The 55,209-nt window shown below is 69.3% G+C and carries 58 protein-coding genes (1 of these 58 only partly in view); 32 read left to right on the top strand and 26 right to left on the bottom strand.

Annotated features, from left to right (window positions below):
- A protein-coding gene (locus V8688_RS08665; protein ID WP_218718534.1) for a 1-acyl-sn-glycerol-3-phosphate acyltransferase crosses the window boundary here: on the bottom strand, positions 1-524 show its 5' portion. 238 nt of this gene lie to the left of the window's left edge; the window shows 524 of its 762 coding nt (coding positions 1-524); its start codon is at positions 522-524; the stop codon falls past the left edge of the window.
- Between the two features lie 106 nt (positions 525-630).
- Here V8688_RS08665 and V8688_RS08660 point away from each other — a divergent pair, with 106 nt between their 5' ends.
- The 3 genes from V8688_RS08660 to V8688_RS08650 all read left to right on the top strand — a co-directional run bounded on the left by V8688_RS08660 (position 631) and on the right by V8688_RS08650 (position 2,542).
- Positions 631-1,269 (top strand): YqgE/AlgH family protein, encoded by a 639-nt coding sequence (locus tag V8688_RS08660; RefSeq protein WP_218718535.1) that lies wholly within the window; start codon positions 631-633, stop codon positions 1,267-1,269.
- Positions 1,270-1,337: 68 nt separating this feature from the next.
- Positions 1,338-1,847 carry a sigma-70 family RNA polymerase sigma factor gene (locus V8688_RS08655; RefSeq protein ID WP_218718536.1) on the top strand — a complete coding sequence of 170 codons (510 nt, stop codon included), beginning with the start codon at positions 1,338-1,340 and terminating at the stop codon, positions 1,845-1,847.
- A complete protein-coding gene (locus V8688_RS08650; RefSeq protein ID WP_218718537.1) occupies positions 1,844-2,542 on the top strand; it encodes a zf-HC2 domain-containing protein in 699 nt (232 codons plus the stop codon). Before V8688_RS08655 ends, V8688_RS08650 begins: the two co-directional genes overlap by 4 nt.
- A 57-nt stretch (positions 2,543-2,599) precedes the next feature.
- Here V8688_RS08650 and V8688_RS08645 read toward each other — a convergent pair whose 3' ends face one another.
- The 3 genes from V8688_RS08645 to V8688_RS08635 form a co-directional block, all read right to left on the bottom strand.
- On the bottom strand, positions 2,600-3,379 hold the full coding sequence (locus V8688_RS08645; RefSeq protein ID WP_342800567.1) for an ABC transporter permease: 780 nt from the start codon (positions 3,377-3,379) through the stop codon (positions 2,600-2,602).
- The gene (locus tag V8688_RS08640) at positions 3,376-4,410 is read right to left on the bottom strand and encodes an ATP-binding cassette domain-containing protein (protein WP_342800566.1); all 1,035 of its coding nucleotides are present in this window, start codon (positions 4,408-4,410) and stop codon (positions 3,376-3,378) included. The genes V8688_RS08645 and V8688_RS08640 overlap by 4 nt, the downstream gene beginning before the upstream one ends.
- A gap of 91 nt (positions 4,411-4,501) precedes the next feature.
- The gene (locus V8688_RS08635) at positions 4,502-5,029 is read right to left on the bottom strand and encodes an EXLDI protein (protein ID WP_218718539.1); all 528 of its coding nucleotides are present in this window, start codon (positions 5,027-5,029) and stop codon (positions 4,502-4,504) included.
- 177 nt (positions 5,030-5,206) lie between these two features.
- Here V8688_RS08635 and V8688_RS08630 point away from each other — a divergent pair, with 177 nt between their 5' ends.
- From V8688_RS08630 to V8688_RS08615, 4 genes are read left to right on the top strand one after another with little or no spacing between them, the layout of a single operon-like run.
- Entirely contained in the window at positions 5,207-6,880 is a 1,674-nt protein-coding gene (locus V8688_RS08630; protein ID WP_342800565.1) for a thiamine pyrophosphate-binding protein, read from the top strand.
- Positions 6,877-7,536, top strand: coding sequence for an SRPBCC family protein (locus V8688_RS08625; RefSeq protein WP_218718541.1), 660 nt, complete (start codon positions 6,877-6,879; stop codon positions 7,534-7,536). Before V8688_RS08630 ends, V8688_RS08625 begins: the two co-directional genes overlap by 4 nt.
- A gap of 2 nt (positions 7,537-7,538) precedes the next feature.
- Positions 7,539-8,552 (top strand): 3-oxoacyl-[acyl-carrier-protein] synthase III C-terminal domain-containing protein, encoded by a 1,014-nt coding sequence (locus V8688_RS08620; RefSeq protein WP_218718542.1) that lies wholly within the window; start codon positions 7,539-7,541, stop codon positions 8,550-8,552.
- The gene (locus V8688_RS08615; protein WP_316573016.1) at positions 8,549-9,577 is read left to right on the top strand and encodes an aminotransferase class I/II-fold pyridoxal phosphate-dependent enzyme; all 1,029 of its coding nucleotides are present in this window, start codon (positions 8,549-8,551) and stop codon (positions 9,575-9,577) included. The genes V8688_RS08620 and V8688_RS08615 overlap by 4 nt, the downstream gene beginning before the upstream one ends.
- A 68-nt stretch (positions 9,578-9,645) precedes the next feature.
- Here V8688_RS08615 and V8688_RS08610 read toward each other — a convergent pair whose 3' ends face one another.
- The 4 genes from V8688_RS08610 to V8688_RS08595 all read right to left on the bottom strand — a co-directional run bounded on the left by V8688_RS08610 (position 9,646) and on the right by V8688_RS08595 (position 11,161).
- Complete coding sequence (locus V8688_RS08610) at positions 9,646-9,963, bottom strand: hypothetical protein (protein WP_342800564.1); 318 nt, start codon at positions 9,961-9,963, stop codon at positions 9,646-9,648.
- A gap of 102 nt (positions 9,964-10,065) precedes the next feature.
- Positions 10,066-10,350: a hypothetical protein gene (locus V8688_RS08605; protein WP_342800563.1), complete on the bottom strand. Its 285-nt coding sequence runs from the start codon at positions 10,348-10,350 to the stop codon at positions 10,066-10,068.
- 24 nt (positions 10,351-10,374) lie between these two features.
- Positions 10,375-10,665: a hypothetical protein gene (locus V8688_RS08600; protein WP_316573019.1), complete on the bottom strand. Its 291-nt coding sequence runs from the start codon at positions 10,663-10,665 to the stop codon at positions 10,375-10,377.
- A gap of 88 nt (positions 10,666-10,753) precedes the next feature.
- Positions 10,754-11,161 carry an SdpI family protein gene (locus V8688_RS08595; protein ID WP_316573020.1) on the bottom strand — a complete coding sequence of 136 codons (408 nt, stop codon included), beginning with the start codon at positions 11,159-11,161 and terminating at the stop codon, positions 10,754-10,756.
- A gap of 159 nt (positions 11,162-11,320) precedes the next feature.
- On the opposite strand from V8688_RS08595, the gene leuS reads away from it, so the two are divergent.
- Positions 11,321-14,170 (top strand): leucine--tRNA ligase, encoded by a 2,850-nt coding sequence (gene leuS / locus V8688_RS08590; protein ID WP_342800562.1) that lies wholly within the window; start codon positions 11,321-11,323, stop codon positions 14,168-14,170.
- 115 nt (positions 14,171-14,285) lie between these two features.
- Here the strand turns inward: leuS and V8688_RS08585 are convergent, their stop codons facing one another.
- Together V8688_RS08585 and V8688_RS08580 are read right to left on the bottom strand one after the other, a co-directional pair.
- Complete coding sequence (locus V8688_RS08585; RefSeq protein ID WP_218718553.1) at positions 14,286-15,077, bottom strand: polysaccharide deacetylase family protein; 792 nt, start codon at positions 15,075-15,077, stop codon at positions 14,286-14,288.
- 266 nt (positions 15,078-15,343) lie between these two features.
- On the bottom strand, positions 15,344-16,033 hold the full coding sequence (locus V8688_RS08580; protein WP_342800561.1) for an SDR family oxidoreductase: 690 nt from the start codon (positions 16,031-16,033) through the stop codon (positions 15,344-15,346).
- A 216-nt stretch (positions 16,034-16,249) separates the two neighbouring features.
- Here V8688_RS08580 and V8688_RS08575 point away from each other — a divergent pair, with 216 nt between their 5' ends.
- Complete coding sequence (locus V8688_RS08575) at positions 16,250-16,753, top strand: DUF6069 family protein (RefSeq protein ID WP_218718555.1); 504 nt, start codon at positions 16,250-16,252, stop codon at positions 16,751-16,753.
- A 54-nt stretch (positions 16,754-16,807) separates the two neighbouring features.
- Positions 16,808-18,148 (top strand): glycogen debranching protein, encoded by a 1,341-nt coding sequence (locus tag V8688_RS08570; RefSeq protein ID WP_218718556.1) that lies wholly within the window; start codon positions 16,808-16,810, stop codon positions 18,146-18,148.
- Between the two features lies 1 nt (position 18,149).
- Here V8688_RS08570 and V8688_RS08565 read toward each other — a convergent pair whose 3' ends face one another.
- The gene (locus V8688_RS08565; RefSeq protein WP_342800560.1) at positions 18,150-18,833 is read right to left on the bottom strand and encodes a pentapeptide repeat-containing protein; all 684 of its coding nucleotides are present in this window, start codon (positions 18,831-18,833) and stop codon (positions 18,150-18,152) included.
- A gap of 159 nt (positions 18,834-18,992) precedes the next feature.
- Between V8688_RS08565 and V8688_RS08560 the strand changes: the two genes are divergently transcribed.
- From V8688_RS08560 to V8688_RS08550, 3 genes are all read left to right on the top strand, one after another.
- Positions 18,993-19,733 (top strand): glycoside hydrolase family 25 protein, encoded by a 741-nt coding sequence (locus V8688_RS08560; protein WP_218718558.1) that lies wholly within the window; start codon positions 18,993-18,995, stop codon positions 19,731-19,733.
- 88 nt (positions 19,734-19,821) lie between these two features.
- A complete protein-coding gene (locus tag V8688_RS08555; protein ID WP_218718559.1) occupies positions 19,822-20,763 on the top strand; it encodes a DUF1254 domain-containing protein in 942 nt (313 codons plus the stop codon).
- A 37-nt stretch (positions 20,764-20,800) separates the two neighbouring features.
- Complete coding sequence (locus V8688_RS08550; protein ID WP_255587772.1) at positions 20,801-20,965, top strand: type II toxin-antitoxin system prevent-host-death family antitoxin; 165 nt, start codon at positions 20,801-20,803, stop codon at positions 20,963-20,965.
- Here the strand turns inward: V8688_RS08550 and V8688_RS08545 are convergent.
- The 3 genes from V8688_RS08545 to V8688_RS08535 all read right to left on the bottom strand — a co-directional run bounded on the left by V8688_RS08545 (position 20,962) and on the right by V8688_RS08535 (position 24,512).
- Positions 20,962-23,025 (bottom strand): PhoX family phosphatase, encoded by a 2,064-nt coding sequence (locus V8688_RS08545; RefSeq protein WP_218718561.1) that lies wholly within the window; start codon positions 23,023-23,025, stop codon positions 20,962-20,964. The genes V8688_RS08550 and V8688_RS08545 overlap by 4 nt on opposite strands.
- Positions 23,026-23,157: 132 nt before the next feature.
- Entirely contained in the window at positions 23,158-23,958 is an 801-nt protein-coding gene (locus tag V8688_RS08540) for a hypothetical protein (RefSeq protein WP_218718562.1), read from the bottom strand.
- Between the two features lie 41 nt (positions 23,959-23,999).
- The gene (locus V8688_RS08535) at positions 24,000-24,512 is read right to left on the bottom strand and encodes a lipoprotein LpqH (protein ID WP_342800559.1); all 513 of its coding nucleotides are present in this window, start codon (positions 24,510-24,512) and stop codon (positions 24,000-24,002) included.
- 132 nt (positions 24,513-24,644) lie between these two features.
- On the opposite strand from V8688_RS08535, the gene V8688_RS08530 reads away from it, so the two are divergent.
- The 4 genes from V8688_RS08530 to V8688_RS08515 all read left to right on the top strand — a co-directional run bounded on the left by V8688_RS08530 (position 24,645) and on the right by V8688_RS08515 (position 29,965).
- A complete protein-coding gene (locus tag V8688_RS08530; protein ID WP_255587759.1) occupies positions 24,645-25,970 on the top strand; it encodes a hypothetical protein in 1,326 nt (441 codons plus the stop codon).
- Complete coding sequence (locus V8688_RS08525; RefSeq protein WP_218718564.1) at positions 25,970-27,115, top strand: hypothetical protein; 1,146 nt, start codon at positions 25,970-25,972, stop codon at positions 27,113-27,115. Before V8688_RS08530 ends, V8688_RS08525 begins: the two co-directional genes overlap by 1 nt.
- A gap of 94 nt (positions 27,116-27,209) precedes the next feature.
- Positions 27,210-28,724, top strand: coding sequence for a tetratricopeptide repeat protein (locus V8688_RS08520; RefSeq protein WP_342800558.1), 1,515 nt, complete (start codon positions 27,210-27,212; stop codon positions 28,722-28,724).
- Complete coding sequence (locus V8688_RS08515) at positions 28,721-29,965, top strand: CHAT domain-containing protein (protein ID WP_218718566.1); 1,245 nt, start codon at positions 28,721-28,723, stop codon at positions 29,963-29,965. Before V8688_RS08520 ends, V8688_RS08515 begins: the two co-directional genes overlap by 4 nt.
- A gap of 4 nt (positions 29,966-29,969) precedes the next feature.
- Here the strand turns inward: V8688_RS08515 and V8688_RS08510 are convergent, their stop codons facing one another.
- The 5 genes from V8688_RS08510 to V8688_RS08490 form a co-directional block, all read right to left on the bottom strand.
- The gene (locus V8688_RS08510) at positions 29,970-31,037 is read right to left on the bottom strand and encodes an alpha/beta hydrolase family protein (RefSeq protein ID WP_342800557.1); all 1,068 of its coding nucleotides are present in this window, start codon (positions 31,035-31,037) and stop codon (positions 29,970-29,972) included.
- Positions 31,038-31,165: 128 nt separating this feature from the next.
- Complete coding sequence (locus tag V8688_RS08505) at positions 31,166-31,462, bottom strand: hypothetical protein (RefSeq protein WP_218718568.1); 297 nt, start codon at positions 31,460-31,462, stop codon at positions 31,166-31,168.
- A gap of 95 nt (positions 31,463-31,557) precedes the next feature.
- On the bottom strand, positions 31,558-32,283 hold the full coding sequence (locus V8688_RS08500; RefSeq protein WP_218718569.1) for an amino acid ABC transporter ATP-binding protein: 726 nt from the start codon (positions 32,281-32,283) through the stop codon (positions 31,558-31,560).
- Positions 32,280-34,070 (bottom strand): ABC transporter substrate-binding protein/permease, encoded by a 1,791-nt coding sequence (locus V8688_RS08495; RefSeq protein ID WP_218718570.1) that lies wholly within the window; start codon positions 34,068-34,070, stop codon positions 32,280-32,282. Before V8688_RS08495 ends, V8688_RS08500 begins: the two co-directional genes overlap by 4 nt.
- A 71-nt stretch (positions 34,071-34,141) precedes the next feature.
- Positions 34,142-34,936, bottom strand: coding sequence for an LLM class F420-dependent oxidoreductase (locus V8688_RS08490; protein WP_218718571.1), 795 nt, complete (start codon positions 34,934-34,936; stop codon positions 34,142-34,144).
- Between the two features lie 145 nt (positions 34,937-35,081).
- On the opposite strand from V8688_RS08490, the gene ugpC reads away from it, so the two are divergent.
- Together ugpC and V8688_RS08480 are read left to right on the top strand one after the other, a co-directional pair.
- The gene (gene ugpC / locus V8688_RS08485; protein ID WP_218718572.1) at positions 35,082-36,164 is read left to right on the top strand and encodes a sn-glycerol-3-phosphate ABC transporter ATP-binding protein UgpC; all 1,083 of its coding nucleotides are present in this window, start codon (positions 35,082-35,084) and stop codon (positions 36,162-36,164) included.
- 158 nt (positions 36,165-36,322) lie between these two features.
- On the top strand, positions 36,323-36,970 hold the full coding sequence (locus tag V8688_RS08480) for an NAD(P)-binding domain-containing protein (protein ID WP_342800556.1): 648 nt from the start codon (positions 36,323-36,325) through the stop codon (positions 36,968-36,970).
- Positions 36,971-37,019: 49 nt separating this feature from the next.
- Here the strand turns inward: V8688_RS08480 and V8688_RS08475 are convergent, their stop codons facing one another.
- Complete coding sequence (locus V8688_RS08475) at positions 37,020-37,550, bottom strand: helix-turn-helix domain-containing protein (RefSeq protein WP_342800555.1); 531 nt, start codon at positions 37,548-37,550, stop codon at positions 37,020-37,022.
- A gap of 93 nt (positions 37,551-37,643) precedes the next feature.
- On the opposite strand from V8688_RS08475, the gene V8688_RS08470 reads away from it, so the two are divergent.
- The 6 genes from V8688_RS08470 (at position 37,644) to V8688_RS08445 (ending at position 41,855) form a co-directional block, all read left to right on the top strand.
- Positions 37,644-38,813: a thiolase family protein gene (locus tag V8688_RS08470; RefSeq protein WP_342800554.1), complete on the top strand. Its 1,170-nt coding sequence runs from the start codon at positions 37,644-37,646 to the stop codon at positions 38,811-38,813.
- 63 nt (positions 38,814-38,876) lie between these two features.
- Entirely contained in the window at positions 38,877-39,257 is a 381-nt protein-coding gene (locus V8688_RS08465; protein ID WP_316573033.1) for a Uma2 family endonuclease, read from the top strand.
- Positions 39,258-39,286: 29 nt separating this feature from the next.
- Positions 39,287-40,273 (top strand): o-succinylbenzoate synthase, encoded by a 987-nt coding sequence (locus V8688_RS08460; protein ID WP_342800553.1) that lies wholly within the window; start codon positions 39,287-39,289, stop codon positions 40,271-40,273.
- 152 nt (positions 40,274-40,425) lie between these two features.
- Positions 40,426-40,953: a hypothetical protein gene (locus tag V8688_RS08455; protein ID WP_342800552.1), complete on the top strand. Its 528-nt coding sequence runs from the start codon at positions 40,426-40,428 to the stop codon at positions 40,951-40,953.
- A gap of 39 nt (positions 40,954-40,992) precedes the next feature.
- Positions 40,993-41,424, top strand: a complete 432-nt coding sequence (locus V8688_RS08450) for a MarR family transcriptional regulator (protein ID WP_218718579.1) — start codon at positions 40,993-40,995, stop codon at positions 41,422-41,424.
- An 8-nt stretch (positions 41,425-41,432) separates the two neighbouring features.
- On the top strand, positions 41,433-41,855 hold the full coding sequence (locus tag V8688_RS08445; RefSeq protein ID WP_218718580.1) for an organic hydroperoxide resistance protein: 423 nt from the start codon (positions 41,433-41,435) through the stop codon (positions 41,853-41,855).
- A gap of 92 nt (positions 41,856-41,947) precedes the next feature.
- On the opposite strand, the gene V8688_RS08440 is transcribed toward V8688_RS08445, so the two are convergent.
- The gene (locus tag V8688_RS08440) at positions 41,948-42,475 is read right to left on the bottom strand and encodes a TIGR04338 family metallohydrolase (protein ID WP_342800551.1); all 528 of its coding nucleotides are present in this window, start codon (positions 42,473-42,475) and stop codon (positions 41,948-41,950) included.
- A 231-nt stretch (positions 42,476-42,706) separates the two neighbouring features.
- Entirely contained in the window at positions 42,707-43,504 is a 798-nt protein-coding gene (locus V8688_RS08435) for a DUF2786 domain-containing protein (protein WP_218718596.1), read from the bottom strand.
- Between the two features lie 198 nt (positions 43,505-43,702).
- On the opposite strand from V8688_RS08435, the gene V8688_RS08430 reads away from it, so the two are divergent.
- The 6 genes from V8688_RS08430 (at position 43,703) to V8688_RS08405 (ending at position 50,456) form a co-directional block, all read left to right on the top strand.
- Positions 43,703-44,980, top strand: a complete 1,278-nt coding sequence (locus V8688_RS08430) for an ABC transporter substrate-binding protein (protein WP_218718582.1) — start codon at positions 43,703-43,705, stop codon at positions 44,978-44,980.
- Between the two features lie 84 nt (positions 44,981-45,064).
- The gene (locus V8688_RS08425; RefSeq protein ID WP_255587777.1) at positions 45,065-46,003 is read left to right on the top strand and encodes a sugar ABC transporter permease; all 939 of its coding nucleotides are present in this window, start codon (positions 45,065-45,067) and stop codon (positions 46,001-46,003) included.
- A 92-nt stretch (positions 46,004-46,095) separates the two neighbouring features.
- Entirely contained in the window at positions 46,096-46,902 is an 807-nt protein-coding gene (locus tag V8688_RS08420; RefSeq protein WP_255587778.1) for a carbohydrate ABC transporter permease, read from the top strand.
- A 127-nt stretch (positions 46,903-47,029) separates the two neighbouring features.
- Positions 47,030-49,357, top strand: coding sequence for a transglycosylase domain-containing protein (locus V8688_RS08415; protein ID WP_342800550.1), 2,328 nt, complete (start codon positions 47,030-47,032; stop codon positions 49,355-49,357).
- A 203-nt stretch (positions 49,358-49,560) separates the two neighbouring features.
- Positions 49,561-50,022, top strand: a complete 462-nt coding sequence (locus V8688_RS08410) for a GyrI-like domain-containing protein (RefSeq protein WP_218718586.1) — start codon at positions 49,561-49,563, stop codon at positions 50,020-50,022.
- 2 nt (positions 50,023-50,024) lie between these two features.
- Positions 50,025-50,456, top strand: a complete 432-nt coding sequence (locus tag V8688_RS08405) for a GyrI-like domain-containing protein (protein WP_218718587.1) — start codon at positions 50,025-50,027, stop codon at positions 50,454-50,456.
- Between the two features lie 218 nt (positions 50,457-50,674).
- On the opposite strand, the gene V8688_RS08400 is transcribed toward V8688_RS08405, so the two are convergent.
- The 4 genes from V8688_RS08400 to V8688_RS08385 form a co-directional block, all read right to left on the bottom strand.
- Positions 50,675-51,784, bottom strand: coding sequence for an inositol-3-phosphate synthase (locus V8688_RS08400; protein ID WP_218718588.1), 1,110 nt, complete (start codon positions 51,782-51,784; stop codon positions 50,675-50,677).
- Positions 51,777-52,334 (bottom strand): PadR family transcriptional regulator, encoded by a 558-nt coding sequence (locus tag V8688_RS08395; protein WP_189031469.1) that lies wholly within the window; start codon positions 52,332-52,334, stop codon positions 51,777-51,779. Before V8688_RS08395 ends, V8688_RS08400 begins: the two co-directional genes overlap by 8 nt.
- Before the next feature lie 152 nt (positions 52,335-52,486).
- Entirely contained in the window at positions 52,487-53,278 is a 792-nt protein-coding gene (locus V8688_RS08390) for a DUF1707 domain-containing protein (RefSeq protein ID WP_218718589.1), read from the bottom strand.
- Between the two features lie 7 nt (positions 53,279-53,285).
- A complete protein-coding gene (locus tag V8688_RS08385) occupies positions 53,286-54,359 on the bottom strand; it encodes a DUF1707 domain-containing protein (protein ID WP_342800549.1) in 1,074 nt (357 codons plus the stop codon).
- Positions 54,360-54,482: 123 nt separating this feature from the next.
- Here V8688_RS08385 and V8688_RS08380 point away from each other — a divergent pair, with 123 nt between their 5' ends.
- Positions 54,483-54,902 (top strand): DUF5318 domain-containing protein, encoded by a 420-nt coding sequence (locus V8688_RS08380; protein ID WP_218718591.1) that lies wholly within the window; start codon positions 54,483-54,485, stop codon positions 54,900-54,902.
- Positions 54,903-55,209 lie beyond the last annotated feature (307 nt).

Here is a 55,209-nt window from a genome sequence, read left to right as displayed (position 1 = left end):
ATCCCACTGCCGACGGACTGCACCGTCACCGGGTCGACGTCGTTGCAGGTGCCCTCGGGGAAGATCGCCAGGTGATCACCGGCGGCCAGACGCTGCGCGCAGACATCCATCATGCGCTGACCTGCGGCGTTGACGGCCCTGATGCCGTGGTCCTTGCCGCGGAACACCGGGATGCCGCCCATCATGTCGACCTTGCGGCGCTGCTCGGGATCGACGAACAGTTCGTCCTTGGCCAGCACCCGCACCCGGCCGATCTTGCCGCGCAGCGGTGAGCGCCACGCCGTCGCGGCGACGGTGTACGGATCGCTGGTGGAGAGGTGATTGATCGCGAAGATCACCGGGCGCCCGCTGCGGACCAGGGCCTTCAGCTGCTGCTTCGCGCCGTCGGCGAAGGCCACCCGCGGGCGGAAGCGCCGGGCCAGCACGGCATAGGACGCCAGCGCCTTCCAGCGATTCTGCTGATGTCGCTGGTAGTAGTCGTACACGGCGTCACTGTTTTCGAGAAGGACCTCGGGCGAGTGCATGCCGAGACCCTACCGGGCGGGCCCGCGGGCGGTCGGACGAGAAAATTTCCGGTCCGCGGCGGTCCGCGGGGAGCGCGCGACACCGGTCCAATGCGATGATGGCTCGGTGGCACGCGGAGACGACCCGGACGAGCGCCGGACTCGCGACGGGCACGGCGATGACCGGCGGCGCGGGCACCCCGCGGTGGGCGTCCGCGCGGGCAATCTGCTGGTGTCGGCGATCGACCTGGTGGAACCGACCTTCCGGCGGACCGTGGTGTACGTCATCGAGCACAACGACGCCGGCAGCCTCGGCGTGGTGCTGAACCGGCCGAGCGAGACCCCGGTGCGCGACGTCCTGCCCGCCTGGGCCGACCTGGCCGCCCAGCCGACCGACCTCTACATCGGTGGTCCGGTCAAACGCGACGCCGCCCTGTGCCTGGGCACCCTGCGCACCGGCGCCGACATCTCCGAGGTGCGCGGCCTGCGCCGGGTCGACGGCCGGGTGGTGCTGGTCGACCTGGACGCCGATCCGGCCGAGATCGGCCCGCTGGTCGAGGGCATCCGGATCTTCGCCGGGTACGCGGGCTGGTCGATGGGCCAGCTCGACGGCGAACTCGACAACGACGACTGGATCGTGGTCTCGGCGCTGCCGTCGGATCCGCTCGCCACCGACCGGCACGACCTGTGGGCGAGCGTGCTGCGCCGCCAGCCGCTGCCGCTGGCCCTGCTCGCCACGCACCCGATTGAACTCGAACGCAACTGATCCCGTTACTCCTTCGACAGATCAGGAGTGACACCATGAATATCGACGAGCAGTGACCCGGACCGCCGATGGACGACGGTCGCGACGAACTGATGCGCGCGCTCTACGCCGAGCACGCTCCCGCGCTGTGGCGCTTCACCCTGGGCCTGGTGCGCGATCCCGGCCGGGCCGAGGACATCGTGCAGGAGACCTTGCTGCGGGCCTGGCAACGGCCCGCGGTGCTCGAGCAGACCGAGACCTCACCGCGCGCGTGGCTGTTCACCGTGGCCCGTAATCTTGCCGTCGACGAACACCGCAGCGCGCGACACCGCCGGGAGTTCGGCACCGACACACCCCCGGAACAGGTCAGCCCCGATCAGTCCGATCGGGCGCTGGACGGCTGGCTCGTCGCCGACGCGCTCAGCACGCTGAGCCAGGATCATCGCGAGGTGATCGTGCGGGCCTACTACCGCGGCCTCGGCATGCAGCAGATCGCCGACGAGCTGGGCATTCCGCCGGGCACGGTGAAGTCGCGGCTGCACTACGGCATGCGAGCGATGCGATTGGCGCTACAGGAGATGGGGGTGACGAACCGATGACCGATCTCTTCGACGAGTACAGCACCTGGGACGCCGCCTACGTTCTCGGTTCCCTGGGCGCCGACGAGCGCCGCGAGTACGAGACGCACCTGCACGACTGCCCGCACTGCACCGAAGCGGTCGCCGACCTGGCCGGGATGCCGGGAATGCTCGCGCTGGTCGATCGCGACACCGCCCTGTCGATGATCGAGGCCACCGAACCCGCGATCGCCCACGCCCCCGATCTGCTGCCCTCGCTGGCCGCCGCGGCCGAGAAGAAGCGCCGGCGAAGTCGCTGGATCGGGGTCGGCAGCGCGGTCGCGGCCGCCGCGGCCGCCGTGGCGATCGCCATCCCGGTGACGGTCACCGTCGCCCGCTCCGACGCGCCGACCGAACAGGTCGTCGCGGCCCAGCAGATGCGGGCGGTGGAGCAGACACCGGTCAGCGCCGAGGTGAAACTGGTGCGCGACGGCGACCGCACCCGACTGGTGATGACCTGCCGCTACGCGCCGAGCAGCTACGGCTCCGGCTACAGCTGGACCTACGGCCTGATCGTCACCGCGGGCGACCAGCGCTTCGAACTCGACCAGTGGCCCGCGGGCCCCGGCACCGAGCTCACCGTCGACCGCACGATCGACGCGCCGCCGGAGTCGATCAGCAAGGTCGAGATCACCTCGGTCAGCGCGGGCCGCACGATCCTGGAAGCCCAGATCTGAGCACGGCCGAACGGTCCCGGAGAGCATGTCTCTCCGGGACCGTTCGGCGCGTGCGGCTCAGCTCTGCTTGCTGAAGATCGACTTCGACCAGAGGTAGCCGCCGCCGGCGATCACCGCGCACCAGCCCAGCGAGACCCAGCCGTTGACGCCGATCTCGGTGCCCATCAGCAGCCCGCGCAGGGTCTCGGTGATGGGGGTGAAGGGCTGGTACTCGGCGAACTGCCGCAGGCCGACCGGCATGGTGTCGGTGGCGACGAGGCCGCTGCCGAGGAACGGCATCATCACGATGGGAAACGGTGCGTTGCTGGCGCTTTCGGGGTTCGGCGAGAGCAGACCGAGGGCGATGGCGAGCCAGGTGAAGGCGAAGGTCACCAGGGTGAGCAGACCGAAGGCGGCCACCCATTCGAGCAGGTTCGCGTTCGGCCGGAAGCCGATCAGCAGCGCGACCCCGGTCATCACGGCCATGCCGCCCAGCGCCTGGATGAGCGCGCCGAGCACGTGCCCGGTGAGCATCGACGACTGCGAGATCGCCATCACCCGAAAGCGATTCACGATGCCTTTGCTCTTGTCGGTGGCGATCGAGACGGCCACCGACACGGTCATGTACGCGGGCAGCAACAACAGCATGCCCGGCGCCAGGTAGTCGATGTACTCGCCGCCGGAGGACTTCTCCAGCGCCCCACCGAAGACGTAGTTGAACACCAGCAGCAGCACGGTGGGCATGATCAGGATGCCGAAGACCATGCTCGGATAGCGCTTGGCGTGGATGATGTTGCGCCGCAACATGGTCATGGTGTCGGCGACGGCGTGCTTGTTCGCGACGGTGGTGGTGCTCATGCCAGGGACTCCTGCTCGGTGGTGGCGCGGTCGTTGTCATGCTCCGCGGCCGTCGCCGGCTGCTGAGCGCTTCTTCCCGTCAGGGTGAGGAAGACGTCGTCGAGGTTGGGGGTGTGCACGGAAATGCCGCCCGCTTCGATGTTCTCGGCGTCCAGCAGATCGAGCACGGCGCGCAGGGAGCGCACGCCGCCGTCGCTGGGGACTGCCAGGGTGAGGCCGTCGCCGGCGTCGAGCACCCGCGCGGACGGGCCGAGCGCGTACTGCGCGGCGGCCAGCGCGCGCTGATCGGCGAAGTCGATGCGGATGTGCCCGCCGGGGATCAGCCGCTTCAGTTCGGCTGCGGTGCCCTCGGCGACGATGCGGCCCTGGTCGAGCACCGCGATGCGGTCGGCCAGCTGATCGGCCTCCTCGAGGTACTGGGTGGTGAGGAAGACGGTGACGCCGAGGTCGTCGACCAGGCCGCGGATGATGTCCCAGATTGCCCGGCGGCTGCGCGGGTCGAGGCCGGTGGTCGGCTCGTCGAGGAAGATCACCCGCGGGTTGCCGACCAGCGTCATGGCCAGATCGAGCCTGCGGGTCATGCCGCCGGAGTAGGTGCTCGCCGGTTTGTCGGCCGCCTCGACCAGGTCGAAGCGCTCCAGCAGTTCGGTGGCCAGGCCGCGGGTGTCGCGGCGGGGCAGATGGTTGAGATCGCCCATCATGTGCAGGTTCTCGCGGCCGGTGAGCAGTTCGTCGACGGCCGCGAACTGTCCCGTCACGCCGATCAGCTCGCGCACGCCGTCACGTTCGGTCACCACGTCGTAGCCGCCGACGGCGATCTCGCCGGCGTCGGCGCCGATGAGCGTGGTGAGGATCTGCACCGTGGTGGTCTTGCCCGCGCCGTTGGGGCCGAGCAGGGAGAAGATCGTGCCCTCGGCGACGGTGAGGTCGATGCCGTCGAGGACCGTGTGCTCGCCGTAGGCCTTGCGCAGGCCCCGTGCCGTGATGGCCGAGTTGACCATGGTCGTCCCTTTCCAGAGAATTTCATTCATTACTGCGAATATGTGCATGAGTTATCGACACAGCCCCCAGGGGGCTGCGGTTGCTGGTGTGGGTGTGTGGTTGTGACCGGCAGACCGGGAACTAGATGTCGAGTTCCTCGATCTGCGGGTGGGCGTGGATGTCCTCGACCTTGCGATAGAGCTTGTCGGGGACGCGACCCTTCAGGTCGGCCACGTCGTCGAGGATCTCGTACTCGTAGTCGCCCCAGTCCCAGGGCCGGTCGCCGATGCCGAACATCCGCCGCCAGTATTTCCAGTCCTTCAGGTCGCCGGCGGCCTCGCCGGTCGGGTAGTCCTTCCACAGCGCCGTGTGCGTGTGCAGCACGAGCTTGCCCTTGCGACTGCGGTAGACCTGCTGGTGCAGCACCCGCTCGTCGCCGACATCGCGCCATTCGCCCAGCAGGGTGCCCTGGAAGCGCACCTGCCGCACGCCGTCGCGACCCACCTGCAAGACGACCTCGTCGAAGCCGGCCTGGCGACCTTCCTCCAGGTCGATGAACCGGCGCAGCGCGGCGACCACCGCGCCGGAGATGTTGCCACCGACGAGTTCCTGCGCCCGCTGGAACAGGGGCAGATCATCGTCGGCTACGTAGATCGTCTTGTTGGGCATGCACTCACTATACGTAGATGTATACGTACACACAAGGGGTGGTTCTCACCCACCCTCTGAACCGGAGTCGTCGCCACCCCGTATCCCTCGTGTACGCGACGTTCCGTCCGTCGGTTCCCGCTGGTCCGACCGGGTACGCGGGCAGGGGACGCAGCACGCGAGAAAAGAGGAGGGCCGATGCCGAACCGAGTGGTCGACTACCTCGTTGACGCGGTATCCGGACTGGGGGTCACACATCTGTTCGGCGTCGACGGCGCCAATATCGAAGACCTCTACGACGCGATCTTCGACGCGGGCGGGCGCCCGGCGGGCATCGTCGCCAAACACGAGTTCTCGGCGGCCACCATGGCCGACGGGTACGCGCGCAGCACCGGTGGACTCGGCGTGGTGGCCGCGACCTCCGGCGGCGGGGCGATGAACCTGGTCGCCGGGCTCGCCGAGTCCTTCGCGTCCCGGGTCCCCGTCCTGGCGCTGGTCGGACAACCGCCTACCACCCTGGAAGGCCATGGGGCGTTTCAGGATTCGAGCGGACTGGCCGGATCGCTGGACGCCACGGCACTGTTCGCGGCGGTGAGCCGATACTGCGCGCGCGTCACCGATCCGGCCGAGCTGCCCGCCCAGCTCGCGGCGGCGGTCGCGGCGGCCGAGGGTGGCGGTCCCGCCGTGCTCCTCATCCCCAAAGACGTGCAGCAGCAAGCGATGCCGGCAGCGGCGACGCGCCCGGCCCGGACCGGCGCGGCCGAGCTGCCGGTGCTCGACGCCGTCGTCGCCGAACTCGCCGCCGCCCGGCGCACCGGGAAGGTCGTGATCATCGCGGGCGATCAGGTCGCCCGCGACGACGCCCGCGACGAACTGGCCGAGCTGGTCACCGCGCTCGACGCCTCGATCGGCCTGGCACCCGACGCCAAGGACGTCTACCCGAACGCCGGTCCCGGCTACTGCGGCGTCGCGGGCAGCATGGGGCACGCCGAACTCGCCGAGGCGCTGGCCGCGGCGAGCGCGTGCCTGCTGATCGGCACGCGGCTGCCCGTCACCGCGAGCGCGGGCCTGGACGCGGCACTCGCCGACCTCACGCTGCTCAGCATCGGCGCGCTACCGCCCTATCCGGCCGCACTGCACACCACCGCCACCGACCTCGCCGCCACCCTCGGCGAACTGCTGACCCGGATCGACGGCACCCCCACCCACACCGATCCCCCGGCCGACCCGACTCCGATGACGGTGCCCGAGGCCGCGGGCCCCGGCCTGCGCTACCGCACCGTCGTCGAGGCTGTTCAGCGTGAATTGCCCACTGGCGCGGATATTTTCGCCGACGCCGGTAACACCGGCGCCAGCGTGGTGCATTACCTGAGGGTGCCCGAGGGCGGACGATTCGTCGTCGCCCTCGGAATGGGCGGCATGGGCTACGCGTTCGGCGCGGGCATCGGTTCCGCCTTCGCCCGCCACGATGCCGCCGACGGTCCGCATCGCACGGTCGTGATCGCCGGCGACGGTTCCTTCTACATGCACGGCATGGAACTGCACACCGCCGTGGAACACGCCCTGCCGATCACCTTCGTGGTGTTCAACAACAACGCGCACGCCATGTGCGTCACCCGTGAACAGCTCTACTACCGGGACCGCTACAGCTTCAACCGTTTTCACCCCGCACACCTGGGAGCCGGCATCGCCGCCATGTTCCCCGGGCTCCCCGCCCGAACCGTCGACGAACCCGGTGAGCTCACCGCCGCCCTGCGCGACAGCTTCACCGCCACCGGACCCTCGTTCCTCGAAATCCTCTGCGACCCCGACGAAATACCGCCCTTCCTGCCCTTCCTGTCGACTATCGACGCTTCGAGGAGTACCCCGTGACAACCAGCGCCCTGCCAGCACTCAGCGATATCCCCGACGAGGTGATCCCCGGCGTCCTGCGGATCGAGAATTCGGATCGGGAGGCGACGACCCCGATCATCATGGACATGCTGCGGTCGGTGTATCCGCACGACCAGATCTACGGCGACTTCTGCCCCGTGCAGACCTACATCGCCGCACCGCCGCGCGAGGTCTTCGAATACCTCGCCGACACCCGCTCGCTGGAGGAATGGACCTACAGCCTGCGCGGATTCACCGAGACCGACGAACCGGGCCTGTGGTTGTCCTACGACCGGCTCGGCGACGCGACCAAGTGTTTCACCAGGACCGTCGCCAACGCCGACGCCATGACCGTGGACTACCACTGCGCCTGGGACCAGTCCGCACACCTGTGGATGATCTACCTGATGCGGGTCGTCGACGCGCAGGTGGTGTTCGACAAGCCGGGGTCGGTGGTGCTGTGGGTCAACTGCAAACACCCCTTCTACGACGAGAACGGTTATCCGGAGACCGCGCCGCCCAAGCGGCCGGTGTGGGTCGGCGATTTCTGGGAGATGTTCTCCGCCGGCCACCAATTGGAGCTCGACAACCTCAAGGCCATCTGTGAATACCGCGCGGCTCACGGGCTGCCGATCAAGCCGGAGTGGATGCAGTGAACATGCCGCAAGTGAGTCTGGTCGACGTCGCGAGTTACCTGCCCGGCGAGCCGGTCCCGACCGAATACTTCACCCAGTTCTCCCGCTCGGAGCGGATGGCCAAGAACGTGATGTTCCGGTCCCCGACCGGACGCCACCACGTCGACCGCGACGAAACCGCTGTCGACATGGCCGAGAAGGCCTTCGCGCCGCTGCGGGAACGGCACGGCGATGGCCTGGCCGCCGAGATCGACATCATCCTCACCCACACCCAGCTGCCCGACAATCCCGTGCTCGGCGCCGGCCCCGAGCTGGCCCGGCGCCTCGGCGCCAAGCCCTCGCATGTCCTGGACGTGCACAACGGCGGCTGCGCGGCCTTCGTGCACATGATGGCGCTGGCCCGGATGATCATGGCCACCAGCGACGCCAAGACCGCGCTGATCGTCGCCGCCCAGAACTGCGCGGGCCCGGTGTTCACCCAGCCCGACATCCGCAAGCTCGCGCAGGCGCCGGTGCCCGGCGACGGCTGCGGCATCGGCTTGCTCCGCAAGGACGATTCGGCGCCGATCCTCGACATCGAATGCCGCACCTATCCCGAATTCGCCGGTGACATGGACTTCTCCACCAACGGCCCGCGCAAGTACTGGGAACCGGGCGAGGGTCAGGGCTGCGTGAGCTTCACCGAATCGAAGATCACCAAGGTGTTCGCGCGCGGCAACCGGCTCGTCCCCGAGGTGGCGCTGGCGGTGTGCGATCACATCGGGGTGAAGGGCCGTGACATCGACACCTTCGTCACCAATCAGCCGAATCGGCTGTTCCTGCGCAACTGGCACGACGCGCTGGAACTGCCCGCCGAACGCCATCCCGACACCTTCGACCAGTGCGGAAACCTGTTCGCCGCGGGCATTCCGGTGACCCTGGATGTGGAGAACCGGGCGGGCCGATTGCGCAACGGCTCGGTGGTGCTGCTGTCGGCGTTCGCGCACGCCGGTGATTTCGCCGGCGCGGCCGCCGTGCGCTGGGGCGCGGCGCGATGACCACGCGCCTCGCGGAACCGACGATCCCCTCCCGTCGGTTCCGCACCTCGGCCACGCCGATGCTGTTCGACCTCTCGCTCAGCGAGAACCCCTTCCCGCCGCTGCCGTCGGTCGTCACGGCGGTCAACGACACACTCGCCCAGGCGAATCGGTATCCGGAGTTCCTGCCCGAGCGGTTGCCGCGGGTCATCGCCGAACGCCTCGGCGTCCGGCCGGAACAGGTGGTGGTCGGCTCCGGCGCCACCGGCGTCGCGCAGCAGGTGCTGCGGGCCCTGTCCGGCGGCGAACTCGTCACCAGCACACCGACTTTCGACGGATACCCGATGCTGGCGGACATGACCGGCATGACATTGGTGCCGGTGCCGCTCGACCCGGCGGGCGAGCAGGATCTGACCGCGCTGCGCCGCGCGGTCAACCGGCGCACCGCGCTGGTCGTGCTGTGCAGGCCGCACAATCCGACCGGAACGGTGCTCGACGCCGGCGCGGTGCGCTCGTTCCTGTCCGCGCTCCCCCGCCGGGTTCCGGTGCTGCTCGACGAGGCCTACGTCGAATTCCTCGACCCAGCCGACCGCCTCGACGTGCACGCGCTGCTGCACCGCCACCCGAATCTGCTGGTGCTGCGCACCTTTTCGAAGGCGTACGGCTTGGCGGGCCTGCGCATCGGCTACTGCGTCGGCCGCGGTGACCTGATCGAGCGCATCAGTCGTCAACAGCTGCCCTTCGGCATCGGCACCGCCGCCGTGGCCGCGGTCCGCGCCGCCTATGCCGCCGACGACGAACTCCACGACCGCATCCAGCGGATCAACCGGGAACGCGACGCGCTTCGAACAGCTCTGCGCGCCTGCGGCATCGACGTGCACCGCAGCCACGCCAACTTCCTGTATCTGCCCGGCCCCGGCGTCGCCACCGCGCTCCGCCGGGCGGGCATCAAAGCCAAGTCCTATCCGGACGGCAGTGCCCGGATCGCGGTCGGCGACCCCCTCGCCGGCCGCGCCGTGCACGCGGCCCTGATCGACCTGCGCTGAGCGCGGTCGATCGATGACCGGATGACCTGGTGGCCTCCCCTTCGCCACCAGGTCATCCGCCTTCGAACTCAGCTACCCCCACCGCAGCTGCTCGAGCTCCCGCCGCCACAACTGCTGGAACTTCCGCTGCTGCAACTGCTCCAGCTGCTCGACCCCGAGTCGCTGCCGCTCGAGCCGTAGTCCGTCCAGGCGCTGCCACTGGACCAGCCGCTGTCACTCCCCCGCCGTCGAGACCTGTTCTGCACCTGCCTGATGCGCCGCTGCTCGGGAGATTCGCTCGCCGCGCGGACGATGGCCACGATGATCAGCACCGGCACCATCACGAACACGGCGAGTCCGAGGATGACGATGACGCTCGCGAAGATCATCACGATCAATTCGCTCATGGAACCTCCCCTTTACGGCCTGGTGTGTCGATGCCGAAAGTAGGACCGAGCCCTTGTAATCCCCTTTCGACCGACCTGCACCCCTGGTCGACAGGCCGACGATCAGCTTCCGCCGCCGCAGCCACCCGCCGAACCACCGTCGTGACTACTGTCCTCGTCGCGCATCTTGCGCAGCGTGCGTGAGGCACTGGCCAGACCATCCGCACTCGCGCCCCACACCCAGCGCGCGGGTTGGCCACGCCGGACGACCCTGCGCGGTCGGTTCCGCACTCCGACGATCACCACCAGCGACGCGGCGCACGCGAGCAACGCGACGCCGACGACCGGCGAGAAACCGAACGCGACGACGCCGAGGAGAACGAGCAGCGCCACCGCGCCGAGCATCATGGCCGACCCTCCGACCCCGCGCGATCAGCTACCGCCACCGCAGCCGCCGCCACCACCACAACCGCCGCCGCTACCTCCACCGTCACCATGGTGCGAGTCGCCACCACCGGCCACCCACCCGAAACCACCCGCGCCCGCCGCACCGGACCCGGCGCCCCACCGCCCCGCCGTGGACGCCCCCCGCGAGGCCCGCACCCAGGCGACGACGAGCAGCACCACCGCCAGCGCCATCAACGCGATTCCGATGGACGCCGAGACGATGGTGGTGACGAGTCCGATCAAGGCCAACAGCAGAGCCGAAAAAATGAGCCGCATGGATTTCCCCCCGAAATCGAGTCCTGCCTCCGTTGTACCGGAACGGCGGGACCGGGGCCACGACAACGACCCGGCGACGCGGATGGGGTCAGTTGGCGGGGGCGCAGGTGTCGCGGAGGGAGCAGCCGCCGCAGGAGGAGCCGCAGCCACCGACGGGGGCGGGCGGGAGGAGGGGTTCGACGGTGCGGGCGGCGGCGTTGGCGCCTGCGCCCAGGGTGAAGATGGCGATCACGGCGACCGCGACGGCCACGCCCAGGGCGGGGAGACCGCCCGCGACCAGGGCGACCAGGCCGCCGGCGAACAGCAGGGCGCCCGCGCCGACGGAGGTCGGGGCGGCGATGCGGTTGGCGAGGCGGAAGTTGTCGTCGCTGTGCAGGGCGGCCTCGGTGGTGACACCGAGGAAGCGATTGCGGGGCAGTTTGCCGATCAGTCCGAGCACGCCGGTCACGATGGCGACCGCGGCCAGCGCGAACAGCAGGAGAGCGACGACGACCATTCTTGCAGGCTAGCGCACCGCCGTCGGGGCCCGATCGAGCGCTCCCCGCCGAGGTGACCGCCCACACACCGCAGTGCCCGTCGGAAATCACCTGGCACCGACGTTCTACCCTGTTAGACGATGTTTACCGGGGATCGGCGAGAACAAGAAGGCAGGACCGTGCAGGACACTCGTGCAACCGAGAGTGACGTACCTCAGCACCGGTACAACGCCGAGCTGGCGGGGCGGATCGAGCGGCGCTGGCAGCAGAACTGGGCCGAGCGCGGCACCTTCCACGCGCCCAACCCGGTCGGTCCGCTGGCCGGCGAGACGCCCGCGGACAAGCTGTTCATCCAGGACATGTTCCCGTTCCCGTCGGGCGCCGGCCTGCACGTTGGCCACCCGCTGGGCTACATCGCCACCGATGTGTTCGGCCGCTACCACCGCATGCACGGGCGCAACGTGCTGCACGCGCTGGGCTACGACGCCTTCGGCCTGCCCGCCGAGCAGTACGCGGTGCAGACCGGCGCGCACCCCCGGGTGACCACCGAGTCCAACATCGCCACGATGCAGCGGCAGCTGGACCGGCTGGGCCTCGGCCACGACCCGCGGCGCTCCTTCGCCACCACCGACCCGGAGTACTACCGGTGGACGCAGTGGATCTTCCTGCGCATCTACAACGCGTGGTACGACCAGGAGGCCGGGAAGGCCCGCCCGATCGCCGAGCTGGCAGAGCAGTTCGCCACCGGCGCGCGCCCGGTCCCCGACGGCGGCGACTGGAACGCGCTGACCGCCACCGAGCGCGGCGCGCTGCTGGACTCGTATCGCCTGGTGTACCAGTCGGATTCGATCGTCAACTGGTGCCCCGGCCTGGGCACGGTGCTGTCCAACGAAGAGGTCACCGCCGACGGCCGCAGCGAGCGCGGCAACTTCCCGGTGTTCCGTAAGCGCATGTGGCAGTGGATGATGCGGATCACCGCCTACGCCGATCGCCTGGTCGACGACCTGGACACGCTGGACTGGCCGGACAACGTGAAGTCCATGCAGCGCAACTGGATCGGTCGCTCGCGCGGCGCGCAGGTGCGCTTCGACGCGCCCGACGGCGAGCAGATCGAGGTCTTCACCACCCGCCCCGACACTTTGTTCGGCGCCACCTACGTCGTGCTGGCGCCCGAGCACGAGCTGGTCGACAAGCTGACCGCCGCCGCCTGGCCGGACAGCACCGCCGCCGCGTGGACCAACGGCGGCGCGGCCACCCCGGCGGAAGCCGTTGCGGCGTACCGCACGTCGATCGCCGCCAAGACCGATCTGGAGCGCCAGGAGAACAAGGAGAAGACCGGCGTCTTCCTGGGCTCCTACGCGACCAACCCGGCCAACGGCAAGCAGGTGCCGATCTTCATCGCCGACTACGTGCTGAGCGGCTACGGCACCGGCGCGATCATGGCCGTGCCCGGCCACGACCACCGCGACTGGGACTTCGCCACCGCGCTGGAACTGCCGATCATCGAGGTGATCGACGGTGGTGACATCACCGACGGCGCACACGCCGGCGAGGGCAAGCTGATCAACTCCGACTTCCTCAACGGCCTGGAGGTCGACGAGGCCAAGGCGACCATGATCGGTCACCTGGAGGCCGAGGGTCACGGCACCGGCACGGTCCAGTACAAGCTGCGCGACTGGCTGTTCGCCCGCCAGCGCTACTGGGGCGAGCCCTTCCCGATCGTCTACGACGCCGACGGAGTCGCGCACGCGCTGCCGGAATCCATGCTGCCCGTGGAACTCCCGGAGATGGCGGACTTCGCGCCGGTCACCTTCGACCCCGACGACGCGAACTCCGAGCCGTCCCCGCCGCTGGCCAAGGCCACCGACTGGGTGAACGTGGAACTGGACCTGGGCGACGGACCCAAGCAGTACCGCCGCGACACCAACGTGATGCCCAACTGGGCCGGGTCCTCCTGGTACCAGCTGCGCTACGCCGACCCGACCAACGCCGAGACGTTCTGCGCCGAGGAGAACGAGAAGTACTGGCTGGGCCCACGCACGGCCGAGCACGGCGCGAACGATCCGGGCGGCGTCGACCTGTACGTCGGCGGCGTGGAGCACGCGGTGCTGCACCTGCTGTACGCGCGGTTCTGGCAGAAGGTGCTCTTCGACCTGGGTGACGTCTCCGGCAGCGAGCCCTACCGCCGCCTCTACAACCAGGGCTACGTGCAGGGCTACGCCTACACCGACGAGCGGGGCGCGTACGTGCCCGCCGCCGAGGTCGTCGAGCGCGACGCCAAGTTCTTCTGGACCGGCGCCGACGGCGTCGAGATCGAGGTCAACCAGGAGTACGGCAAGATCGGCAAGTCGCTGAAGAACGCCATCTCGCCCGACGAGATGTGCGATCTGTACGGCGCCGACACCTTCCGCTTCTACGAGATGTCGATGGGTCCGCTGGACACCTCGCGCCCCTGGGCCACCAAGGACGTCGTCGGCGCGCACCGCTTCCTGCAGCGGGTGTGGCGCCTGGCGATCGACGAGGAGACCGGCGCGGTGAAGGCCACCGACGCCGCGCCCTCGGACGAGACCCTGCGCCTGGTGCATCGCACGATCGCCGGTGTCGACGAGGATCTGGCCGCGCTGCGCGACAACACCGCGGGCGCCAAGCTGATCGAGCTGACCAACCACCTCACCAAGAACTACCCCGACGGCGCCCCGCGCGCCGCCGTGGAACCCCTGGTGCTGATGCTGGCCCCGCTCGCCCCGCACATCGCCGAAGAACTGTGGGAACGCCTGGGGCACACCACCTCCCTGGCCCACGGCCCCTTCCCGATCGCCGATCCGGCCCTGCTGGTCGCCGACTCGGTGGAGTACCCGATCCAGGTGAAGGGCAAGGTGCGCAGCCGGATCCAGGTGCCCGCCGACGCCGATCCGGCCACGATCGAGGCCGCCGCGCTGGCCGACGAGAAGGTCGTCGCGCTGCTCGAGGGCGCGGCACCGCGCAAGGTGATCGTCGTGCCGGGCAAGATGGTCAATATCGTGCCGTGAGCCTGGTACCCGTTCGACGCGAGGAGCAGCACCGATGACCGATCCGACCGGCGAACGGGTACCCGAGCCCCAGGGCACGCTGGCGGGGATGCCGTACGACTGGCGGCGCTGAGGTTCAGGCCCGTACCTGGAGCACGTCGTTCAAGGTGACCAGCGACAGGTTGCGCTCCTTGATGATGTCGACCAGCTGGCCGTAGCAGTGGGTGACCGGCGGGAAGTTCGCGTGGCCGATGACGATCGTCTGGGCGGCGAAATACTTTCGCGCGCACTCGATCAGGTACTCCTCGGTGATCAGACCCGAGTCCGACAGCGAGCCGTACCACATGGTCGGCACGGTGTAGCCGAGGTCCGCGGCCACCTTGTCGACAGTGGCGTCGTGATAGCCGAACGGTGGCCGGTAGAACGGCGTGCCGTCGACACCGAAGTTGTTGCGCAGGAAGGTCTTCGTGCGGCCGAGCTGGTCGGCGACCGCGCTCGCGCTGATCTTGGTGAGCGCGGCGTGGTCCCAGGTGTGGTTGCCGAGCTGGATCTGACCCGACTCCACCAGCGGACGCAGGGCGTCGCGGTGGATCGTCCAGGACTCGTAGTAGCCGGTGACGAAGAAGGTGAAGCGGGCGCCGGTGTCCTTGGCCCACTGCACGTAGGCGCCGACCACCTCGGGGCTGGCGCCGTCGTCGACCGTGAGCGCCATGCTGGAGCCCTGGCCCGGCAGCGCGGTGATGGTCTCGGCGGGGATGATCGACTTCGGCCCGCCGGGCGGCGGCGGGAGCTGCGGCTTGGCCGGGGCCGGCGGCACGGTCGGCGGGGCGGGGATCTCGCCACCCGAGCCCGCGCTCACAGCCTCGCCCTCGGCGGTGGCGCAGCCGGTCAGCGCCACCGCGCCGCCCGCCGCGAGCAACGCCAGCATTCGACGTCTATCCACTTACGACAACCCCTACTCGAAACAGGTGCACCGCACTCCGACGGCCGGGCACGACTCACAAACAGCGGGACCGTACCCACCGAATCCGGCGAGCAGCTGAACCGGCGGGCACATTCGGGCGAACTGCGACGACCCCCAGCCGCTTCGTTCACACGAGAAGCGAGGCTACCGAATCAGCCGCGTCCGTGTCGGCCTGGCCGCATGCTGATCGCAAACGCCGCCGTCCCGGCGGGATGGGGCATCTGTCCTGGTCAACGCGGTCGCAGCACGATCTCGGTGGGATGCCCGTCGCGCGGGGTGTCGACGGCGGCGCGGACCGCGCCCGCCACCGTCTCGGGGGTGAGGAACTCCTCCGGGCGGTACTCGCGGCCCTCGTCGGCGACGATAGCGCGCTGCATGTCGGTATCGATGCGGCCGGGGAAGATCGAGGTCACCCGCAGGGTGGGTTCCTCCAGCCGCAACGCGTCGGCGAAGGCGCGCAGGCCGAACTTGCTCGCCGCGTATGAACCCCAGCCGGGATTGGCACGCAGACCCGCACCCGAATTGATCAGCACCACATGTCCGTTCGCGGCGCGCAGGGCGGGCAGCAGCACCCGGGTCAGCTCGGCCACCGCGATCAGGTTGACCTCGAGCGTGCTGCGCCACTGGTCGACCGAGGACTCCGCGACGGTCCCGAGGTCGGCGATGCCCGCGTTGTGGACGAGCACATCGAGGCGCTGGATCTCACTCGCCGCCGCGGCGACGGCCGGATAGTCGGTCAGCACCACCGGCCAGCCGCTCGCACCGGGCAGCTCGGTGCGGATCGGGGTGAGCGCCTCGGCGGAGCGAGCGCCGAGCAGCAGGTCGTGGGTCGGCGCGAGCTCCCGGGCGATCGCCGCCCCGAGTCCACGGCTCGCGCCGGTGATCAAAGCGGTCGGGGCCGGAGTACTGGTCACCGTCATGGGGCCCACGCTAGCGCCCGTATCGAGGTCACCACGCGGTGGTGGCGTTCACCTCCCGGCCGATGCCTACCTCAGAGCGTGGTGAGCAAGTGTCCAGCGAGGTGGGCATGGGGGCGGTGCCGGCGAATCCGGCAAATCCGGCTGGGAGGGGCATTTCGGCTGGATGTCCGTGTGGTTCGGGCGTAGATCGGCGGGTCACGCTAGTACCGTCGAGGCATGACCGATCCCCGGTACAACTACGGACCAGCTAACCCGCAGTATCCCCACGGGCAGGAGCCGCAGCCCCAACCGAAGGTCAATGTGGGCAAACTCTGGGCCGGTGGCATCGGCACCGCGGTCGTCGCCGCGCTGCTGGTGGTGGTCGCGATCATGCTGGTGCGCGGCGTGCTCGGCATCGCGATCCTCTCGCCCGAGGGCGCCGGCGCCTACGGCACGGTGTCGACCACCTCCTACGCGCTGGCCGCGGCGGGCGCGGCGCTGCTGGCGACGGCCCTGCTGATGGTGCTGCTGCTGGCCATGCCCAGTCCGCTGACCTTCTTCACCTGGATCTGCCTGCTCGTCACGGCCGTCGCGGTGATCCTGCCGTTCACCCTGGTCGCCGATATGGACGCCAAGATCGCGACCGCGGTGATCAACCTGCTCGTCGGGCTGTGCATCACCACCATGCTCAGCTCGGTCGGCTCGGCCGCGCAGAACGACCCGCGTCAAGTGGGGTACTGACCATCACAGGCCTGCCGGGATGCCATTCGGCCTGGTCGGTCGCAGAATAGACAGATGACAGACCCAGGGTTCACCCCCACGCAGCTCGCGGCCCGCGCCGCCTATCTCCTGCGCGGCAACGACCTGGGCACGATGACCAGCGCCGCGCCCCGCCTCTACCCGCACATGTGGAGCTGGGACGCGGCGTTCGTCGCGGTCGGGCTGGCGCCGCTGAGCGTGGAGCGCGCCGTCGTCGAACTCGACACGCTGCTGTCGGCGCAGTGGAAGAACGGGATGATCCCGCACATCGTCTTCGCCAACGGCGTCGACGGCTACTTCCCCGGGCCCGCCCGCTGGGAGTGTCGCAGGCTGGCCGCCAACGCACCCGACGGGCCCGACACCTCCGGAATCACCCAGCCGCCGGTGCATGCCATCGCGGTACAGCGAATCCTCGACCATTCCCGCAGGCACGGCCGTTCGACCAGGGCCGTCGCCGAGGAATTCCTGAACCGGCGCTGGCCGGATCTGGTGCGCTGGCACCGCTGGCTCGCGCACGCCCGCGACCCGAAGGAGACCGGACGCGTCACGCTGTACCACGGCTGGGAATCCGGAATGGACAACTCGCCGCGCTGGGATCGCGCCTACGCCAACGTGATTCCGGGCGAGGACCTGCCGCCGTACCGGCGCGCCGACACCGCCATCATCTCCGATCCCACCCAGCGCCCCAGCGACCGCGAATACGATCGCTACCTGTGGCTGGTCGAGCAGATGCGGCGGGCGAACTACGACGACTACCAGCTCACCTCGGTGATGAGCTTCGCCGTCGAGGACGTGTTCGTCTCGGCGATCTTCGCGCTGGCCTGCGAGGTGCTGGCCGATATCGGCGAGGAGTACAAGCAGCCGCACGCCGATGTCCGCGAGCTGCACGGGTGGGCCGACCGGTTCCGCAAGGGCGTGGTCGCCACCACCGACGAACGGACCGGCGCCGCCCGGGATTACGACGTGCGGCTGCAACGCTGGATCGGCACCGAGACGCTGGCGATGTTCGCGCCGCTGCTCTCGGGCGGGCTGCCCCGCCCGGCCGAACGCGCCCTGCTCAACACCTTCGAGGGTCCACGCTTCTGCGGTCACCCCGACCTGCGCTACGCGCTGCCGCCGTCGACCTCGCCGGTCTCCAAGGACTTCCGCCCGCGCGAGTACTGGCGCGGGCCGGTGTGGCCGGTGATGAGCTGGCTGTTCTCCTGGGCGTTCGCCCGGCGCGGCTGGGCCGAGCGCGCCTACATGCTGCGCGCGGAAGGACTGCGCCAGGCCAGCGACGGCAGCTTCGCCGAGTACTACGAGCCCTTCACCGGCGCGCCCCTGGGCAGCATGCAGCAATCCTGGACCGCCGCTTCGGTTCTCGACTGGCTGGGCTGAGTCAGTACTCCCCGCCGACGGCCCGCGGCTCGACGGTGATGCCGAGTTCGCGGGCCAGGGTGGCGGCCAGTGATTCCAGGTCACCGCCCTCGATGGTGGCGCCGCGCAGCGCGGTCAGGCCGTACACGCCGGTCAGGTCGCACTCCTCGAAACGCAGGTTCTGCTGCGGTCGGGCATCGCTGAACCGGGCGCCGGTGAGATTGCAGCGCTCGAAGCGGACATTGCGGAACTCGGTGCGCTGGAAATCGGCCTGGCGCAGGTCGCAGTCGCGGAAAACGACGGTCCGCAGCCGGGATTCGGCGAAGGAGGCCAGATCCGCGCGGCTCGAGTCGACGAGCACGTCGCGCAGCACGCCCGCGGTCCAGGACAGTCCGGTGAGTCTGCCGTGCGCGATCTCGGTCTCGAACATCGAGGAGTCGTCGGCCTGCACGTTGGCGAGATCGCAGACGCGCAGGACGGATTCGCTGACAGTGGCCTGACGCAGGGTGCTCGGGAAGCGGACGCTGTCGAACAGGCAGCCCTCGGCGGTGAAGCCGTGGACGTGGACCTCGGCGAAGTCGGCGCCGCGATACTCGACCGCGGCCGCGGTGCGATCGTCGGCCGGGTCGTCGGCCGGGGTCGCCGGTCGCAACCCGCCCGGTGCTGCCACCGCCGGCTCGAATCGCACCGCACGCTTGCGCGCCATCGCCCACCACTCCCGTCGTCGGATGTCGGCACCAAGATACGGGCACCCACCGACCGGTCCGGGTGTCCAGGCCGCTGACCGAGGGCGCGGCCAACTATTCGACAACACCTCATCAGTAACACTGGTCACACCCGTATCGATGACCTACGGTCGAGGGCCATGGACACCAAGCGCTGGAGTTCGACGGTTCGCCGCAGTTTCACCGCGCTGTCACTGGTCGCGCTGGCCGGGCTCGTGCCCGTGCCCGCGCAGGCCGGGCCGAGCGGGCCCGATGTGTCGTCCTGGCAGCATGTGGACGGCCGGATGATCGACTGGCACGCGGTCCGCGCGGCCGGTCATCAGTTCGCGATGGTCAAGGCCACCGAGGGGCTGCACTACGTCAATCCGTACTTCGTAGCGGACAGCCTGCTCATGCGCACGGCCGGCATCGCCCGCGGCACCTACCATTTCGCCAGACCGGAGCTGCCGCCCGAACCGCAGGCGGCGCTGTACGCGACCACGGTCCTCGGCCAGAACGGACCGCTCGACCTGCCGCCGGTGCTGGATCTGGAGACCTCGGGCGGCCTGCCACCGGACGCGCTGATCGACTGGACGCAGCGCTACCTGAACACGGTTCAGGCCATCACCGGCCGCGCCCCGATCATCTACACCTACCCGAACTTCTGGAAGACGGCGATGGCCGACACCAGCCTGTTCACCCGCTACCCCCTGTGGATCGCCGACTACCGCGGCGAAGCCGAACCCGAAGTCCCCGGCAACTGGCCCGCCTGGACCTTCTGGCAGACCACCGACCGTGGCAGCATCCCCGGCATCGGCGGCGCCACCGACGTCAACGTCTACAGCGGCGCCCAGGGCGACTTCGCCCGCTTCGCCAACATACCGAGCTTCGGCAGCAGCTAGCCGCCACGATTTCATCCGCAACGGGTGAGGTTGCGAGGCTGCCCAGCCGCGATCCTGCCTACGACGGCAGACGACGGAGGAGCGCGGGATGAGCATCGTGGTAGACGTGGACAACTTCACCCGGGTCGAGTCCGACACGATGATCCAGCGCATGCTGCCGATCATCGGCGGACTCGGCGTGTTCAAGCACGACCGTGAGCTCGCCCCACTGGACCAACAGCCGGTGATCCGCCAGAACCGCGACACGCTCTACTCGACCGCCATCGTCGCGCTCGTCGACGGCAGCGCCACGCTGACCGTCCCGGAAGCGGGCGAACGCTACCTGTCGGTGATGGTGATCAACCAGGACCACTACATCAATCGCGTGTTCCACCGCGCGGGCACCTACGAACTGACGCGCGCGGACTTCGGCACCGACTATGTCGTCGTCGCCGCGCGAATCCTGTTCGACCCCAACGACCCGGCCGACCTCGCCGAGGTCCACCGGCTCCAGGACGGCCTGACCGTCGAAGCCGGACCGCAGCCCGCCTTCGACTACCCCGACTACGACGCCGCGAGCCACAAGCAGGTCCGCGACGCCCTGTTGGCACTGAGCAAGACGATGGTCGGGTTCACCCGGGCGTTCGGCAGCGCCGAGCAAGTCGACCCCATCCACCATCTGGTCGGCACGGCGGCGGGTTGGGGCGGCCTGCCCGATGCCGAGGCGTACTACCTCAACATCACCCCGGAACTGCCCGTCGGTGAGTACACGATGACTTTCCGCGATGTCCCCGCCGATGCCTTCTGGTCGCTGAGCGTCTACAACGGCGACGGCTACTTCGAGCCCGGCCCCAGCGGCATCACGAACGTGAACTCGGTCTTCGCCGCCCGCAACGAGGACGGCTCCACCACGGTCCGCCTCGGCTCGACCGGTCCCGGCGTCGAGAACGGCATTCCGCTGCCCGCGGGCTGGAATCTCCTGATCCGCCTCTACCGCCCCAGGCTCGACGATCTCGCCGACTGGCAGGTACCGAAGGTCGAGCCTGCATGACAAACGCCACCACCAGAATATGGTCATACTTGTGACCATGAAGCTGGCTGAAGCGAAGGCAACACTGTCCGAGCTGGTCGCTCGTGTCCGCAGCCAGCACGAACGGGTGACGATCACTGTGCACGGCGAGTCCCAGAAAACGACGAAGCCGCTACTCGCCCAGTCGAGTAGCGGCTTCATCAGCGGGACGGGTGTCGGCTAGACGCCGATGCGGCCGCCGTTCTTCTTCCACACCACCGCGACAGCCGGGCGGGGCTGGGCCGTGCCGCCGTCGGGCCAGTGGGACTGCGGGTTGTCGGGGGTGGCGTCGTCGGCCTCGCCCGGGTGCTGGACCGCGACGATGACGCGCTGCTCGGTGACGATCGGGCCGCAGGTCTCGGCGCCCTTGGGGACAGTGAGGAACTGTTTGGTCTCACCGCGGTTGGGGCCGTCGAGGATCACCGAGAACAGGCCGTCGTTGGTCTTGAGGGCGTTGCCGTCGGTGGAGATCCACAGGTTGCCGTACGGGTCGAAGGCCAGGTTGTCCGGGCAGGAGATCGGGCTGACCTTGGTCTTGTCGAAGCCGGCGAAATAGGTGTCGGCGGCGGCGGGGTCACCGCAGACCAGCAGCAGCGACCAGGTGAAGTCGGTGCCGGTGTGGTTGTCGGTGAGCTCGAGGACCTGGCCGTTCTTGTTCAGCTTGCGCGGGTTGGCCTCGTCGACGCCCGGCTTGTCGTCCTTGGCGCGGTTGTCGTTGTTGGTCAGCGCCACGTAGACCTTGCCGGTGAACGGGTTGGCCTCGAAGTCCTCGGGGCGGTCCATCTTGGTGGCGCCGACCTTGTCGGCGGCCAGGCGGGTGAACACCGCGACCTCGGCGGCGCTCATGCCGTCCACCAGGGACTTGCCCTTGCCGTCGTCGCCGGTCTCGAGCAGCGGAATCCACTGGCCCTTACCGGTGAAGCCCTTGTCGGAGGGAACGGTGCCGCTGCCGTCGATCTTGTCGGGGTGGTCGCCGGTCAGCTTCGCGACGTAGAGGGTGCCCGCGTCGAGGATCGTCATGTTGTGCCGCATCGCCGAAGCGCCGGTGCCGGACTGGATCTTGCGCGAGGACACGAACTTGTACATGTAGTCGAACTTCTCGTCGTCGCCGGTGTAGGAGACGACGTCACCCTTGTCGGTGACATAGATCGAGGCGCCCTCGTGCTTGAGCCTGCCCATCGCCGAGTGCTTGACCGGCGTCGACGTGGCGTCCCACGGGTTCACCTCGACGACATACCCGAAACGGTTGGCCTCGTTGGGTTCCTGGCTCAGGTCGAAGCGCTTGTCGGTGCGCTCCCACTGGTTCGGGGTGCCGCCCTTGGGGAAGCCATAGCGCTTGACCCGGCCCTGCGGGTCGGAGGCCTTGTCGCCGTTGGCGAAGTAGCCGTTGAAGTTCTCCTCACCGGAAAGCACGGTGCCCCAGGGGGTCACGCCACCGGCGCAGTTGGCGAAGGTACCGAGCACCTTGGTGCCGGAGGGGTCGGCGCCGGTGACGGTGAACGCGCTGCCCGCGGCGGGGCCGGTGAGGGTGAACTCGGTGTCGGCGGTGACGCGGCGGTTGTACTTGCCGAAGACGGGGGTGAGCTTGCCGGAACCGGCCTCGCCCTTGACCTCGACGACGGTCATGCCGTGCGCGGCCTTGGTGATGGCGATCTGCTCGTCGGTCGCGGCGTCCTTGTTGTAACCGCGGAACATCATCGGGCCGGTGGTGTACTCATGGTTGACCACGAGCAGGTAGCTGTTGGCCTGGCCCTCGATCGGCAGCAGCGCGGCGAAGTCGTTGTTGTAGCCGAACTGCTTGGCCTGCGCGGCCGCGCTCTGCTTGTCGAAGTCGAACGCGGGGGCGTCGGCGAAGATCGGATCGCCCCAGCGGAGCACGACCTGCTGCTCGTAGCCGTCCGGGATGACCAGCGCGTCTTCCTTGTTCGGCGCGACGGCGGTGAACGCCGTTCCGGTGCCGGGAGTGCCCGCCGGCGTCGGCGCCGGGGTGGTGGCGGTCTCGGCGGCGTCGTCGCCGCAGGCGGCCAGCGCGCCCGCCGCGCCGAGGGCGAGCACGGCGGCGGCGCCGCCCTTGATCAGGCCGCGACGGTTCAGGCCGCTGACGATGTCACCGAAGTAGGCGCCCTCGGACGTGTTCGGCGGCTCGTGGAAGCAAGCGTTGCCACACTTGTATTCACAGGTCAGGGCGGCGCGTGCCGACTGGCCGTCGTGCTTGACGAACAGGGCGAGCGGTTTCGGACTCACGGTGACTCCTGAGTAGGTCGGACTTCGCCGCACGGTAGGCAGCCCAGGCGAGCCATCGGGAACGCGAAGATGAACACACGACCAAAACTCGGCGAGTGCTGTACTCGCCGAGTTCGGTGGGTTCGGTTGTCATCAGGCGTTGACCGGCAGGGCGATCACCACCTCCTGCTCGTTGCCGGGCAGGTAGTGCACCTGCAGGATCCGGCCGACCTGCACGTGGCCGATCGCCGACGGCGGCAGGAACTTCTCGGCGCTGGTCTGGAAGGTGCTGCCGTCCGGGCGGGTGACCACCAGGCCGAGGATGATCTCGGTGTACCCACCGCGGATCCGGCCGGGGACGTCGAGGCTGCGGACCACCGCCTGGGCGGCCAGGCCGCGCTCGGCGATGTCGAGCTTGCCGCGGGTGGTGATGCCCTTGCGGATGAGCGATTCGTTCATCGCTCGCTGCGCGGCACCGGAGTCACCGGAGCGGTCCACCTCGACCTTGTCGGTGCGGCCCGGCAGATACCGGACCGGCAGCACGACGCCGGGCTGCAGCAGCGCCAGCTCGGTGAGTGGCACGATCATCTTGGCGTGCGAGTCGAAGACCTTCCCGTCCGCGCCTTCGACGCGGAATTCGATCCGCACCTGCGGCTGATCGTTGACCGAGACCCCGGTCTGGCGGAACGAGGTGATGGTGCCGATGCCCACCTCGCCCTGGCGGAACTCGCCGCTGTTACGGCCGGTGAAGGCCTCCATGATGCCGTCGCCGGTGAAGGCGAAGACCATCGGCACGATGGTCAGGGCGATGATCGGCAGCGCCATCTGCGGGCCGACCCAGCCGAGCATGCCGCCGGTGAACTCGTCGGGGGTGTAGGTGAGGCCGTAGTAGAGGTAGTAGCCGATGGACAGGACCCCGAAGGCGACCGCGGCCGCGCGGAGCTTGGATTTCATGATTCCTCCTCGTGAAGTGGTGCGACCGGGTCGCGATCAGGTCAGGCGATCGTGGTGCAGGCGAAGGTGATGTCGAACTTCGCGGTGGCCGGGCCCGCCAGCGGGTTGGTCAGGTCGGGGGCGCTCACGCCCTCGCCGGTGATGCGGAAGGTGTTGCCGTCCTTGGCGAGCTTGGCCGAGCCGCCCGGCTGGCCGTTGCCGTAGCCGACCGCGTAGGGCAGGCCGTTCGAGCCGCCCTGGGTGCCGGCGATCGCCACCGCCTGGACGGTGTCGCCCTCGACCGAGGCGCTGACCGAGAGGTTGCCGTAGGTGGCGTTGGCCAGGTCGGTCAGCGCGAGCGCCAGGGTGCCGCCCTGCTTGGCGCAGGTGGTGTCGAACTTGGCGGCGAATTCCTTGCCGTCGACGCTGGCGGTGGACTTGCCCGCGGCGGGCGCCGGGGCGGCCGAGCCGGTGCTCGACGGGGTCGAGCTGGTGCCGGAGTCGCTGCAGCCGGTGACGAACAGCGCGGTGGCGGCGGCGGAAGCGGCGAGGGCGGCGATCAGCTTGGTGTTCATGGTGTTTCCGTTCTCTCGGTTGAGCGGGCCGGTTCTCGGTGGCCCGTTGAGAGAAAGGTAGAAATCATCGGCGCCCTACCGATCCCAACTTTTCCGTGCGCCACCCGCCGGAAATGCCGTTAACCTGGTCGAATGCGAAGACCCCGCGCCCTGGTGCTCGACGAGGTGTGGCGCGGGCTCGACGGCGTCGACGCCTTGAGCGGGCCACAGGGCGGCCCGCTGCGCCGCACTGTGAAGCTGATCCTCGACCCGCTGGTCATCCGGCCCGTGCAGCATCCGCTGTGCGCGGGCACCGTGCTCTCCGCCGACGGCAGCACGCTGCTGACCTCGCTGGTGCTGGCCCAGTCCGACGTGCTGCGGGCCTGCGCCGAGTGGTTCACCGTGCTCAAGCAGGTGCGCCGGGCGCTGCGGATCACCGAGGGCAATGCCCAGGACCTGTACTTCCAGCGCTGTTTCGAACTGGCGACCGTGCACGGCGCGCCCGGCCCGGACGCGCGGGCACGGGCCGAGGCGATGCTGCGCGAGGTGCACGAGAGTACCGGCGGGCGCACCACGGCGGCCCTGAAAGACCATGTGACCGACCCGCACCGGCTGGTGGAGCTCACCGCGCTGCTCGACGTCGCCTGGAACCGGCGGCCGCTCTCGGAGTTCGGGGTCCGCGATCTGGCGCCCGCGCTGACCGAACTGCTCGAGGCGAGCACCCTGGCCCGCGACGGTGATCCCGCCGACGCGGGCCCTCTGCTCGACGAACTCGTCGAGGACCAAGCGGGCACCCACCGCGGCATCGCGCTGTGGCGCGCGCATCCGGCGCATGGCGCCGACGACCTCGGACTGACGATGCACACCTGTCCCCAGCGTCCCGACCTGGGCGCTTCGGCGTCGACCGCGAATCTCGGACTGCCGTTCGACCGCACCGTGTACGAGCGGGTCTTCACCGTGCTGCAAGGCAGTGTCGACCGCACCGATCTCCCGGACATCCCGGAGCTGGTGACCACGGAGATCTCCCGCAGTTGCTCGCCGTGGGGTCTGCTGGACGAATCGCTGCGGGTGACCGCGGCCGCGGGTTGCGAACTGGCACTGGGACTCTCGCCGATCACTACCTCCGACGATGGCGACACCGGGTCCTCGCGCGCCCACGAGGTGGTCAACAGCCGCTGGCGACGGGAGGCGTACGTGCTGCAGGCGCGGCGTTACGCGGTCCATGTGGTCGACGGCGCGACCGGCCCGCTGGCCGCCGTCGCCGCCGAACTGCGCACGCCGTGGCGTCCCTATCTGCGCAGGTTATGGGTCCGGCTGCACGGGCGCGACGTGCGGGAGATGCCGGTCTTCGAGCCGGGCGAGCTGTGGGATCTGCTCGACGGGGTCGCGCGCTCGGTGATCCTGGACCACCGCACCAGGGTGAAGCAAGCGCTCACCACCCTGGGTGAGCACGCGACGATGCGAGCGAGGGCGAGCTGATGACGACGATCCGCGTCCAGCGCGCGGCGGGCACCGTGACACTGATTCCCCAGGACGCGCCCACCACCCCGCCGACAGTGCTCGACGACACGCCCACCCTCGACGCGCTCGTGCTCGACGTGGTCGGCGGCCATCTGAGCTGGAGTCTGCTTGCCGGACAGTCACTTCCGGCCGCCGTGCTGGACGACCCGGACGCCGCGCAGGATTGGCTGTGGGCCGTCTACGGCGAGGAGGCCGCGCTCACCGTCGCAGACGGACAGCGACGCACCCTGACCGCCGCCCCGCTACGGCCCGACCTCACGGCCGCGCTGCGGCGACTCGCGTACGCGCACTGGGCGACTCGGTGGTGGCCCGCGTCGACCGTCGATGGCATTCCCGCGCTCGATCCGGCGCTGCTGGCCGCCGATGTCGAGGAGTTGACCGAGGCATGCGATATGGCGCTCGACGTCGAAGTGCCGACATCACTCGACCGCCTGGCCGGATTCGGAGTATCCGATCGGACGTCGGCAGCGAATTCGGTAGCGGCGGAGGACCCTTCCCGAGGCGGCGGCGGGCCGAGCGGGTCAGCGGATTCGACGGGGCAGGAATGGCCCGGTCTCCGGGCCGAGCAGTCCGACACCGGGCCGGGGTCCACCCGCGCGGACGATTACGCGCTCGCCGCGGGCGGTGCCGGCGAAACCGGCGGCCTCGTGTTCGCGCGCGGCAGTGGTGAATGCGACTGGCGTCGGTGTCCGCCCGGCCTCCTCGACGCGGGCGGCGGCGCGGTGTCATGGCAGGTCCTGCGGACGGACGGAGTATCGACTGTGCAGGTCAGCGTGGTCGCGGCACCCGGTTGCCCGCGCGAGGTGCCCGCGCATCTGCGCCCGCACGCACGCATCACCGCCGGTGCCGAGGTCGCCGAGGTGGCGTTGCGACGCCGAGGTGACGCCTGGGTCGGCGCGGCCCGAGTCGGCGAGTTCCTCGGCCGCGAACTGACCGTGGACGTTTTCGTGCCCGGTGTCGGACCGGCGGGCCCGCAGCCGGACGAGGCACCCGCGCGCGGACTGATCCGGGACTTCGCCCGGCAGCGGCTCACCGGATCGTCGACCGGCGAACCGCTGCTCGGCGCCGAAGCCGTGGCCGCCGCGGATGATTCGGACTTCTGATGCTCGCGGCGAATCCCCCGATGTCGAGCGCCGCGACGGCGCGGGCCACGACAGCCGAACGCGACGACCGTCCCCGACCGAGGCGAGGTAGCAGATGGCAGCGGTAGGCAAGACCTCCGACAAGGACGATGCCCAGCTCACCGAGGGGTACGAGGCGTATCAGCGCGGCGATCTCGTCGGCGCGCTGGCGATCTTCGAGCGGGTGGCCGACGGCGCGGCGCCGCGGTTGCGCAGCGCGGCGCTGATCAATGCCGCGAGCATGGCCGACGAGATCGGCGAGCATCGGCGCTCGGTCGAGTTGTTCCAGACCGCGCTGGCCGTGCTGCCCGAGGACGCGGCGCACCAGCGGCCCGCCGCCCTGGTCAACCTGTCGCAGGCGCAACAGCATCTCGGTGAGCTCGACGCGGCGCAGCAGTCGCTCGAGCAAGCGCGCGAGCTGCTCGCCGACACCACCGACCAGGGCATGGTCCGGGTGGCCTGCCTGCTCTCGCTGACCGCGGTGGCGCTGCACCGCGGGCAGTGGGCGCACGCCGCCGAGCTGGCGCACGAATCACTGGGCGCGACCGAACGTTTCGCGCCGGAACTGGCGGGCCATCCGTTGATGAACCTGGCCGCGAGCTCGTTCGAGACCGGCAGGCACGAGATGGCCTTCGACTTCGCCCGGCAGGCGATGAGCGCCTTCGCCGCGACCGGCGATCAGGCCGCGGTCGCCGAGGCGTCGCAGAACCTGGCGATCATGCTGGTCAGGGCGGGGCGCTACGACGAGGCCGAGGAGCCGCTGCGCTCCAGCCAGGAATTCTTCGAGGGCGCCGAGCTGGGGCACTGGTCCGGAATCGGCTACAAGACACTGGGTTTCCTCGCGGAAGGCCGCGGCGACTACGTCGCCGCGCGCACCCACTACCTGCGAGCACTGGATCGTTTCGACAGCACCGGGGTGGTCCTCGACGCCGCCGACGTCCGGTTGCGACTGGCCACCGTGCAGTTCGCCCTCGGCGACCCGCGGCGCTGCGAGGAGCTGCTCGCGGCGGCCTTCGCCGAGTACTCGGCACACGCCCTCGGCCTGCACTGCGCCCAGCTCGACTACTGGCACGCCGAACTGCTGCACACCGCGATCGAGCGGGCCACGCACCCGGATCCGGCGCTGGTCGCGCAGGGGGTCGGGCTCGCGGTGCCCGCCGCGCTGGCGATCGACGCGGTGCGCCACACCCTGCCCAACGGCAACCAGCGCGAGCACTGGCATCGCGCCGTCGCCGCGCCTGCCATGCGGCTGGCCTTCCGCTTCGCGGTGCTGTCCGGGGACGGGCAGCTGGTCAGCGATCTGATCGACACCCAGTGCGCGGGAACGAGTCTCGATCCGGCGGCCTTCGACGACACGGTCACGCCCACGCTCGGATTCGAATTGCTCGACGCCCCCGACGAGGAGCCCGTCTTCGCGCCCGCGCTCCAGCTCGGGGCGGCCCTCGCCGACGTCGCCGCCGCCGCGGGCATTCCCGTCGCACCACCGCCGCGATTGTCCGACGACGGCCGCATCGTGCTGTCGGACTTCATCTCCTACGCCGAGCGACGCTACGCGCGGCCGGTGCGCGACGACCGGGTGATCACGCTATGAACGCCCCGACCGCCGTGATCAGGATGGCCGACGCCGGCGATGTCTACGTGTCGTGGCGGTGGGACGACGACACCGCCGCCCGTGGCGTCGGTACCCTGCCCAGGGATCAGGTTCGCGAGGTGCTGCGGCTGCTGGGCGACGCGGTCCCCGACCCCGCGCGTCCCGACGAGCTGCGGCGGGTGATGACCGAGGGCGCGCTGGCGAACCCCACCGCGGAAAACGATCTGGCCCAGGCGCTTTCCCGGGCTCTGCTGCCCTATGGGCTCGCCGTGCAGCTCTACGAGCTGTCCCAGCGCGGCATCCGGCCGCATCTGCGGATCCAGCCCTCGCCGCGCCTGGCGCAGGTGCCGTGGGAGATCATCGCGCCCGATCCCGAACTCCGGCTGCTCGATATCGCCGATGTCAGTCTGCTCGCGCCCGCCTCGGTGGTACACGCGCCGGAACGGGTCGTGCGTCGCTGGACCGAGACCGCCGATCTACCGGTCGTCGCGGTGCTCGATCCGCGCGTGCCCGGCTATCGGGCGGACTCCGAGCTGGGCTCGGTCCTCGGCAGGCCGAGCGCCGACACCCTGGTGGCCCAGCATTTCAGCCGCTACGACGGCAGGCTGGTCCCGCACGTCGGCGATCCGGTCGCCCTGTTCCGCCGCACCGACACCGACCGCGAGTGGCTGTCCACGGCGCTGCGGGCCGGCGCCAGCCGACTCGTGTACGTCGGCCATGTCACCGCGCCGCCGCCCGAGTCGGGCGAGAGCGAGCACGCCGAGCTGCACCTGAGTTGCACCGCCGACGCGCGCGGCCTGGCGACCCCCACCCGCACCCATCGTCCGCTGTCGGCCAAGGACCTGCTGCTCGGCACGCACACCATCGACCCCGCCCCCACGGCCGGCCGCGCGCTGTGGCCGATGCCGAGCCGGGTCGCCCTGATCGCCTGCGAGAGCGGCGGTGACCTGCGCTTCACCGAGGCCCTCGGCCTCACCACGGCCGCGCTGTCGGCCGGCGCGGAACTGGTGACCGCCACCCGGTGGCCGCTGCCCACCGATCACGCCTTCCACACCTTGACCGCCGCCACCGGGTCTCCGTTGCAGGCCGCCATCTGCGCCGTCGACACGGCGCACGATTCGTCCACACCGGTCCCCACGCTGCTGACCTGGCAGCGGGCGCGGCTGGACGCGTGGCGAGCTGACCCGGCCCCCGAGAACTCCCCGCTGCTCTGGGCGGCTTTCGCCACCGTGACCGACTGAGGACCTACTCGGGCAGGCCGAGGCCGGCGGCGAGCACCGGCCACGACCGATGGAAGGCGTCGCGCCAGTAACCCCACGAATGGGTGCCGGTGGCCTGGCGGTCGAAGGTGGCCGGGATGCCCAGCTCGCCGAGCCTGGTCTCCAGATTGCGGGTGCACCAGTTGACCGCGGCCTCGATGACGCCGCCGACGATGAGCTGATTCGCCAGGCCGGCCGGGGTCGGGTTCATCATGTACGGATCGTCGACGCTGTCGTGCGGGCCGGGCAGACCGGAGGAATCGGAGACGAACAGCCTTGTGCCGCGCAGTTTCTCGGCGTGCAGCACCGGATCGTTGGCGGCCCACGCCGGGTCGTCGTCGGCGCCGTACATATTGCGCACATCGCCGCCGCCGTAGGTCTGCACCACCAGCTTGGTGAACTGCTGACCGATCGGATCGGCGATCTGCGCGCACCCGCTGTATCCGGCGACGGACTGATAGAAGCCGGGCCTGGCCTCGGCCAGCTGGAGCACGGCGGTCGCGGTCATCGAGTTCGCGGCGATGGCGTTGACGCCGTTGGTCCCGAGGGCCTGATCGACCAGCGGCGGCAGCTCGTCGAGCAGGAAAGTGCGCCATTTGTTGCGGCCCAGCGTCGGGTCGTCGCGCTGCCAATCGGTGTAGTACGCCCAGGCGCCACCGATCGGCATCACCACGTTGACGTCCTTGGTGGCGAGGAAATCGCCGACGTCGGTGTTCTGCCACCAGGTCGCCCGGTCCTCGCCGCCGCCCGCGCCGTTGAGCAGGTAGAGCACCGGTCGCGGCCGTGAGGCGTCCTTCGGTCGCTGCACCTTGATCGTGACGGCCTTGTTCATCGCGGCCGAGAAGACCAGCATGCTCAGATCGCGCTCGCCGATCCGGCTGGAGACGATGTGCGAGCCGTCGGCCGTGGTCGGCGTCGCGAGCAGCTTCTTCGATTCGACGATCGGATCACCGCCCTCGGCCAGGCCGTTGCCCGCGCCGAGGACGGTGGCGCATACCGCCAGCACGCACGCGGCGGTCCCCGAAGCCAGTGCGCGCCTGATTGTTCCGACCATCCGCCGAGCTCTCCCCAGAAACTTGAATCGGCAGACATTCGGTTGACCGCCAGGACACCGAACAGTATCCGGCGGGTGCTCGGCCGTCGAGCCGACAGTATTGCGGGCGCGCGACGGCGGTCAGCGGATCAGTGGTCGTCGTAGTGACCGTCGTGGGCCGCGTGCCGGTGGCCGTCGTGGATGTAGTCGACGTGGTCACCGTGCGGCACCGCGACATGCCCGCATCCGGGGCCGTGGACGTGGTCGTGGGTGGAGTGCTGGACGTGTGCTGTGGTCTCGCACTCGTCGAAGTGGCCGTCGTGTTCGCGGTGCAGGTGGCCGTCGTGGACGTAGTCGACGTGATCTTCGTGCGGAACCGCGACATGCCCGCAGGTGGGGCCGTGGACGTGGGTGTGTTCTGGATGCTCGACATGTGCCGTTGTCATCGGTGCTCTCCCTGTACTCGTACCGGTCGATTCACGCTGGAACACCCTCGACATTAACAGTTGCGCATGTGTTGCCATAACCGCGTTCGACCTGGTCAGAGGACCTGGTCGAGGAAGCGGCGCAGGCGCGGGGTCGCGGCGTCGTCGAACACGGCGTCGGGGGTGCCGGTCTCCACGACGACGCCCTGGTCCATGAACACGACGCTGTCGGAGACGCTACGGGCGAAGCCCATCTCGTGGGTCACCACGATCATCGACATGCCGCCCGAGGCGAGGTCGGCCATCAGCGCGAGCACTCCCTTGACCAGCTCCGGGTCCAGCGCCGAGGTGGCCTCGTCGAAGAACATGAGCTCCGGCTTCATGGCCAGCGCGCGGGCGATGGCCACGCGCTGCTGCTGGCCGCCGGACAGCGCGGCGGGCCTGGCGTCGGCCTTGCCGGCGAGCCCGACGATCTCGAGCTGTTCCAGCGCCAGCGCCCGCGCCTGCTCGGCCGACAGCCCGCGCAGCTTGCGCGGGCCGAGCGCGACATTGTCGGCGACCGTCTTGTGCGGGAACAGGTTGAAGTGCTGGAAGACCATGCCGATGCGCTGACGCAGCTTGTCGGGATCGTCGCGCAGCACCGACTTGCCGTCGAGCAGCACGTCGCCGGAATCGGGCTCGTGCAGGCGGTTGAGCACCCGCAGCAGGGTCGACTTGCCCGAGCCCGACGGGCCGATGACGGTCGTCGCGTGGCCGGCCTCGACGTGGATGTCGACCCCGCGCAGGATGTGGTTGTTGCCCAGCGTCAGGTGGAGGCCGGTGCCGGTCAAGGAGGCACTCATGCGCCGCGTCCTTCCGTGATGACAGCCTGCTCGATCGGGTCGGCGGGCGTCGGTTTGCCGGTGCGCATCCGCCCGTCGATGTAGTTCACCAGGTGGGTGAGCGGGATGGTCAGCACGAGATACATCAGGCCCGCGGCGACCAGCGGGGACAGGTTGCCGGTCTGGGCGTTGAGGTCGCGGCCGACAGCGAACAGCTCACGCTGGGAGGCGAGCAGGCCGAGGAAGTAGATCAGCGACGAGTCCTTGATCAGCGCGATGAATTGGTTCATCAGCGCGGGCAGCACCCGCCGCACCCCCTGCGGGATCACTACCAGCGTCATCGCCTGCCGGTAGCCGAAACCGATGGCGCGGGCGGCTTCGAGCTGGCCCGGCTCGACCGACTGGATGCCGGAGCGGAAGATCTCGCCGATGTAGGCGGCCGCGAGCAGCGCCAGCGCGATCGCGCCGAGCCAGTACGGGTTGCCGCCGGTGATGTCGCGGACGACCGGGCCGATGCCGAGGCCGATCAGCAGGATGATCACGACGGCGGGCAGACCACGGAAGATGTCGGTGTAGACGCGGGCGGGCCAGCGCAACCAGCGGGTGCGCGAGATCCCCATCACCGCCAGGATCATGCCGAGCACCGTGCCGAGCACGCCCGACACCAGCGCCAGGATCAGCGTGTTCGGCAGGCCGGTCTTGATCAGATCGGGAAAGGCCTTGCGGTACAGGGACCAGTCGAAGAACGTGTCCTTCAACTGCTGCAGGGTCGACTTCTGCACCGCCTGCTCGGTCTGCCCCGGCTCCTGCGCCGCGGCGATCGCGGCGAAGTCCGGAAGTTGCGGGGCTGGCACGGCTTTGGAGCCGGGCTTCCAGCCCGGCGGCAGTTCACGCGGTACCCAGTCCTCGTAGAGCCGGGCGTAGGTGCCGTCGGCGATCACCGCGTCCAGGCCGGAGTTCAGCGCGTCGATGAGCGGCTGATTGTTCTTGGCGACGGCGTAGCCGACGAAATTGTCCAGGCTGAAGGTGTTCTCCGAGACCACGATTCCGTCGCCGGGCTTGATCGCGCCCTCGGCCTGGGCCGACGGGGCGACCCAGGCGTCGACCTGACCCGACTTCAGATTCGCGTAGGCGGTGTTGTAGTCGGGGAACTTCACCGGATCCAGCTTCAGCTGGTTGACCACGAACTCGTCCTGCACGGTGCCCTGCACGACCGCGATCCTGGTGCTGCCGCTCAGATCACCGAAGCCCTTGATGGCGCTGCCCTGCGGCACGACCAGCGAGAAGTAACCGAAGTCGTAGCCGTTGGTGAAACCGACCAGCTCCCGCCTGGCGTCGGTGGTGGTGATGTTCGACGAGCCCACGTCGAACCGCTTGCCCGAGACCTGTGCGAGCAGACCGGCGAACTCCGTACCCGAGAACTCGACCCGCAGTCCGAGCTTCTCGCCGATAGCCCTGAGCAATTCGTTGTCGAAGCCGGTGAACGTGCCCTGCCCGTTCACGCAGATGCTCGGCGGCGCGTCCGACAGGGTGCCGACGCTGAGCGTCCCGGGATTGAGCAGTCCGAGCTTGCCGGTATCGATCGACTCGATCGGCGCGGTGGTCGCGGTGGTGTAGCGATCGGTGCCCGCGGTCGCCGAGGAGGCGAGGTTGGTCGGCGCGGCCGTGGCCGCGCTCGCGCCGGGTGGGGAACACAGATCACGGGTCGCCGTGTCACCACTGTCGCCACAGCCGGTCGCGGCCACGCCGACGAGCAGTAACAACGCGGCTAACCGCGCCCGGGTTCGCACAGCACGCACACCTGCCATGGCGATAGACCCTAGCCGCAACCTTGCACGGCGAGGGTTACGCGCACCCCGCGTCGGGACGGATCAGCAGGTCAGGCGAGGCCTTCCAGGAGTTCGGGGTTCACATCGTCGCGCCATTCGATGGCCTTGCGCACGGTGCCGAGGTCGTAGTCGGGCCCGGAGACGCCGACGGTGAACAGCGTGACACCCGCGGCGTGCAACGCGTCGGCTTGCTCGCGACCCTGCCACTGCACCGACCGCTCGATCCGGTCCGCGTCGGCACCGACGGCGGCGGCGTGCTCGGCGAGGACCTTGTTCTTGTGCGCCAGCGTGTCCACATCGACGAAGGAATGCCAGATGTCGGCGTACTCGGCGACCAGGCGCAGCGTCTTGCGCTCGCCGCCACCGCCGATCAGGATCGGGATCTCCCGGACCGGCCCCGGGTTCAGCTTCGCCAGCCTCGTCTTGATCCGGGCCAGGTTGTCCTTCAACAGGTTCAGCCGGGTGCCCGGGGTACCGAAGTCGTAGCCGTACTCGTCGTAGTCCCGCTGGAACCAGCCGGCGCCGATCCCGAGGATCAGCCTGCCGCCGCTGATGTGGTCGACCGTGCGGGCCATATCGGCGAGCAGATCGGGATTGCGGTAGCCGCCGCCGGTGACCAGCGCGCCGAGTTCGACCCGCTCGGTCTGCTCGGCCCACGCGCCGAGCATGGTCCAGCACTCGAAATGCGCGCCGGCGGGGTCACCGGTGAGCGGGAAGAAGTGGTCCCAGTTGAAGACGATGTCCACGCCCGCGTCCTCCGCGCGCAACACCGCGTCGCGGATGAGCGCGTAGTCGGGCGCGTGCTGCGGCTGAAGCTGGACTCCGATACGGACTGGACGACTCATACCGCGCTCCTCGGCACTCGGGTGGACTCCGCGCCCGAGGCTACCCGGAAATACCGAGCGGGTCCGGGCGGGCCGCTACGATCCCAGCGACCCTGTACTCGGATCGTCCGGCACGTTCCTGCCGGGATGGGATGTTGAACTACGCATGGCTACCGTCACCTTCGACCGCGCCACCAGGCTCTACGCCGGTGCGACCACACCCGCCGTCGACGCACTCGACCTGGAGATCGCCGACGGCGAATTCCTGGTCCTCGTCGGCCCGTCCGGCTGTGGCAAGTCCACCTCGCTGCGCATGCTGGCCGGCCTCGAGGAGGTCAACGGCGGCCGGATCCTGATCGGCGACAACGACGTCACCAACGCCGAGCCCAAGGATCGCGACATCGCGATGGTGTTCCAGAACTACGCGCTCTACCCGCACATGTCGGTCGCGGAGAACATGGGCTTCGCGCTGAAGCTGGCCAAGGTGTCCAAGGCCGAGCGCGACCAGCGCGTGCTGGAGGCGGCCAAGCTGCTCGACCTCGAGCAGTACCTCGACCGCAAGCCCAAGGCGCTGTCGGGCGGTCAACGTCAGCGCGTGGCGATGGGCCGCGCGATCGTGCGCCAGCCGCAGGTGTTCCTGATGGACGAGCCGCTGTCGAACCTCGACGCCAAGCTGCGCGTGCAGACCCGCACCCAGATCGCCCAGCTGCAGCGCAGGCTCGGCACCACCACCGTCTACGTCACCCACGACCAGGTCGAGGCCATGACGATGGGCGACCGCGTCGCCGTGCTCAAGGACGGCCTGCTGCAGCAGTGCGCCTCGCCGCGCGATCTCTATCGCGATCCGGCGAACGTGTTCGTCGCCGGGTTCATGGGCTCGCCCGCGATGAACCTGTTCACGCTGCCCGTCGCCGACGGCACGGTCACCATCGGCGGCTACCCGGTGCGGGTGCCGCGCGCGGTGGCCGACGCGGGCGAGGGCTCGGTCGTGCTCGGCATCCGGCCCGAACACCTCGAGGTGGGCAAGGGTGGGCTGCGGATGGAGGTCGACGTGGTCGAGGAGCTCGGCTCCGACGCCTACGTCTACGGTCGCGCGCTGGCCGACGGTGCGGGCGGGCAGGCCGGGGAGACCATTGTGGCGCGGGTGGATTGGCGCAGGCCGCCGGCCAGGGGCGAGCTGCTGGAGCTGACCACCGATCCCGAGCACGTGTACTTCTTCAGCGCCGTGGACGGTCGTCGGCTGCGCTGACTGCGGTCCGGGCGGGCGATCGGTGTCGCTCGCCCGGCTCCGCGCACGTCCGATTCAGCTGTGCGCGTAGTCGCTCGGCGGATGCCCTCACCTGGGCCTATGCTGACCGGGCCCCGGCATTCGCCGGGCGGGGGTCGCGACAGACGAGGTAGCGGAAAATGCGCGTAGCAGTACTCGGCACAGGGCAGGTCGGCCGTCGGCTGGCGAGCAAGCTGGTCGAGATCGGGCACACGGTGACGATGGGGTCGCGCACGGCCGACAATCCCGACGCCACCGCCTGGGCGGCCGAAACCGGCGGCGCTCACGGCACTTTCGCCGACGCGGCGGCCACCGCCGAGCTGATCGTCAACGCCACCTCCGGCACCGTCTCGCTGGCCGCGCTCACCGCGGCGGGCGCGGCGAACCTGCGCGGCAAGGTCGTCGTCGACGTGTCGAACCCGCTCGACTTCTCCCAGGGCTTCCCGCCGAAACTCGTCGTGCCCGCCGAGGGCAGCGTGGCCGAGTCGCTCCAGGCCGCCTTCCCCGACGCGTTCGTCGTGAAGACGCTCAACACCACCAACAACCAGGTGATGGTGGACCCCGGCCGGATCCCGGGCAAGCACAGCATCTTCCTCAGCGGTGACGACGCCGCCGCCAAGAAGACCGTCACCGAGGTGCTCACCGCGTTCGGCTGGGCTCCGGATCAGCTCATCGACCTGGGCCCCCTCCACACCGCCCGCAGCACCGAGCCGATGGTTCTCCTCTGGGTCAGCCTGTTCCAGGCTCTCGGCACCGAGGACGTGAACATCGGCGTCTTCACCGCCTGAGTGGTTCACCTGGCGACGACCGAGTGCGTCACCCCTCGGGGCGAGGCGATCAGGTGTCCCGGCCCTTCGCGCGCTCGGCGTCGCGGTAGCGCAGGTAGTCGGGGTTGACGCGGACGGCGAGTTGCTCGAGCGGGACCTCGGTGCCGTCGGCGCTGCGCAGTTCGGCGCGGACCGGCGCACCCGTGGTGACGTCGACCCGATGCAGGGGCGCCGGGCCGGGCTGGAGGTAGGTGTCGCCCCACTGCCACAGGGCGACCACCGCGGGCAGTAGGTCGCGGCCCATCTGGGTGAGCACGTACTCGTTGCGGGTGCGCATGCCTTCTTCCTGGTAGGGGCGCTTTTCCAGGAGCCCGGCCGCGGTGAGCTTGCGGAGCTGGCTCGCGGCGGCGGCATCGGTGATGCCGACGCGGCGGGCGAAGCCGTCGAAGCGGGTGGTGCCGTAGTACGCCTCGCGCAGGATGAGCACCGCCGAGCGCGTTCCGATCAGGTCCATGGCCCGCGCGATCGAACAGCCCGCGGTATCCCACTTGCTCAGATCGGCCAGTGGCCCTTCCATCACGGCTGCCATGACCGACATCATACCCACCTCTGACTTGAGGAGATGATAGTTAGCGCCTAAGCTGGCTATTGTTGGATAGAGTCAGCGTTGGCTCACCGTCGAAAGAGGACTCCCATGCGAGACGCGGTCATCGTCGAAGCGGTACGCACCCCCATCGGCCGGGGCAAGCCGAACGGCGCGCTCCACGACATCCATCCCGTCGACCTGCTCGCACACAGCCTGCGCGCGGTCGTCGAGCGCAGCGGCATCGACCCGGCCCTGATCGACGACGTCATCGGCGGCATCGTCACCCAGGTCGGGGAACAGGGCTCCAACATGACCCGGCGGGCCGCGCTCGCCGCCGGGTATCCCGAGTCGGTGGCGGCCACCACCGTCGACCGGCAGTGCGGCAGCAGTCAGCAAGCCATCCACTTCGCCGCCCAGGGCGTGATCGCGGGCGCCTACGACATCGTGGTGGCCGCCGGTGTGGAGTCCATGGGCCGGGTTCCCATGGGCGCCAATCTGATCGGGGCCACCGATCTGTCCGGCGTCGCCTTCACCGAGCGCTACCCGGACGGGCTGGTACCCCAGGGAATCAGCGCCGAACTGATCGCCGCGAAGTGGGGCCTGACCCGCACCCAGCTCGACGAGTTCGCGCTCGGTAGCCACGAAAAGGCCGCTCGCGCCACCAAAGACGGACTGTTCAGCGCCGAGCTGGCACCGCTGAACGGGCTCGACACCGACGAGGGCATCCGGGTCGGCTCCACGCTCGAGACGCTCGGCAAGCTGAAGCCCGCCTACTACGACCCCGCCATGGCGGCGCGTTTCCCGCAGATCGGCTGGGAGATCACGGCGGCCTCGGCCAGCCAGGTCAGCGACGGCAGCGCGGCGGTGCTCATCATGTCCGGCGAACGCGCCGCCGAGCTGGGCCTGCGCCCGCTGGCACGGCTGCACAGCTTCGCCGTCGCCGGCGACGATCCACTGCTCATGCTCACCGCGGTCATCCCCGCGACCGAGAAGGTGCTGCGCCGTTCCGGCCTGACCCTCGACGACATCGACCTGATCGAGATCAACGAGGCCTTCTCCCCGGTCGTGCTGGCCTGGGCCCAGGAAACCGGCGCCGACCCGGCCAAGGTGAACGTCAACGGCGGCGCCATCGCCCTCGGCCACCCCCTCGGCGCGTCCGGCGCCCGCCTCACCACCACTCTCGTCCACGCCCTGCACCAGCGCGGCGCCCGCTACGGCCTGCAGACGATGTGCGAAGCAGGCGGCCTCGCCAACGCCACCATCATCGAACGCCTCTGAAACCCCGCCCGGGTCGGCGTCCCGGACGCCGACCCGGGCATTCCGTCACCGTGGCGACGTACGATGACCAGGCTTGCCCCGAGCCGAAGGATCGCATCGTGTCCGAAGCGTTCGACTGGTCCACGCAATCGCTGGAAGACCAAGCCGACCGTCGCCGACACCATTCTGGTGGTCGAAGTCGTGTCACCGACAACTGTCACCGCGGACACCATCGATAAGCGCTCCGAATACGCCCGCTACGGCATTCAGCACTACTGGATCGTCCGGATGGCCAACGACGACGGACCCGCCGTGTCCATCGAGATGCTCACCCTCAACTCCGAGGGAAGGTACGTATCGAACGGATTCCGCAATCGCACCGACGATTACGCGGCGGCCATCGATACGTTGACGCCATTTCCCGTCGTACTGACCTGGGAACAGCTGGACGAGGGCATCGACTGAGACACACCGGCGGGTTCTACGATCGCGGGGTGGGTGCCGAGACGTTCGTTTATGCGATTCCGCTGCGTACGCGGTTTCGGGGGATCACCGTGCGTGAGGGGATGTTGATTCGGGGCGAATTGGGGTGGGGAGAGTTCTGCCCGTTTCCCGAGTATGACGATCGGGAGGCGGTGGGGTGGCTGGCTACCGCGGTCGAGCAGGCGACGGTGGGGTGGCCCGCGCCGGTGCGGGATCGGGTGCCGGTGAATTGCACGGTGCCCGCGGTGGACGCGGAGCGGGCCCGGCGGATCGTGCGGGAGTCGGGGTGCGCGACGGCGAAAGTGAAAGTGGCCGATCACCCGGGGTCGTTGGCGGAGGATCTGGCTCGGGTGGCGGCGGTACGGGAAGCCATCGGGGACGGGGCGATCCGGGTCGATGCCAACGCGGTGTGGGATGTCGAGACCGCGGTTCGGCACATCGGGGAGATCGACCGGGCCGCTGGTGGATTGGAGTATGTCGAACAGCCGTGCCGGACGGTCGAGGAGCTGGCCGAGGTGCGGCGGCGGGTCGACGTGCCGATCGCGGCGGACGAGTCGATCCGGCGGGCCGAGGATCCGTTGCGGGTCGCGGTGGCGGGTGCCGCGGATGTGGCGGTGCTGAAATGCACTCCGCTGGGCGGGGTACGGCGGGCGCTGGCGGTCGCCGCGGCCGCCGGGCTGCCGACCGTGGTGTCCTCAGCGTTGGAGACCAGCGTCGGCTTGGCCGCGCAGATCGCGCTGGCAGGCACCCTGCCGGATCTCGAATTTGCTTGCGGCTTGGGCACTCTCGCACTGTTCGAAGGCGATCTGGTCGCCGATTCGCTGCGCCCGGTCGGCGGCTGGCTCCCGGTGCCCACCGCCGCGCCGGAACCCGATCCGGCATTGCTCGACAAGTACCGCCACCCGGATATCGACCGGACCGCGTGGTGGTTGCGGCGGTACGAGCGGGTCAGCGCGCTGCTGTCCGCCGACCCGGGGTGGTCCATGCCGTGCCGGTGACGCCCCCGCTCACCGATCTCGGTGGTCCATCCCCTCGGCACACGCGCATCGACCCGGGCGAAGCCGAGTAGTCGACTACCCGCGACCCACGCGCCCGTCGGCGGCAGGCTCGAAGGGTGATCACCCTGCACGCGACACCGTGGAGGCGAGCGGTGGACGACAACGATCGAGGGTCCGAGCTCCGCGACCGGCTCTGGAACGACCCGGCGGTCGGTCGAGCGGCCGGTGAACGCACCGCCGCCTACGACAGCGCCGTCCTCGAGCAGTATCGGCTCTGCGTGGAGATGGCCGACCGGGTGAGCGCGCGGCGGGGGTTGGCGAACTCGTTCTTCCTGACGCTCAATACCGGCATCTTCACCCTGGTCACCGTGTTCGGGAAGTCGCCGCCCGGCGATACCGCGAGGTGGCTGGTGATTCCGTTGATCGCCGTCCTCGGGCAGTGTTTCGCCTGGTTCTACCTGGTGCGCAGCTATCGACTGCTGAACGCGGCGAAGTACCAGGTAGTGGGAGCGCTGGAGGAGCGGTTGCCCGCGTCGCCGTTCTGGAAGGGCGAGTGGTGGGCACTCGGGGAGGGGCGGGATCGGGCGCGGTACTGGCCGTTGTCGCATATCGAGCAGTGGGTGCCGGTGCTGTTCGGGGTGGCCTACGTCTCCGGGTTTCTCGCCGTCGCATTCCACTGAATGGTTGTGCACAACTTAATTGTGGGCTACATTGTTGTCATGACCGACGGACTCACCCTCGACGAGCAGCTGTGCTTTCCGCTGTACGCGGCTTCGCGGGCGATGACGGCGGTCTACCGACCGAAGCTGGAACGGCTCGGACTCACCTATCCGCAGTACCTGGTGATGCTCGCGCTCTGGGAGCGCGACGGGCGCAGCGTCGGCGAGCTCGGCAAGGCGCTCGAACTGGACTCGGGAACGTTGTCTCCACTGCTCAAGCGGTTGGAGGCGACCGGGTTCGTCGAGCGCCGGCGAGCGGCCGACGACGAACGTCGCGTCGACATCGTGCTCACCGAACACGGGCGGGGCCTGCGCGCCGAGGCGTGCCGGATCCCGGTCGAGATGGCCCAGATCGCGGGACTGTCCACCGACGAGGTCACCGCACTGCGCGGACTACTGCGCAAACTCACCGACACCCTCACAGAGAAATGAGAGCTTCCATGCAGGTCCTCTACACCGCCGAAGCCCTGGCCAGCGGCGAAGGCCGCACCGGCACCGCGCGCACCACCGACGGCAAGCTCGACGTCGTGCTCGCGCCGCCGAAGGAGATGGGCGGCGACGGCGCGGGCACCAACCCCGAGCAGCTCTTCGCGGCCGGTTACGCCGCGTGCTTCCACTCGGCGCTGCGGCTGGTCGGCAAGAAGGCGGGCGCGAACATCGCCGATTCCGCGGTCGGCGCGCAGGTTTCGATCGGCCCGAACGACAACGGCGGTTTCGGACTGGCCGTCACGCTCGAGATCACCCTGCCGCACCTGTCGCGCGAGCAGGCCCAGGCCCTGGCCGAACAGGCGCACCAGGTCTGCCCGTACTCCAACGCGACGCGCGGCAACATCGAGGTCGACCTGCAGATCGCCGAGGACTGATCCGACCCTCGAATCCCGCCGGTGCTAGACGACCGGCGGGATTCGCCGTGTTCAGGCCCCCGACGGCGGCGCGAGTGGCGGTCGGATCGACCTCAGCCGAAACGAACTCCGCAGCCGGCGAACGTCGCGCGGATCAGCAGGGCCGCTTCGGGTCCGATGACACCATCCACCAATTCGGCGTAACGAGTGCAGAATTCGGGGCCGTGCGGCACCTCCCCCGGCCCGGGGGCGAGATGGTGGGCGAGTTCGTGCAGCACTACCAGTTCACGCAACGCCCACGCGGTCACGCCGGTGTGCAGCGGGACGGCCAGCACCGCGTCGGCGGGTTCGTAGTGGGCCGCCGACGCGCCTGCTCGTGCGCGGACCCGAACCGGCACCTCGGCCCTGTCCCACCGCGCGCGCACCCAATTCAGCGCCAGCACCTTGTCCGCGTAGGACTGCACCGACTCGACCGAGGCGAAGCGTCGCTCGACGGGCAGCGTGAGCTGCGAACCGTAGACCTCGACCGTGCGGTGCCCGAACTCCTGCGCACGATCGAACACACCCCGAACCATCTGCTCGCCGTCATAGACCTTGGCCCGCTGGGTGTCTCGACGACGACCGGAATCAGGCGAGGCCACGGCCTGCTCCGGAAGACATGGGCCCGCGCCGGTCGCCCGGACCGCTCGCGGCACCCACTGACGTCGGCAGCGCCCGACGACCCGCGTCGACGGCGGGTGGCAACGCCCCGTCCGTCCGTGCGCACGGCGAGCCGACCGTCCCCCCGCCCGTCGGCAGCGGCACTGTCCGTGACGGGCGCACGATCGCAGCGTCGCTGCTCCGTCCCGGCGAACGACCGAGCAGGTCCGCTCTCATCGGCCGAGCTTCGCCCGGGCGGCGGGCAGTTCGGGTGAGGTGCCCAATCGCGCGGCGCGCCCGGCGCGGTCGCCGGCCCGGCGCGCGGCGGCCGAGTGCCCGGTGGAAGTCTGCGGCCCGCGCCAGGTGCCGCGCGCCTCGGAGGTGGCGGTGTAGAAGTCGGTGAGGGCTACTTCCTTGTCGCGCAGGGCCAGTGCGGTGCCGGTCGACTCGGCCGGGACCTGCTCGGCGACGACCTCGGCTTTCACCTCGGCCAGACGGGCGCCGACGCGGGCCGCGAAGGCCATCTGGAAGTTCAGGCGCGCGGTGACGCCGGCGACCGGCGCCTCCACCTTGCGGCGGACGGTGCGCCCGAAGCGCTTCTCGGCGACGATCTTGACGACGGTCGCCTCCCGGTAGGCGCCGGATTTGATGTAGTGATCGGACGCGCGCACCATCTGGATCAGCAGGCTCGCGTACAGGGCCTCGCAGGTGTCGATATCGGCGGCGAAACCGTAGGCGTAGACCTGCGCGGAGCTGCGGGCGACATCACAGCGCACATCGTTGGCGGCGGCGATCGCGACGAACAGCTGGACGTAGGTCCGCAGTCCCTTTCGCCCCGGTTCGCCGATCGGGATGATCCGCTGTACCGGCGTGGACCTGCGCTCGCGGTCGGCCACGTGCGACCGCGCCACGGCCAGGTCGATCGAGGATTTCGTGGCCAGGCGCTGGGCCGCGGCCAGGAACGCCTCGGCCTCGTGTTCGTTGTCGGTGGCCTCGGCCTTGCGCAGCAAACCCCCGATGCGCGAGAGCATCCGGTCGGGCGTCGACGGCGATGGACTGGTCACCCCGTCGAGAGTAGGGCACCCCACCGACTGTGATCCGTTCGCGAACTGACCGGAAAGTATGTGATTGGACAGGACGATCGGACGTGACGACCCGCCACCATGTATGTTGACCCGTGCACCGCACGGGTGTGCTGCTGCTCACGTCTCGACCCTGGAGTGTCTGCGATGGCCTTGAAGTTTGTCCCCAGAGCGACGATGGCTGCTGCCTCGATTGCGTTGCTTACCGCATCGTTCGCGAGTGCCTGCTCGAGTGACAACGGAGGCAACGCGCTCGACCAGAACCTGACCGGCCGCGGCCCGATCACCTACGTCGAAGGTAAGGACACCACCGAGACCGGTGTGGTCAAGCAGCTCATCGACCGCTGGAACGCCGCGCACCCCAACGAGCAGGTGACGTTCAAGGAGCAGTCGGCCGACGCCAACCAGCAGCACGACGACCTCGCCGAGCACTTCCGCGCCAAGCAGGACGGCTACGACGTCGTCGCCCTGGATGTGCCGTGGACCGCGGAATTCGCCGCGAAGGGCTGGATCCAGCCGCTCAAGGACACCTTCGCCATCGACACCGCGCCGCTGCTGGCGCCGACCGTGGCCAGCGCCACCTACAACGGCACCCTGTACGCGGCCCCGCGCAACACCAACGGCGGCCTGCTGTACTACCGCAAGGACCTGGTCCCCAACGCCCCGCGCACCTGGACCGAGATGCTCGGCCAGTGCCAGGTGGCGCGCGACAACAACATCGGCTGCTACGCCGGTCAGCTCGCCCCCTACGAGGGCCTGACCGTGAACACCTCCGAGGTCATCAACGCCTTCGGCGGCAGCTTCGTCGGCGCCGACGGCAAGACCCCCACCGTGAACAGCCCGGAGTCGAAGGCGGGCCTGAAGGTCCTCGTCGACGCCTACAAGAGCGGTGACATCCCCAAGGAAGCCATCACCTTCAAGGAAGGCGAGAGCGCCAGCGCGTTCGAGTCCGGCAAGCTGCTGTTCCTGCGCAACTGGCCGTACCTGTACGCCCAGGCCAACGCCGACACCTCCGCGGTGAAGGACAAGTTCGGCGTGGCCCCGCTGCCCGGCAACACCGGCGTCGGCGCGTCCACCCTGGGTGGCTACAACGCCGCGATCAGCGCGTTCTCCAAGAACAAGGCCACCGCGGCCGATTTCGTGCGCTACCTGATCAGCGAAGAGGCCCAGCAGATCATCGCCTCGGGCGCGCTGCCGTCGGTGCGCGCCTCGCTCTACGACGACCCGGCCCTGATCGCGAAGATGCCGTACCTGCCCGCGCTGAAGGAGTCCATCGCCAGCGCCGTGCCGCGTCCGGTCACCCCGTTCTATCCCGCGGTGTCGAAGGCCATCCAGGACAACGCCTATGCTGCCCTGAACGGCACGAAGTCCGTCGACGACGCTGTCGCCGGCATGCAAAAGGGCATCGAGACCGCCGGTTCGTAGCGGAGCGCGCAGCGGACCCGACCAGACCGTAGGAGAGTAGTAACGGTGTCGGATCCTTCGGGAGCCAAGCAGCGCGGGCTAGCGCTGGAACTGCGACAATCCGGCAAGGCGTGGCTGTTCGTCACGCCCGTGCTCGTCGCGCTGGCCGTGGTCATCGGGTATCCGGTGGTCCAGGCGATCATCATGTCCTTCCAGAAGGACTCCGGGATCGACCCGGCCACCGGCATGTTCGTCGAGGGCGGCGGCGCCGGGCTGAGCAACTACACGCACTGGCTGCTGCAGCAGTGCAACACGCTCGGCGGCGTCGTCGCCTGCCCGACGGGCACGCTCGGCTCCCAGTTCTGGTCGGCGGTCGGGGTCACCCTGTTCTTCACGGTGGTGACCGTGTCGCTGGAAGCGGTGCTCGGCCTCGGCATGGCCGTGGTGATGGGCAAGACCTTCCGCGGCCGGGCCCTGCTGCGCGCCGCGGTGCTGATCCCGTGGGCGATCCCCACCGCCGTCACCGCGCGGCTGTGGGAGTTCATGTTCCAGTACGACGGCGTGGTGAACCGGGTGCTCGGCACCCACATCCTGTGGACCTCCGACGTCTGGGCGTCGCGGTTCGCGGTCATCGCCGCCGACGTGTGGAAGACGACCCCGTTCATGGCGCTGCTGATTCTGGCGGGCCTGCAGGTGATTCCGGCCGACGTGTACGAGGCGGCCAAGGTCGACGGCGCGTCGGCGTGGCAGCGGTTCGTGCACATCACGCTGCCGCTGCTCAAGCCCGCGCTGCTGGTCGCGGTGCTGTTCCGCACCATGGACGCGCTGCGCATGTACGACCTGCCCGCGATCATGACGCTGGGCAACCCGTCGACGAACACCCTGTCGATCCTGGTGGTCGAGCAGGTGCGCCAAGGTCCCAACAGCGCCGCCGCGCTCTCGACGATCACCTTCCTGCTCGTCTTCGCTATCGCGTTCGTGCTGGTGAAGGTGCTGGGCGCCAACGCCGTTCGCACGCAGGAAGAACAGCGGAAGGCGAACTGATGAGCATCTCGATGACGAAAGAGGCGCCCGTCGAGCGCGCGGAGGCGCCGGTGCAGCCGGTGTCGTGGCGCAAGCGGATCGGCACCGTGCGGATGTACCTCGGCGTGCTGATCGTGCTGGTGTGGGGGCTCGGCCCGTTCTACTGGATGACGGTCGTGGCGTTCCGCGACCAGGCCTACACCTTCGACAGCACCCCGTGGCCGACCCACGTGACGCTGGACAACTTCCGCAACGCCTTCGACACCAGTCGCGGCAACAACTTCGGGCAGGCGCTGCTCAACAGCGTGATCATCGGCGCCGCCACCACCGCGGTGGCGCTGCTGCTCGGCGTGCTGGCCGCCTACGCGCTGGCCCGGATGGCGTTCGCGGGCAAGTACCTGGTCTCGGGGCTGATCCTGTCGGCCTCGATGTTCCCGGCCGTGGTGCTGGTGACGCCGCTGTTCCAGCTGTTCACCGATCTGGGCTGGATCGGCCACTACCAGGCGATGATCATCCCGAACATCTCCTTCGTGCTGCCGATGACGGTCTACATCCTGGCGTCGTTCTTCGCCGAGCTGCCCTGGGAGCTCGAGGAAGCCGCGCGCATCGACGGCGCTACCAAGTTCCAGGCGTTCCGGCTGATCATGCTGCCGCTGGCGGCGCCCGCGGTGTTCACCACGGCGATCCTGGCGTTCATCGCCTCGATCAACGAGTACCTGCTGGCCCGGCTGCTGTCGGGTGAGAAGACGCGGCCGGTGACGGTGGCGATCGCCCAGTTCTCCGGCAACGATCCGCTGGTGCAGCCGTACGCGGCGATCATGGCGGCGGGCGTGATCGTCACGGTGCCGCTGGTGATCATGGTCCTGGTGTTCCAGCGCCGGATCATCTCCGGTCTGACCGCCGGTGGCGTGAAGAGCTGATCGGTGCGGGGCGGCGCGTTCGCCGCCCCCACGCGCTCCTCCCGGGTTCCACGACGCCCGGCGGGTAGAGTCTTGCTATCGATGGCACGTCGGTACAGGTGAGTTCTTCCCCTCGCTCCGGAAGGAGATGGTCGTGGCCTCCGAGGGTGGGCGCAGGCGTTCCGGTGGGGACGCGCCGTATACCTCGATCGCCGGTTTCAAGGACCCGCTCGGCCGTGATCAACCGCCGCGCAAGGGCGCGGCGCGACGGGCCCAGGCCGCCCGGCTGGCCGCCGACGGTGACGGTGACGAACCCCGCGCGCCACGTACCAGAGGACAGAAGATCCGGCGGCTGATCCTGGCGCTGTTCGTGATCTTCGTCTGCGTGCCCGCGCTGCTGTTCTTCGCGATCTACTGGAGTTCGGAGATTCCCGAGCCCGCCGAGGTCGCGGTCGAACAGCCGGCCACCGTGCTGGCCGCCGACGGCACCACCGTGCTGACGAAATTCATCCCGCCGCAAGGCAATCGGATTCCGATCCCGCTGACCGAGGTGCCGATGCCGGTCCGCGACGCTGTACTGGCCGCCGAGGACCGCAATTTCTACACCAACCCCGGCTACTCGACGAGCGGGTTCCTGCGCGCGGCCCGCGACAACCTGCTCGGCCACGACAACGCCGGCGGCGGGTCGACCATCACCCAGCAGTACGTGAAGAACGCCTTCCTCAGCTCCGAGCGCACCGTCACTCGCAAGATGCGCGAGCTGATCATCGCGGCGAAGATGTCGCGGCAGTGGAGCAAGGACGAGATCCTCGCGGCCTATCTGAACACCATCTACTACGGGCGCGGCGCCTACGGCATCGCCGCGGCGTCGAAGGCCTACTTCGACAAGCCGGTACCCGAGTTGACCCTGGCCGAGGGCGCCGTGCTGGCCGCGGTGATCCGCTCGCCGTCGGTGCTCGATCCGGAGAACCACCTCGACCAGTTGAAGGCACGCTGGCAGTACGTGCTCGACGGCATGGTCGAGATGAAGGTGCTCGCGCCCGGCGAGCGCGACGCGACGGTGTTCCCGGCGATCATCCCGCTGCCCGAGATCCCGGCCGAACCGGTGGCGCTCGGGCCGGAGGGACACATCCGCACTCAGGTGATGCGCGAGCTGCGCGCGGCGGGCCTGACCGACGCCGACATCAACACCGGCGCATTGCAGATCACCACCACCATCGACCCCGTGGCGCAGGCGGGCGCCGTCGACACCGTGCGGCAGCGGCTCGAATGGCAGCCGCCGGAATTGCGCGCCGCCGTCGTCTCGATCGACCCGCGCAGCGGCGCCGTGCGCGCCTACTACGGCGGCGAGACCGGCACGGGCTTCGACTTCGCCCAGGCGCCGTTGCAGACCGGGTCGTCGTTCAAGGTGTTCGCGCTCGTCGCGGCACAGCGCCAGGGCATCCCGCCGACCAGGGCGATCGACAGCTCTCCCGTCGTCGACCGCGGCACCACGATCACCAACGCCGACGGCGACTCGTGCGGCCGCTGCGCACTCACCGAAGCGCTCAAACGCTCACTGAACACCAGCTTCTACCGGCTCACCATGACGATGGCCGACGGCCCGCGCTCGATCGCCGAGGCCGCCCATCTGGCGGGCATTCCCGAGCGCATTCCCGGCCTCGACGTCGAAACCCTCACCGAGGCGGGCGAAGCGCCGCTCAACGGGATCGTGCTCGGTCAGTATCTGGTGCGTCCCTTGGACATGGCCTCGGCGTACGCGACGCTGGCGGCGTCGGGCGTCTATCACCAGCCGTATTTCGTGCAGCGGGTCGTCACCGGCGACGGGCGGGTGCTGATCGATCGCGGCGCACCGGAAAACCGGGTGGGCAAACAACTTCCGGAGCCCGAGCAGCGGATCACCGCGGCCATCGCCGACGCCACGACCCAGGCGATGACGCCGATCGCCAACTATTCCAACGGACACGGGCTGGCCGAGGGCAGGCCCTCGGCGGCGAAGACCGGCACCACCCAGCTCGGCGAGACCAAGGACAACAAGGACGCCTGGATGATCGGCTACACGCCGTCGCTGTCCACGGCGGTGTGGGTGGGCACCGAACAGCCGCAGCCGCTGCGCAGCGGGCGCGGCGGCGCGATCTGGGGATCCGGTCTGCCCTCGGACATCTGGAAGCAGGTGATGGACACCGCGCTGGCGGGCACGCCGATCGAGCAGTTCCCCACACCCGCGATGACCGGCGGCGGCGGGCTGATTCCGGGACCGGCGCCCGCGCCGGCGGCGCCGGGCGGCAGCAGCCCCTACGACATCCTCAACCCGCCGACGAACGCGCCGCGCAGTCCGGCGCCGGAGCTCATCACCCCGCCGTCCTCGACCGGCACCCCGCGCAACCCGGCGCCGGTGATCATCATCCCGCCCGCGCCGCGCCCGGCCACCCCGGGCGAATTGTTCCCCGGACTGGGCGGTGACGGCGGTCGATAGATCACGGATTGGCCACCCGGACCCCACACCCCGACGGACGTGGCAACATCGTTGGCCAGAGCGCGAACCAGCCCGACCAGTCGGCACCGCCGGTTTGCCGCGACGCGACGGCGCGTCGAACGATCCCGGCGCAAAACCTGTCATATCGATGCGGGAAGATATGCGCTCGAGCGACGACGAGACTAGACATAGGGGCTACGCAGGTGGATTTCAATGTCGTTGACCGTCCCGAGACGCTGATCGCGGGCACAGTGCTCCGCAGTCCGGCGCTCGCCGTGGAGGGGCCACGCCGCGCGAAGGTGGTGGAGGCGTGGCAGCACCTGCTGGCGAGACCGCAGTTACCGGGACCGATCGCGACGGGGTACGTCGATTTCGCGTCGGAAATCAATTCCTACCTGACCCATATCGTCGGCTACGAATGCAAGACCCTCGCCGATCTCCAGGTCGGTGACGTGCTCGCCCGCATCCCGGCGGGCCGCTACGCCCTCTTCTCCGCCACCGGCGACAACCGCGGCGACACCATCGTCGCGCTGTGGCGCCAGATCTGGGACGCCGAGGCCGCCGGGGAGTTCGAGCGCGCCTACGCGGGCGACTACGAGCAGTATCCGGACGAGCGCACGGTCGAGATCTACGTCTCGCTGACCGCGGAGCAGGGGGACGAGTAGCCATGACCGTCGATTTCGAGATCGTCACCCTGGAAGACGGGCTGATCGCGGGACTCACCGTGCCGCTGGCCGGTCGCGAGGTGACCGCGCGCGACCTGGACCTGGTGAACTTCACCTGGGACCGGTACCTGTCCAGGGAGAAGACGGTCCCCCGCGCCGCGGCCTATATCGGCCAGAACGATCACGCCGTGGCCGTGCTGGGCTACGAGGTCGCCGGGCTCGACGACATCGACGAAGGCGACGTACTCACCCGCATCCCCGCGGGCCGCTACGCCAAGTTCGTCGTCTCCGACAAGCCCTACGACCTCCTGCGCACAGCGTGGGCCCAGGTCATCAAGGCGGAGAACGCGGGCACCATCACCCGCTCGCACACCGCCGAACTCGAGCGCTACACCGGCCCGACGAGCGTCGAGGTCTACGTCTCGCTCGATTGACATATGACTAAGGCCGGGTCACAGGGAAAACACCCTGTGACCCGGCCTTAGTCATCGAGCAACCAGCCACGACCCGACCTCGAGGAGGGTCCGCCGCGCAGCGGCGGTCGCGGCCGTCCCGCCGATCAGGCGCCGGTGCGCAGGCGACGAAGGAGCAAGCACCGGTGCCTGATCGGCGGGACAGAAGGGGCCGCGACTCGAGCGCGCCAGCGCTCCAACTACTCCGCGCCGATGATGAACGCCTCGAGCTGGGTGCGCGCGACGTCGTCGGCGATCTGCTCCGGCGGGGACTTCATCAGGTAGGCCGAAGCCGGGATGACGGGTCCGCCGATGCCGCGGTCCTTGGCGATCTTGGCGGCGCGCACGGCGTCGATGATGATGCCCGCCGAGTTCGGCGAGTCCCACACCTCGAGCTTGTACTCCAGGTTCAGCGGGGCGTCACCGAAGGCGCGGCCCTCGAGGCGGACGTAGGCCCACTTACGGTCGTCGAGCCACTCCACGTAGTCCGAGGGACCGATGTGGACGTTGCGGTCGTGGACCTTGCCCGCGAGCGAACCGGTGAGGTTCGAGGTCACGGCCTGGGTCTTGGAGACCTTCTTCGACTCCAGCCGATCACGCTCGAGCATGTTCTTGAAGTCCATGTTGCCGCCGACGTTGAGCTGGTAGGTGCGGTCGAGCACCACGCCGCGGTCCTCGAACAGCTTGGCCATCACGCGGTGGGTGATGGTCGCGCCGACCTGGGACTTGATGTCGTCACCGACGATCGGGACACCGGCGTCGACGAACTTCTGCGCCCAGACCGGGTCGGAGGCGATGAACACCGGCAGCGCGTTGACGAAGGCGACGTTCGCGTCGATGGCGCACTGGGCGTAGAACTTGTCGGCCTCTTCCGAGCCGACCGGCAGGTAGGACACCAGCACGTCGACCTGGGCGTCCTTGAGCGCCTGCACGACGTCGACGGCCGGGGCCTCGGACTGCTCGATGGTCATCGCGTAGTACTTGCCGATGCCGTCGAGGGTCGGGCCACGCTGGACGCTGACGCCGGTGGGCGGCACGTCGGAGATCTTGATGGTGTTGTTCTCGCTGGCGAAGATCGCCTCGGCCAGGTCGAAGCCGACCTTCTTGGCGTCGACGTCGAACGCGGCAACGAACTTCACGTCCTTGACGTGATAGGGACCGAACTTGACGTGCATGAGCCCGGGAACGGTGGCGTTCTCATCGGCGTCCTTGTAGTACTGCACGCCCTGCACCAGCGACGATGCGCAGTTGCCCACACCGACGATCGCGACGCGAACCTCGCCGGACCCAACCTTGTTGACATCACTCATGGCCGCTCTTTCCCTCTTTCTGTGGTGCCGCCTTCGTCGATTGCTCCGCCGCAATCAACTCGTTGAGCCAGCGCACTTCGCGCTCGCTTGATTCCAATCCGAGCTGGTGGAGCTGACGGGTGTAGCGATCCAGCGAGCCGCTGGCCTTCTTGATCGCCTCCCGCAGTCCCTCTCGGCGCTCCTCGACCTGACGCCGCCGACCCTCCAGGATCCGCATCCTCGCCTCGGCGGGGGTGCGGCTGAAGAAGGCCAGGTGAACGCCGAAGCCGTCATCGGTGTAGTTCTGCGGACCGGTGTCGGCGAGGAGTTCGTTGAAACGTTCCCGCCCGACCGGCGTCAGCCGGTAGACGCGGCGCGCTCGGCGCGCGATCGCGCCCTCCGGAAGCTCCTCGGCGATCAACCCGTCGGTCTGCATCCTGCGCAGGGTCGGGTAGAGCGAACCGTAGGAGAAGGCCCGGAACGCTCCGAGCAGGCCCGTCAGCCGCTTGCGCAGCTCGTAACCGTGCATGGGCGCGTCCAGGAGCAGGCCGAGAATCGCCAATTCGAGCACTCGCCGACCTCACTCCCTGACTATGTCGGCCTGACAGGCCGAGCGGACCTAACCGATGGATGCGAGTTCCAACTATATCGGAGCGATATAACAAGGCATAGCGCAATGACGCACATCACTGCGTCAGCGCTGGTGAGACGGCCTGCTCGGGGCTAGGCGGGGTACACGGCGATGGGCTCGCCGTTGAGCCGGATCTTCAGATAGCCGCTCTGTTCGGCCTCGTTCTTGACGTAGATGCTGATCTCCGGCTCGGCGTCCTTGCCGCCGCCGGGTGGGTACCTGACCAGCACGTGCGAGACCCAGCCGTTGGGGACCCGGGTGGTCTGGGAGGCGCCCGACATCAGCCGGGCGTAACGGGCGATGTCGACGCCGGCCAGGTCGAACGACTTGGTGTCGGGCGGGCGGCTGCCCTGCGAACCCCACGCCTTGAAGTCGCCGCGATACTGCAGCTCGTCCTGCTTGCCCGGTCGCCCGGAATCCCGTTCGACCAGGGCGTACTCGGGGTACAACGTCAGCTCGTCGGCGACGGTGCTGCCGTATTCGGTGCGGTAGGCGGCGAGGAAGTGCGCGAATCCGTTGCCGGTGGTGAGGTCGGGCAGCGGGTCGCCGAAGGCGGCCTCGCCCGCGGTGCGGCCGATCAGGCCCGCGCCCGCACCGAGCAGCGCGGCCAGCACCACCGCGCCGACCGGGATCCACCAGCGCCGGGGTGCGCGCGGCACGCCCCTGGCGACCGGGGTCGCGGCCAGGCTGCCCGGTACCTGCAGGTCGTCGACGAGCCGGTCGAGGGCGCCGAAGGTCTCGGCCCGCATCGCGGTCGCGGTGCGCTTGTCGTGTTCGGTGGCGGTCAGCTGGCCGTCGGCCAGGGCGGCGTCGAGCAGGGCGCACACGTCGGCGCGGTCGGCATCGCGGGCCCGCAGGTTCTTCGCGGGAGACGGGGTCTTCATTGCTCGGTCATCCTTTGTACGGGTAGGTCGCGAGTACTTCGCCCGACAGCGCGAGGACGAAATGCCCCGACTGGGCGACCTCGTTGCGCACGAAGATCGTGATCCCCGGCCGTCCCACCCAGCTGTCGTTCGCGATCCGGAAGTGGGTGACCGCGCCGTTGGGCACCTGGGCGGTGGCGGCCGCGTTCGTCAGCGCCGCGCCGAGGGCCTCGGCGTTCACCTGGGCCAGATCGATGTCGAGCGCGTCGCGTTTGCGGGTGCTGACCTGCGAATTCGACCGGGCGAAGCCGCCACGGTAGGTGTAGTCGGCGGTCCAGTCGGCGTTGCCGGGCGCGCGCCGCACGGCCGAGGCGTGCTCCTCGTGCAGGACGGCCTCGTCGACCAGGGTGTCACCGAACTTGACCCGGTAGTCGTCGCGGAACTGGACGAACCCGACGAGGGTGGTGAGCGTCGGCGTGGGGATCACCAGGGGTGGTGCGGCGTTGTAGTTGATCGCCTCCGCCGCGACCACCGCGGGCGCCGGTTCGTCCGGGCGCACCGTCCACACGAAGCAGCCGATCCCCACCACCGCGACCGCCGCGATCGTGGCGATGCGGAAGGTGTTGCGCGCCTTCGGCTTCACCGGCGCCACCGGGCGCTGCTGCAATTCGGCAACCAGGGTGGACAGATCACCCAGAGTGCGTGCTTCCGAAGCCAATTCGGTGAGCGCGGCGTGCTCGTCGGCAGCGAGCTGGCCGTCGGCCCGCGCCGCGTCCAGGGCCGCGGTCGTGCGGGCCCGGTCGGCGTCGCGGGCTCTGGTCCGGGCGGGGTACTCACCGGAGTGCCTGCGGCCGAAACGCTTCCGCTCGATCGCACCCTGACCACCGAAAACAGCGGGTGATTGCAGGTCGGCGGTCAGCCTTTCCAGCTCCCCGAGGGTCCGCGCCGACGCGGCGCGAGCCGTGCGGTCGTGGTACTCCTGCGCGCCCAACTGGCCCTCGGCGTAGGCCGCGTCAAGCACGGTCGACACCTGCGCGCGATCGATATCACGCGCCCTCGTCACGGAATCGGCGGCGCTGCGCGCCTGCCTGGAATCAGCCATCGTTCTGGCTCGCCTCACCTGCGGAAATACCCGGGCCGACCCCGGTATCGGGAGTTTACGACGAGACCACCGATGCAGCGGTGCCACCGGCACCGCAAATCAATCCCGGCTACTCTGGTGATCGTGCGAATTCAGCGGCAGGTAGTCGACTATGCGCTCCGGCGCAGGTCGCTGCTGGCTGACGTCTACGCGGGCCGGGTCGGCGTCGCCGAGGTGTGCGACGCGAATCCGTACCTGCTCCGGGCCGCCAAGTTCCACGGCCGGGGTAGCGAGGTGACCTGCCCGATCTGCCGGAAAGAGCAGCTGACCTTGGTGTCATGGGTGTACGGCGACGGACTCGGCCAGGCGGCCGGCTCCGCGCGGACGCCCGAGGAGCTGATCCGGATGGCAGAGTCGAGCGAGGAGTTCTCGGTGCATGTCGTCGAGGTGTGCCGCTCGTGCAGCTGGAACCACCTGGTGCAGTCGTATGTGCTCGGTTCGGCGCCCGCGCCGGCCCGGCGCCGGACGAGTTCGCGAGCGGGGCGGCGCTCTGCTGCCGAGTAATGGGGCTGCCGAGCAATGGGCCGCCGAATGACCGGCCGCCGGGCGACGGCGGCCACCGCTTGATGCGCCACAGTTCGGGGTGCAAGGTATCCGCGCCGGTTCTCCGGCGCGGATGTCGTGTGCCGGTTGAACCTTACGAGTTATGGAGATCTGGTCAGTGAGTTCGCCCTACGAGTCCTCCCCCTTCGGCGATGATCCGCACGGCGGCCGTCCGGCTCGGGGTTCGCAGCCGGGTCTCCCTCCCCAGCCGGGTGACCGGCCGGGTCCGCCGCCGCGCCGGCCGATGCCGCCCGCCGGGCCGGGCCCC

Origin of the sequence: Nocardia sp. No.11 (assembly GCF_038752175.1) — a bacterium.
Lineage (GTDB): Bacteria > Actinomycetota > Actinomycetes > Mycobacteriales > Mycobacteriaceae > Nocardia > Nocardia canadensis.
This window is presented reverse-complemented; position numbering and strand designations above follow the sequence as displayed.

Coding starts and splice junctions, on each gene's coding strand:
- V8688_RS08655 (WP_218718536.1), top strand. CDS start 1,338: ATGGACGACGGTCGCGACGAACTGATGCGCGCGCTCTACGCCGAGCAC.
- V8688_RS08650 (WP_218718537.1), top strand. CDS start 1,844: ATGACCGATCTCTTCGACGAGTACAGCACCTGGGACGCCGCCTACGTT.
- V8688_RS08645 (WP_342800567.1), bottom strand. CDS start 3,379: ATGAGCACCACCACCGTCGCGAACAAGCACGCCGTCGCCGACACCATG.
- V8688_RS08640 (WP_342800566.1), bottom strand. CDS start 4,410: ATGAATGAAATTCTCTGGAAAGGGACGACCATGGTCAACTCGGCCATC.
- V8688_RS08635 (WP_218718539.1), bottom strand. CDS start 5,029: ATGCCCAACAAGACGATCTACGTAGCCGACGATGATCTGCCCCTGTTC.
- V8688_RS08630 (WP_342800565.1), top strand. CDS start 5,207: ATGCCGAACCGAGTGGTCGACTACCTCGTTGACGCGGTATCCGGACTG.
- V8688_RS08620 (WP_218718542.1), top strand. CDS start 7,539: ATGCCGCAAGTGAGTCTGGTCGACGTCGCGAGTTACCTGCCCGGCGAG.
- V8688_RS08615 (WP_316573016.1), top strand. CDS start 8,549: ATGACCACGCGCCTCGCGGAACCGACGATCCCCTCCCGTCGGTTCCGC.
- V8688_RS08610 (WP_342800564.1), bottom strand. CDS start 9,963: ATGAGCGAATTGATCGTGATGATCTTCGCGAGCGTCATCGTCATCCTC.
- V8688_RS08605 (WP_342800563.1), bottom strand. CDS start 10,350: ATGATGCTCGGCGCGGTGGCGCTGCTCGTTCTCCTCGGCGTCGTCGCG.
- V8688_RS08600 (WP_316573019.1), bottom strand. CDS start 10,665: ATGCGGCTCATTTTTTCGGCTCTGCTGTTGGCCTTGATCGGACTCGTC.
- V8688_RS08595 (WP_316573020.1), bottom strand. CDS start 11,161: ATGGTCGTCGTCGCTCTCCTGCTGTTCGCGCTGGCCGCGGTCGCCATC.
- V8688_RS08585 (WP_218718553.1), bottom strand. CDS start 15,077: ATGCTGGCGTTGCTCGCGGCGGGCGGCGCGGTGGCGCTGACCGGCTGC.
- V8688_RS08580 (WP_342800561.1), bottom strand. CDS start 16,033: ATGACGGTGACCAGTACTCCGGCCCCGACCGCTTTGATCACCGGCGCG.
- V8688_RS08575 (WP_218718555.1), top strand. CDS start 16,250: ATGACCGATCCCCGGTACAACTACGGACCAGCTAACCCGCAGTATCCC.
- V8688_RS08570 (WP_218718556.1), top strand. CDS start 16,808: ATGACAGACCCAGGGTTCACCCCCACGCAGCTCGCGGCCCGCGCCGCC.
- V8688_RS08565 (WP_342800560.1), bottom strand. CDS start 18,833: ATGGCGCGCAAGCGTGCGGTGCGATTCGAGCCGGCGGTGGCAGCACCG.
- V8688_RS08560 (WP_218718558.1), top strand. CDS start 18,993: ATGGACACCAAGCGCTGGAGTTCGACGGTTCGCCGCAGTTTCACCGCG.
- V8688_RS08555 (WP_218718559.1), top strand. CDS start 19,822: ATGAGCATCGTGGTAGACGTGGACAACTTCACCCGGGTCGAGTCCGAC.
- V8688_RS08550 (WP_255587772.1), top strand. CDS start 20,801: ATGAAGCTGGCTGAAGCGAAGGCAACACTGTCCGAGCTGGTCGCTCGT.
- V8688_RS08540 (WP_218718562.1), bottom strand. CDS start 23,958: ATGAAATCCAAGCTCCGCGCGGCCGCGGTCGCCTTCGGGGTCCTGTCC.
- V8688_RS08535 (WP_342800559.1), bottom strand. CDS start 24,512: ATGAACACCAAGCTGATCGCCGCCCTCGCCGCTTCCGCCGCCGCCACC.
- V8688_RS08530 (WP_255587759.1), top strand. CDS start 24,645: ATGCGAAGACCCCGCGCCCTGGTGCTCGACGAGGTGTGGCGCGGGCTC.
- V8688_RS08525 (WP_218718564.1), top strand. CDS start 25,970: ATGACGACGATCCGCGTCCAGCGCGCGGCGGGCACCGTGACACTGATT.
- V8688_RS08520 (WP_342800558.1), top strand. CDS start 27,210: ATGGCAGCGGTAGGCAAGACCTCCGACAAGGACGATGCCCAGCTCACC.
- V8688_RS08515 (WP_218718566.1), top strand. CDS start 28,721: ATGAACGCCCCGACCGCCGTGATCAGGATGGCCGACGCCGGCGATGTC.
- V8688_RS08510 (WP_342800557.1), bottom strand. CDS start 31,037: ATGGTCGGAACAATCAGGCGCGCACTGGCTTCGGGGACCGCCGCGTGC.
- V8688_RS08505 (WP_218718568.1), bottom strand. CDS start 31,462: ATGACAACGGCACATGTCGAGCATCCAGAACACACCCACGTCCACGGC.
- V8688_RS08500 (WP_218718569.1), bottom strand. CDS start 32,283: ATGAGTGCCTCCTTGACCGGCACCGGCCTCCACCTGACGCTGGGCAAC.
- V8688_RS08495 (WP_218718570.1), bottom strand. CDS start 34,070: ATGGCAGGTGTGCGTGCTGTGCGAACCCGGGCGCGGTTAGCCGCGTTG.
- V8688_RS08490 (WP_218718571.1), bottom strand. CDS start 34,936: ATGAGTCGTCCAGTCCGTATCGGAGTCCAGCTTCAGCCGCAGCACGCG.
- ugpC (WP_218718572.1), top strand. CDS start 35,082: ATGGCTACCGTCACCTTCGACCGCGCCACCAGGCTCTACGCCGGTGCG.
- V8688_RS08480 (WP_342800556.1), top strand. CDS start 36,323: ATGCGCGTAGCAGTACTCGGCACAGGGCAGGTCGGCCGTCGGCTGGCG.
- V8688_RS08475 (WP_342800555.1), bottom strand. CDS start 37,550: ATGATGTCGGTCATGGCAGCCGTGATGGAAGGGCCACTGGCCGATCTG.
- V8688_RS08470 (WP_342800554.1), top strand. CDS start 37,644: ATGCGAGACGCGGTCATCGTCGAAGCGGTACGCACCCCCATCGGCCGG.
- V8688_RS08465 (WP_316573033.1), top strand. CDS start 38,877: ATGACCAGGCTTGCCCCGAGCCGAAGGATCGCATCGTGTCCGAAGCGT.
- V8688_RS08450 (WP_218718579.1), top strand. CDS start 40,993: ATGACCGACGGACTCACCCTCGACGAGCAGCTGTGCTTTCCGCTGTAC.
- V8688_RS08445 (WP_218718580.1), top strand. CDS start 41,433: ATGCAGGTCCTCTACACCGCCGAAGCCCTGGCCAGCGGCGAAGGCCGC.
- V8688_RS08435 (WP_218718596.1), bottom strand. CDS start 43,504: ATGCTCTCGCGCATCGGGGGTTTGCTGCGCAAGGCCGAGGCCACCGAC.
- V8688_RS08430 (WP_218718582.1), top strand. CDS start 43,703: ATGGCCTTGAAGTTTGTCCCCAGAGCGACGATGGCTGCTGCCTCGATT.
- V8688_RS08420 (WP_255587778.1), top strand. CDS start 46,096: ATGTACCTCGGCGTGCTGATCGTGCTGGTGTGGGGGCTCGGCCCGTTC.
- V8688_RS08415 (WP_342800550.1), top strand. CDS start 47,030: ATGGTCGTGGCCTCCGAGGGTGGGCGCAGGCGTTCCGGTGGGGACGCG.
- V8688_RS08405 (WP_218718587.1), top strand. CDS start 50,025: ATGACCGTCGATTTCGAGATCGTCACCCTGGAAGACGGGCTGATCGCG.
- V8688_RS08400 (WP_218718588.1), bottom strand. CDS start 51,784: ATGAGTGATGTCAACAAGGTTGGGTCCGGCGAGGTTCGCGTCGCGATC.
- V8688_RS08390 (WP_218718589.1), bottom strand. CDS start 53,278: ATGAAGACCCCGTCTCCCGCGAAGAACCTGCGGGCCCGCGATGCCGAC.
- V8688_RS08385 (WP_342800549.1), bottom strand. CDS start 54,359: ATGGCTGATTCCAGGCAGGCGCGCAGCGCCGCCGATTCCGTGACGAGG.